62 protein-coding genes and 1 pseudogene (1 of these 63 only partly in view) are annotated in these 53,235 nt (G+C 62.3%); 41 read left to right on the top strand and 22 right to left on the bottom strand.

The window, feature by feature from the left end; genetic code table 11:
• From NKH59_RS22820 to NKH59_RS22805, 4 genes are all read right to left on the bottom strand, one after another.
• On the bottom strand, positions 1-76 hold the 5' end (the start) of the coding sequence (locus tag NKH59_RS22820; protein WP_353023145.1) for an ABC transporter permease. It extends 908 nt beyond the left edge of the window; only the first 76 of its 984 coding nucleotides appear in the window; its start codon is at positions 74-76; its stop codon lies beyond the left edge, outside the window.
• Positions 77-217: 141 nt separating this feature from the next.
• Positions 218-1,249 carry a sugar ABC transporter substrate-binding protein gene (locus NKH59_RS22815; protein ID WP_353023143.1) on the bottom strand — a complete coding sequence of 344 codons (1,032 nt, stop codon included), beginning with the start codon at positions 1,247-1,249 and terminating at the stop codon, positions 218-220.
• 23 nt (positions 1,250-1,272) lie between these two features.
• Complete coding sequence (locus NKH59_RS22810) at positions 1,273-2,124, bottom strand: IclR family transcriptional regulator (protein ID WP_352473035.1); 852 nt, start codon at positions 2,122-2,124, stop codon at positions 1,273-1,275.
• Entirely contained in the window at positions 2,124-3,266 is a 1,143-nt protein-coding gene (locus NKH59_RS22805) for an extracellular solute-binding protein (RefSeq protein ID WP_353023141.1), read from the bottom strand. Before NKH59_RS22805 ends, NKH59_RS22810 begins: the two co-directional genes overlap by 1 nt.
• A 126-nt stretch (positions 3,267-3,392) precedes the next feature.
• Here NKH59_RS22805 and NKH59_RS22800 point away from each other — a divergent pair, with 126 nt between their 5' ends.
• The 5 genes from NKH59_RS22800 (at position 3,393) to cyoD (ending at position 7,869) form a co-directional block, all read left to right on the top strand.
• Complete coding sequence (locus tag NKH59_RS22800; RefSeq protein WP_353023139.1) at positions 3,393-3,641, top strand: hypothetical protein; 249 nt, start codon at positions 3,393-3,395, stop codon at positions 3,639-3,641.
• A gap of 223 nt (positions 3,642-3,864) precedes the next feature.
• The gene (gene cyoA, locus NKH59_RS22795; RefSeq protein WP_353023137.1) at positions 3,865-4,788 is read left to right on the top strand and encodes a ubiquinol oxidase subunit II; all 924 of its coding nucleotides are present in this window, start codon (positions 3,865-3,867) and stop codon (positions 4,786-4,788) included.
• Positions 4,789-4,790: 2 nt separating this feature from the next.
• A complete protein-coding gene (gene cyoB, locus NKH59_RS22790) occupies positions 4,791-6,797 on the top strand; it encodes a cytochrome o ubiquinol oxidase subunit I (protein ID WP_352615131.1) in 2,007 nt (668 codons plus the stop codon).
• Positions 6,794-7,444 carry a cytochrome o ubiquinol oxidase subunit III gene (cyoC, locus tag NKH59_RS22785; protein ID WP_352449535.1) on the top strand — a complete coding sequence of 217 codons (651 nt, stop codon included), beginning with the start codon at positions 6,794-6,796 and terminating at the stop codon, positions 7,442-7,444. Before cyoB ends, cyoC begins: the two co-directional genes overlap by 4 nt.
• On the top strand, positions 7,441-7,869 hold the full coding sequence (cyoD, locus tag NKH59_RS22780) for a cytochrome o ubiquinol oxidase subunit IV (protein WP_352769325.1): 429 nt from the start codon (positions 7,441-7,443) through the stop codon (positions 7,867-7,869). The genes cyoC and cyoD overlap by 4 nt, the downstream gene beginning before the upstream one ends.
• 78 nt (positions 7,870-7,947) lie before the next feature.
• Here the strand turns inward: cyoD and NKH59_RS22775 are convergent, their stop codons facing one another.
• Together NKH59_RS22775 and NKH59_RS22770 are read right to left on the bottom strand one after the other, a co-directional pair.
• Complete coding sequence (locus NKH59_RS22775) at positions 7,948-8,145, bottom strand: hypothetical protein (RefSeq protein ID WP_352836147.1); 198 nt, start codon at positions 8,143-8,145, stop codon at positions 7,948-7,950.
• Positions 8,146-8,191: 46 nt separating this feature from the next.
• Positions 8,192-8,659, bottom strand: coding sequence for a YbhB/YbcL family Raf kinase inhibitor-like protein (locus tag NKH59_RS22770; protein WP_352836149.1), 468 nt, complete (start codon positions 8,657-8,659; stop codon positions 8,192-8,194).
• Between the two features lie 169 nt (positions 8,660-8,828).
• Here NKH59_RS22770 and NKH59_RS22765 point away from each other — a divergent pair, with 169 nt between their 5' ends.
• The 3 genes from NKH59_RS22765 to NKH59_RS22755 all read left to right on the top strand — a co-directional run bounded on the left by NKH59_RS22765 (position 8,829) and on the right by NKH59_RS22755 (position 10,951).
• Positions 8,829-10,247 carry a DUF3182 family protein gene (locus tag NKH59_RS22765; protein ID WP_353023135.1) on the top strand — a complete coding sequence of 473 codons (1,419 nt, stop codon included), beginning with the start codon at positions 8,829-8,831 and terminating at the stop codon, positions 10,245-10,247.
• 99 nt (positions 10,248-10,346) lie between these two features.
• Positions 10,347-10,718, top strand: coding sequence for a SpoIIAA family protein (locus NKH59_RS22760; protein WP_352539879.1), 372 nt, complete (start codon positions 10,347-10,349; stop codon positions 10,716-10,718).
• A 17-nt stretch (positions 10,719-10,735) separates the two neighbouring features.
• A complete protein-coding gene (locus tag NKH59_RS22755) occupies positions 10,736-10,951 on the top strand; it encodes a hypothetical protein (protein WP_352473044.1) in 216 nt (71 codons plus the stop codon).
• A gap of 39 nt (positions 10,952-10,990) precedes the next feature.
• On the opposite strand, the gene NKH59_RS22750 is transcribed toward NKH59_RS22755, so the two are convergent.
• Positions 10,991-11,314 (bottom strand): hypothetical protein, encoded by a 324-nt coding sequence (locus tag NKH59_RS22750; RefSeq protein ID WP_353023133.1) that lies wholly within the window; start codon positions 11,312-11,314, stop codon positions 10,991-10,993.
• 247 nt (positions 11,315-11,561) lie between these two features.
• Complete coding sequence (locus NKH59_RS22745) at positions 11,562-11,999, bottom strand: Lrp/AsnC family transcriptional regulator (RefSeq protein ID WP_353023131.1); 438 nt, start codon at positions 11,997-11,999, stop codon at positions 11,562-11,564.
• Positions 12,000-12,128: 129 nt separating this feature from the next.
• Between NKH59_RS22745 and rocF the strand changes: the two genes are divergently transcribed.
• Together rocF and ocd are read left to right on the top strand one after the other, a co-directional pair.
• Positions 12,129-13,049, top strand: a complete 921-nt coding sequence (rocF, locus tag NKH59_RS22740; protein WP_352473047.1) for an arginase — start codon at positions 12,129-12,131, stop codon at positions 13,047-13,049.
• A 3-nt stretch (positions 13,050-13,052) separates the two neighbouring features.
• Positions 13,053-14,120, top strand: coding sequence for an ornithine cyclodeaminase (gene ocd / locus NKH59_RS22735; protein WP_352971512.1), 1,068 nt, complete (start codon positions 13,053-13,055; stop codon positions 14,118-14,120).
• Positions 14,121-14,136: 16 nt separating this feature from the next.
• Here ocd and NKH59_RS22730 read toward each other — a convergent pair whose 3' ends face one another.
• A complete protein-coding gene (locus NKH59_RS22730) occupies positions 14,137-14,298 on the bottom strand; it encodes a hypothetical protein (RefSeq protein WP_292655465.1) in 162 nt (53 codons plus the stop codon).
• Between the two features lie 272 nt (positions 14,299-14,570).
• Here NKH59_RS22730 and NKH59_RS22725 point away from each other — a divergent pair, with 272 nt between their 5' ends.
• The 4 genes from NKH59_RS22725 (at position 14,571) to NKH59_RS22710 (ending at position 19,994) form a co-directional block, all read left to right on the top strand.
• Positions 14,571-16,520: a PrkA family serine protein kinase gene (locus NKH59_RS22725; protein WP_352449545.1), complete on the top strand. Its 1,950-nt coding sequence runs from the start codon at positions 14,571-14,573 to the stop codon at positions 16,518-16,520.
• Between the two features lie 19 nt (positions 16,521-16,539).
• Positions 16,540-17,862 (top strand): YeaH/YhbH family protein, encoded by a 1,323-nt coding sequence (locus tag NKH59_RS22720; RefSeq protein WP_352539876.1) that lies wholly within the window; start codon positions 16,540-16,542, stop codon positions 17,860-17,862.
• Entirely contained in the window at positions 17,862-19,400 is a 1,539-nt protein-coding gene (locus tag NKH59_RS22715) for a SpoVR family protein (RefSeq protein WP_353023129.1), read from the top strand. Before NKH59_RS22720 ends, NKH59_RS22715 begins: the two co-directional genes overlap by 1 nt.
• Positions 19,401-19,502: 102 nt before the next feature.
• Entirely contained in the window at positions 19,503-19,994 is a 492-nt protein-coding gene (locus NKH59_RS22710) for a DUF1772 domain-containing protein (RefSeq protein ID WP_353023127.1), read from the top strand.
• Between the two features lie 117 nt (positions 19,995-20,111).
• Here the strand turns inward: NKH59_RS22710 and NKH59_RS22705 are convergent, their stop codons facing one another.
• Both NKH59_RS22705 and NKH59_RS22700 read right to left on the bottom strand, forming a co-directional pair.
• On the bottom strand, positions 20,112-20,357 hold the full coding sequence (locus NKH59_RS22705) for a hypothetical protein (protein WP_353023125.1): 246 nt from the start codon (positions 20,355-20,357) through the stop codon (positions 20,112-20,114).
• Positions 20,358-20,405: 48 nt separating this feature from the next.
• On the bottom strand, positions 20,406-22,406 hold the full coding sequence (locus tag NKH59_RS22700; RefSeq protein ID WP_353023124.1) for a protein-L-isoaspartate(D-aspartate) O-methyltransferase: 2,001 nt from the start codon (positions 22,404-22,406) through the stop codon (positions 20,406-20,408).
• 301 nt (positions 22,407-22,707) lie between these two features.
• On the opposite strand from NKH59_RS22700, the gene NKH59_RS22695 reads away from it, so the two are divergent.
• Together NKH59_RS22695 and NKH59_RS22690 are read left to right on the top strand one after the other, a co-directional pair.
• Complete coding sequence (locus NKH59_RS22695; protein WP_353023122.1) at positions 22,708-25,119, top strand: phosphoketolase family protein; 2,412 nt, start codon at positions 22,708-22,710, stop codon at positions 25,117-25,119.
• Positions 25,119-26,300, top strand: a complete 1,182-nt coding sequence (locus NKH59_RS22690) for an acetate/propionate family kinase (RefSeq protein ID WP_353023120.1) — start codon at positions 25,119-25,121, stop codon at positions 26,298-26,300. Before NKH59_RS22695 ends, NKH59_RS22690 begins: the two co-directional genes overlap by 1 nt.
• A 16-nt stretch (positions 26,301-26,316) precedes the next feature.
• Here NKH59_RS22690 and NKH59_RS22685 read toward each other — a convergent pair whose 3' ends face one another.
• Positions 26,317-26,532, bottom strand: a complete 216-nt coding sequence (locus NKH59_RS22685) for a KTSC domain-containing protein (RefSeq protein WP_352473055.1) — start codon at positions 26,530-26,532, stop codon at positions 26,317-26,319.
• A 111-nt stretch (positions 26,533-26,643) separates the two neighbouring features.
• On the opposite strand from NKH59_RS22685, the gene NKH59_RS22680 reads away from it, so the two are divergent.
• A complete protein-coding gene (locus NKH59_RS22680) occupies positions 26,644-27,246 on the top strand; it encodes an alpha-ketoglutarate-dependent dioxygenase AlkB (protein ID WP_353023119.1) in 603 nt (200 codons plus the stop codon).
• Between the two features lie 54 nt (positions 27,247-27,300).
• On the opposite strand, the gene NKH59_RS22675 is transcribed toward NKH59_RS22680, so the two are convergent.
• On the bottom strand, positions 27,301-27,765 hold the full coding sequence (locus tag NKH59_RS22675; protein WP_352501155.1) for an NUDIX hydrolase: 465 nt from the start codon (positions 27,763-27,765) through the stop codon (positions 27,301-27,303).
• A gap of 119 nt (positions 27,766-27,884) precedes the next feature.
• Between NKH59_RS22675 and ku the strand changes: the two genes are divergently transcribed.
• The 4 genes from ku to NKH59_RS22655 all read left to right on the top strand — a co-directional run bounded on the left by ku (position 27,885) and on the right by NKH59_RS22655 (position 31,194).
• Positions 27,885-28,718: a non-homologous end joining protein Ku gene (ku, locus tag NKH59_RS22670; RefSeq protein ID WP_352539869.1), complete on the top strand. Its 834-nt coding sequence runs from the start codon at positions 27,885-27,887 to the stop codon at positions 28,716-28,718.
• A 150-nt stretch (positions 28,719-28,868) separates the two neighbouring features.
• A complete protein-coding gene (locus NKH59_RS22665; RefSeq protein ID WP_353023180.1) occupies positions 28,869-30,212 on the top strand; it encodes a PAS domain-containing HWE histidine kinase family protein in 1,344 nt (447 codons plus the stop codon).
• Positions 30,213-30,287: 75 nt separating this feature from the next.
• A complete protein-coding gene (locus NKH59_RS22660) occupies positions 30,288-30,659 on the top strand; it encodes an avidin/streptavidin family protein (protein WP_352539868.1) in 372 nt (123 codons plus the stop codon).
• A gap of 118 nt (positions 30,660-30,777) precedes the next feature.
• Complete coding sequence (locus NKH59_RS22655; RefSeq protein ID WP_352539867.1) at positions 30,778-31,194, top strand: HD domain-containing protein; 417 nt, start codon at positions 30,778-30,780, stop codon at positions 31,192-31,194.
• Between the two features lie 31 nt (positions 31,195-31,225).
• On the opposite strand, the gene NKH59_RS22650 is transcribed toward NKH59_RS22655, so the two are convergent.
• On the bottom strand, positions 31,226-31,636 hold the full coding sequence (locus NKH59_RS22650; RefSeq protein WP_352814075.1) for a DUF427 domain-containing protein: 411 nt from the start codon (positions 31,634-31,636) through the stop codon (positions 31,226-31,228).
• Between the two features lie 182 nt (positions 31,637-31,818).
• On the opposite strand from NKH59_RS22650, the gene NKH59_RS22645 reads away from it, so the two are divergent.
• The 4 genes from NKH59_RS22645 to NKH59_RS22630 all read left to right on the top strand — a co-directional run bounded on the left by NKH59_RS22645 (position 31,819) and on the right by NKH59_RS22630 (position 34,853).
• The gene (locus NKH59_RS22645; RefSeq protein ID WP_302893445.1) at positions 31,819-32,634 is read left to right on the top strand and encodes an endonuclease/exonuclease/phosphatase family protein; all 816 of its coding nucleotides are present in this window, start codon (positions 31,819-31,821) and stop codon (positions 32,632-32,634) included.
• Positions 32,635-32,697: 63 nt separating this feature from the next.
• On the top strand, positions 32,698-34,098 hold the full coding sequence (locus NKH59_RS22640) for a phospholipase D family protein (RefSeq protein WP_353023117.1): 1,401 nt from the start codon (positions 32,698-32,700) through the stop codon (positions 34,096-34,098).
• 84 nt (positions 34,099-34,182) lie between these two features.
• The gene (locus NKH59_RS22635) at positions 34,183-34,365 is read left to right on the top strand and encodes a hypothetical protein (RefSeq protein ID WP_352473069.1); all 183 of its coding nucleotides are present in this window, start codon (positions 34,183-34,185) and stop codon (positions 34,363-34,365) included.
• Between the two features lie 200 nt (positions 34,366-34,565).
• On the top strand, positions 34,566-34,853 hold the full coding sequence (locus NKH59_RS22630; RefSeq protein ID WP_352449563.1) for a hypothetical protein: 288 nt from the start codon (positions 34,566-34,568) through the stop codon (positions 34,851-34,853).
• Between the two features lie 59 nt (positions 34,854-34,912).
• On the opposite strand, the pseudogene NKH59_RS22625 reads toward NKH59_RS22630, so the two are convergent.
• Positions 34,913-35,362, bottom strand: a pseudogene (locus NKH59_RS22625) (cytochrome c3 family protein); the annotation flags it as partial.
• A 263-nt stretch (positions 35,363-35,625) separates the two neighbouring features.
• On the opposite strand from NKH59_RS22625, the gene NKH59_RS22620 reads away from it, so the two are divergent.
• The 6 genes from NKH59_RS22620 to NKH59_RS22595 all read left to right on the top strand — a co-directional run bounded on the left by NKH59_RS22620 (position 35,626) and on the right by NKH59_RS22595 (position 40,476).
• Positions 35,626-35,889, top strand: coding sequence for a hypothetical protein (locus NKH59_RS22620; protein ID WP_353023115.1), 264 nt, complete (start codon positions 35,626-35,628; stop codon positions 35,887-35,889).
• Between the two features lie 9 nt (positions 35,890-35,898).
• Positions 35,899-36,996 carry an FAD-dependent oxidoreductase gene (locus NKH59_RS22615; protein WP_353015210.1) on the top strand — a complete coding sequence of 366 codons (1,098 nt, stop codon included), beginning with the start codon at positions 35,899-35,901 and terminating at the stop codon, positions 36,994-36,996.
• A gap of 62 nt (positions 36,997-37,058) precedes the next feature.
• Positions 37,059-38,030, top strand: a complete 972-nt coding sequence (locus NKH59_RS22610; RefSeq protein ID WP_352834828.1) for an SDR family oxidoreductase — start codon at positions 37,059-37,061, stop codon at positions 38,028-38,030.
• Between the two features lie 4 nt (positions 38,031-38,034).
• Positions 38,035-39,750: an HAD family hydrolase gene (locus tag NKH59_RS22605; RefSeq protein WP_353023113.1), complete on the top strand. Its 1,716-nt coding sequence runs from the start codon at positions 38,035-38,037 to the stop codon at positions 39,748-39,750.
• A gap of 105 nt (positions 39,751-39,855) precedes the next feature.
• Positions 39,856-40,008, top strand: coding sequence for a peptide ABC transporter permease (locus tag NKH59_RS22600; RefSeq protein ID WP_353023111.1), 153 nt, complete (start codon positions 39,856-39,858; stop codon positions 40,006-40,008).
• Positions 40,009-40,032: 24 nt separating this feature from the next.
• Positions 40,033-40,476, top strand: coding sequence for a PPC domain-containing DNA-binding protein (locus tag NKH59_RS22595; protein ID WP_023677099.1), 444 nt, complete (start codon positions 40,033-40,035; stop codon positions 40,474-40,476).
• A 10-nt stretch (positions 40,477-40,486) separates the two neighbouring features.
• On the opposite strand, the gene NKH59_RS22590 is transcribed toward NKH59_RS22595, so the two are convergent.
• Positions 40,487-41,749: a DUF763 domain-containing protein gene (locus tag NKH59_RS22590; RefSeq protein WP_352769225.1), complete on the bottom strand. Its 1,263-nt coding sequence runs from the start codon at positions 41,747-41,749 to the stop codon at positions 40,487-40,489.
• 103 nt (positions 41,750-41,852) lie between these two features.
• Positions 41,853-42,557 carry an MgtC/SapB family protein gene (locus NKH59_RS22585; protein WP_353023109.1) on the bottom strand — a complete coding sequence of 235 codons (705 nt, stop codon included), beginning with the start codon at positions 42,555-42,557 and terminating at the stop codon, positions 41,853-41,855.
• 226 nt (positions 42,558-42,783) lie between these two features.
• On the opposite strand from NKH59_RS22585, the gene NKH59_RS22580 reads away from it, so the two are divergent.
• Entirely contained in the window at positions 42,784-42,951 is a 168-nt protein-coding gene (locus NKH59_RS22580; protein ID WP_352614260.1) for a hypothetical protein, read from the top strand.
• Between the two features lie 30 nt (positions 42,952-42,981).
• Positions 42,982-43,974, top strand: a complete 993-nt coding sequence (locus tag NKH59_RS22575) for an ATP-dependent DNA ligase (RefSeq protein WP_352971544.1) — start codon at positions 42,982-42,984, stop codon at positions 43,972-43,974.
• A 123-nt stretch (positions 43,975-44,097) separates the two neighbouring features.
• On the opposite strand, the gene NKH59_RS22570 is transcribed toward NKH59_RS22575, so the two are convergent.
• Complete coding sequence (locus NKH59_RS22570; RefSeq protein WP_353023107.1) at positions 44,098-44,625, bottom strand: YciE/YciF ferroxidase family protein; 528 nt, start codon at positions 44,623-44,625, stop codon at positions 44,098-44,100.
• 169 nt (positions 44,626-44,794) lie between these two features.
• Positions 44,795-45,526, bottom strand: a complete 732-nt coding sequence (locus NKH59_RS22565) for a Crp/Fnr family transcriptional regulator (protein WP_352473082.1) — start codon at positions 45,524-45,526, stop codon at positions 44,795-44,797.
• A gap of 501 nt (positions 45,527-46,027) precedes the next feature.
• Between NKH59_RS22565 and NKH59_RS22560 the strand changes: the two genes are divergently transcribed.
• Complete coding sequence (locus NKH59_RS22560) at positions 46,028-46,225, top strand: hypothetical protein (protein WP_352449586.1); 198 nt, start codon at positions 46,028-46,030, stop codon at positions 46,223-46,225.
• Between the two features lie 265 nt (positions 46,226-46,490).
• Here the strand turns inward: NKH59_RS22560 and NKH59_RS22555 are convergent, their stop codons facing one another.
• Positions 46,491-46,655 (bottom strand): DUF3309 family protein, encoded by a 165-nt coding sequence (locus tag NKH59_RS22555; RefSeq protein WP_023677107.1) that lies wholly within the window; start codon positions 46,653-46,655, stop codon positions 46,491-46,493.
• 183 nt (positions 46,656-46,838) lie between these two features.
• On the opposite strand from NKH59_RS22555, the gene NKH59_RS22550 reads away from it, so the two are divergent.
• Complete coding sequence (locus NKH59_RS22550) at positions 46,839-47,276, top strand: hypothetical protein (protein ID WP_352539853.1); 438 nt, start codon at positions 46,839-46,841, stop codon at positions 47,274-47,276.
• Positions 47,277-47,354: 78 nt separating this feature from the next.
• On the opposite strand, the gene NKH59_RS22545 is transcribed toward NKH59_RS22550, so the two are convergent.
• On the bottom strand, positions 47,355-47,585 hold the full coding sequence (locus tag NKH59_RS22545; RefSeq protein ID WP_352473085.1) for a hypothetical protein: 231 nt from the start codon (positions 47,583-47,585) through the stop codon (positions 47,355-47,357).
• Positions 47,586-47,821: 236 nt separating this feature from the next.
• Here NKH59_RS22545 and NKH59_RS22540 point away from each other — a divergent pair, with 236 nt between their 5' ends.
• Both NKH59_RS22540 and NKH59_RS22535 read left to right on the top strand, forming a co-directional pair.
• Positions 47,822-48,376: a DUF4142 domain-containing protein gene (locus tag NKH59_RS22540; protein ID WP_352473087.1), complete on the top strand. Its 555-nt coding sequence runs from the start codon at positions 47,822-47,824 to the stop codon at positions 48,374-48,376.
• A 247-nt stretch (positions 48,377-48,623) separates the two neighbouring features.
• Positions 48,624-48,866 carry a polymerase gene (locus tag NKH59_RS22535; RefSeq protein ID WP_352473088.1) on the top strand — a complete coding sequence of 81 codons (243 nt, stop codon included), beginning with the start codon at positions 48,624-48,626 and terminating at the stop codon, positions 48,864-48,866.
• A 105-nt stretch (positions 48,867-48,971) separates the two neighbouring features.
• Here NKH59_RS22535 and NKH59_RS22530 read toward each other — a convergent pair whose 3' ends face one another.
• On the bottom strand, positions 48,972-49,757 hold the full coding sequence (locus tag NKH59_RS22530; RefSeq protein WP_352814090.1) for a DUF1236 domain-containing protein: 786 nt from the start codon (positions 49,755-49,757) through the stop codon (positions 48,972-48,974).
• A gap of 204 nt (positions 49,758-49,961) precedes the next feature.
• Between NKH59_RS22530 and NKH59_RS22525 the strand changes: the two genes are divergently transcribed.
• From NKH59_RS22525 to NKH59_RS22510, 4 genes are all read left to right on the top strand, one after another.
• Positions 49,962-50,261 (top strand): DUF1236 domain-containing protein, encoded by a 300-nt coding sequence (locus NKH59_RS22525; protein WP_352614254.1) that lies wholly within the window; start codon positions 49,962-49,964, stop codon positions 50,259-50,261.
• A 345-nt stretch (positions 50,262-50,606) separates the two neighbouring features.
• Positions 50,607-51,455, top strand: coding sequence for a MetQ/NlpA family lipoprotein (locus NKH59_RS22520; protein WP_353023105.1), 849 nt, complete (start codon positions 50,607-50,609; stop codon positions 51,453-51,455).
• Positions 51,456-51,588: 133 nt separating this feature from the next.
• The gene (locus tag NKH59_RS22515; protein ID WP_352540028.1) at positions 51,589-52,653 is read left to right on the top strand and encodes a methionine ABC transporter ATP-binding protein; all 1,065 of its coding nucleotides are present in this window, start codon (positions 51,589-51,591) and stop codon (positions 52,651-52,653) included.
• The coding region (locus NKH59_RS22510; protein WP_353023104.1) for a methionine ABC transporter permease at positions 52,634-53,235 on the top strand (602 nt) is incomplete at its 3' end. The genes NKH59_RS22515 and NKH59_RS22510, both read left to right, overlap by 20 nt.

The raw sequence follows: 53,235 nt of genomic DNA, 5'->3' as shown, positions 1-53,235 counted from the left end.
GCATCAGCTGGCTGCTGCCCAGCAGCTGGCCGCCGATGAAACGCCTTGGCGCAGAGGATTGCGTAAGCTCGCTCATGTCCATTTTATTTCCGGGCCCGTATCGGTGCCGTCGCCGTCTGGAAACTGCCGGCCAAAACAGGACGGTTGCCCTGTTTTGCCGTTCGGCATATCCGATCCGCCGCCCTTCCCGCCGTGCGGGATGGGCTACCCGGAATCCTTACTTCTTCAGATCGGCGGAAGTTTTCATGCATTTTTCCGGTGGCTGAAGCGCATTGACGGCATCCCATTTGATTTTGCGTGTGGTGCCATCGTAGTCGTAGAACTTCTTCCAGTCGTCGCCGTTCATCGGCGCGGTCGGGCTGACAATGTGTTCCGGCACCTCTTCGCCATTGAAGAGCTTAACCGCTGCATCGATGGCGGTGTAGCCTTCCTTTTCCGGGAACATCGCGGCCTCGATGCGGTAGGACGGCTCGTTCTGCATCGCATTGATGAAGGCGAGGCCTTCGCCGCCGGTGCCGACAGTCAAGAGGCCGTCCTGCGACTTGCCGGCCGCTTTCCAGGCTTGAAGGCCGCCGAGCGAGGAGGAATCGTTGATGCCGTAGATGATGTTGATGTCGGCGTTCTTGGCAAGAGCCGCCGAAGAGACTTCGAGTGCGCGATCGGGATTGCCGCCGCCGTCGAGGTCGTGGACCATGACCGCGTCGGGGATGATGGTCTTGAGGCCATCCATGAAACCCTGCGACCGCAGCACGGTGGCGGACAGCAGCGGCAGGCCGACATTCATCACCTTGGCTTTGGCTTCGAGCTTTTCCTTGGCGTATTTGCCGGCTTCGACGCCGGCGGTGTAGCCGGTGTCGTAGTCGCAGATCGCGACCATTGTGGTCATGCCCTTGACCGGATTGCCTTCGAGCACAACCGGAACGTTGTTGGATTTCGCCTGGCGCAGCAGCGGCACGACGCCTTCCTCGTTGACGGGCGTGATGATCAGGACGTCGACGCCCTTGGCCATGAAATCTTCGGCGGCGGAGACCTCCTTGGCAACGTCCAGATTGGCGTCCTGCACCTCGAGCTCGATACCGAGTTCCTTGGCGCGGGACTGCATGCCCTTGATGACGTTCTGATACCACTCATGGGTGGCGTAGTTGGTGACGTAGCCGATGCGCTTCGGCATGTTTTCGGCTTGTGCCGCGGCGGCGCTCAGAGCAAGCACCGCCGCCGAGGCAAACAGCATCGATTTGGACCAGTTCATGTTTCTTCTCCCTGTATTTCTTGTCAGTTGCTGAACGGATAGTCCCGCCGTTCCGGGTCGGCACGTGAAGAGGCGGCAGCTTCGCCCGCGCCCAGCGCCGCCGATATCGCCTCGGCCGCCGCCTTCGTCCGCTCGAACACGGTGCTGCGATCGAAGCGGGCGGCCTTTTGCGGCAGGAAGGGGACGGTGAGCGCGGCAATGACGGCGCCGGTATGGTCGCGCACCGGCATCGAAATGTTGGTGCAGCCCTCGACAGCCAGCGAGGCGCGCATTTCATAGCCGAGCCTTGCGACCTCGTTCAGCCGCGCTTCGATTTCCGCCCGGCTGCCTTGGCCTTCGCCTGCAGCGACGATCCGTTCGACGATGCGGTCGCGCTCGGCGCGGCTCGAATGCGCCAGCAGCACCGCGCCGGAGCTCGTTTCGAGGATCGGGAAATGCGAGCCAAGGGCAACCGAATAACGCATCGGCAAAGGCGAATCGATCTGCAGCACGACCAGTGCGCTCTCGCCTTCGCGCACGACCAGATGGCAGCTCTGGTCGGCATTGGCGGCGAGGCCGCGCATCACCGGCAGCGCGCATTCGACCAGGCGGTTCACCGGCGGATGCATATGCGCCAGTTCGAACAGCTTCAGCGACAGCCGGAAGCGGTCCGATTGCGTCCGGAAAATGTAGCCGCGCTTCTCCAGCAGCAGCAGGATGCGGTAGATCTCGTGAATGGAGCGCCCCATTCCGGTGGCGATCTCGGTCTGGGTCAGCGGCTCGCCGCTGGCAGCCATGAATTCCAGTATGTCGAGCGCCTTCTCCACCGCCGGCACCCGATAGCCGTTGCGGCCGCTTTCGCCTTCGTCGACGATCTGGGCAATATCGGCGGCCATTACGCGACGCTCCGTTGCGGCTGGCCATGCCTGGTCTCGCGATAGAGCCGGTTCAGCCGATCCGCGAGCTCGGCCGCCTGCAATTCGCCGGCGATCGCCGCCGCGGCATGAGGGGCGCATTGGCGGAAGAAGCTGATGAAGCCCGGATGGGTCGGGCGCAGATAAGAGGCTTCGATCGTCGCCAGCGTCGAGGCGAAGAAGCCGCCCGAGAGAGCGTTGACCTCGGTATCCTGCCACGCCGCCAGCGACCCCGGCTGTCCGCCGGATTTCACATAGTCGCCGCGCTGATAGCCGGGCGAGCACAGAAACAGCGCGTAGTCGATGGCGGCTTGCTTGTGTTGCGATTGGGCGCTGACGCCGATGCCGGCGCCGCCGAGCAAGGCGCCGGCGGATCGCGGCGTCGGCACGTCGGCGAAGCGCAGATACGGCCTGTCGGCCCTGGAGGCATAATTCACATAGCCGAAGGCGAACGGCACGTAGACCACGTCGTCATGCGCGATCATGTGATCGTAGCAACGGATCGGGTTCCATTTCGGCGAGTTCGGATGCGACAGCGCCGCAAGCTGGCGCAATTGCCCGACGGCCCGCTCGATTTTTTCCCCGGCGATGAACTCGTCGCGGTCTTCCCGGGGCTCACCGAGCGTCAAAAGCAGGCACATGGCGTCAGTCGGCACCAACGGCAGCCCAAGCCATTTGCCGTCCTTCAAGGCGCGCCGACCGAGCTCCAGCACCTCGTCATGGCTGCGCGGCAGCGGTCCGTAGCGCTCCAGGAGATCGGGGCGATACGAGGCAACCTGACAGGCAGCATCGATCGGCAACGCCCATTGAAGCCCGTCCCTTGCGTAGGATTGCCAGGATGCGCCGACCGAATCCCGTTCGAAGCCGTGGCGCTGCTCGGCCGACAAATCGAACGGCACCATCAGCTCGCCTTCGGCAATATCGCCGATGAACGGATGGTCGAACACGACAAGATCATAGGCGCCGAGCACCGGACCAAGCGCGCCCTCGCCGAATTCGTAGAGGCTGCGGCGGTCCCATTCGATCTCAAGACCGGGATTGGCGGCACAATACGGCCCGATGCTGGCGTCGAGCGGACCCCAGCAGCGTCGGTGATCCCACGCGAGACCGCGCAGTCTTGTCATGCCGAAATTCCTCCCAGAGGCGGCCATGCGCCGGCCCAGCCGATTAGTAGCAACTATTTTCACCTAGACAAGTAATTTTTACATACGCAAAGCCAGTCCTCGCTTCCGTTTGGCGAGAAAGCCCTGGTGCGCATCGCGTTGCCGCCGGCCTGCAACCAAAGGCTGCGATGGATCTGGCTTTTTGGGAACTTTCGCGACGAACATTCGTTCGGTTGGCGCAGCCATCTGGAGCAGCAGCACTGGAATCAGCAGCCACGTCGCAGGGAGCGGCTAAATGGACCAACCGTGGGCGCGGCCATGAACCGGTTTACCGCCTTGGCATTCGCCACGTTTCTGGCGATAACTTCGATCTGGGTACTGTTTCTGGTTTCTTAGGATCTGGCTCTGGTTGCTTGGGATTGCCGCTGGTTTTTAGGATTTGGAGGGGTTCTCGACAGGTTGACCGCTTAACGATGACGTCCGCCGCATGTGGTTCTGCCAGCCGGAGCCCCGTGCGTGAAGAAACTGTCGCCAGGAGCACACCGGCGCGCACATTCGGGGGTTGGCAGCCACGCTGCCTGCAACGTTCCAATCGGTTTTCAGGAAACGGCGATATCTCATGCTGCTGAGGGCGATCGTTCGAAATTGTGCCGCCATCCGTGTTGGCCGCGTCGGCGCGACGATGCTTGTTGCCGCGCTGCTTGCCGGCTGCCAGGGCGGCGTGCTCGATCCGCAAGGGCCGGTGGGGGCGGCGCAGCGGACGATCCTGCTCAATTCGGTCGCTATCATGCTGGCCATCGTCATCCCGACGATCGTGGCGACGCTCGGCTTTGCCTGGTGGTTCCGGGAAACCAACACAAGAGCGCGGTACCTGCCGGAATGGGCCTATTCCGGACGCATCGAACTGGTGGTCTGGTCGATCCCCATCCTCGTCATCCTGTTTCTGAGCGGCATCATCTGGATCGGATCGCATGACCTCGACCCAATGAAGCCGCTGGATTCCCAGCAAAGGCCGTTTGAGGTGCAGGTCGTCTCGCTCGACTGGAAATGGCTGTTCATCTACCCCGAGCAGAATGTCGCGAGCATCAACCAGCTCGTGGTGCCGGCGGGCAGGCCGGTGCATTTCTCGCTTACCTCGGCAAGCGTCATGAACGCGTTCTTCGTGCCTCAGCTTGGCGGCATGATCTATACGATGAACGGCATGACGACGCAGCTTCACCTGCAGGCGGATCAGCAGGGCGAATTTTATGGGCGGTCGGCCCATTTCAGCGGTGACGGTTTTCCAGGTATGCAATTCGTGCTGCATGCAGTCGCAGCTGATGCCTTCGACGCATTCGTCAATTCGGCGCGAAGCCAGGGACAGGCACTCGACAGGACGAGCTATCAGGAACTGGCCAGACAGAGCCTGGACGTGCCGGCTTCGACCTATCGCTCGGTGGAGCCGGACCTTTTTCATGAAATCGCGACGCAGGGCGTTCCGCCCGCGCCCGGCCCCCAGGCCGGTCGCCCCGGGCCGAGCGTATCGCCCAAGGCAGGAGGCTGACAATGCTCGGAAAATTGAGCTGGGACGTCATTCCGTTCGATCAGCCTCTGCCGATGATCGCCTCGGCGGTCGTCGCCCTGGCAATCCTCGGCGTGCTGGCCTGGGTCTTCCTGGCCGGCCATTTCCCCTATCTCTGGCGCGAATGGATCACCAGCGTCGATCACAAGCGGATTGGCGTCATGTACACGCTGCTGGCGCTGCTGATGCTGCTGCGCGGCTTCAGCGACGCCGTCATGATGCGGTCGCAGCAGGCCCTCGCCTTCCAGGCGCCCGGCTATCTGCCGCCCGACCACTTCAACCAGGTCTTTTCCGCCCACGGCACCATCATGATCTTTTTCGGGGCGATGCCGTTCGTCATCGGCCTGATGAACCTGGTCGTGCCGCTGCAGCTCGGCGTCCGAGACGTTGCCTTTCCGACGCTCAACTCGGTGAGTTTCTGGCTCACCGCCACCGGTGCGCTGCTGGTCAACATCTCGCTGGTGATCGGTGAATTCGCGCGTACCGGATGGCTGCCCTATCCGCCGCTCAGCGAGACCGCCTATTCGCCGGGCGTTGGCGTCGACTATTATCTGTGGGCCGTGCAGATAGCGGGCGTCGGAACGCTGCTCACCGGGATCAATTTCGTCACCACGATCCTGAAGATGCGGTCGCCCGGCATGAGTTACCTCAGGATGTCGATGTTCTGCTGGACCTCACTTGCCGCCAGCCTGCTCATCGTCGCCGCCTTCCCGATCCTCACCGCCACGCTCGCGATGCTGACGCTCGACCGCTATTTCGGCTTTCATTTCTTCACCAATGAAGCTGGCGGCAACATGCTGATGTTCGTGAACCTGATCTGGGCCTGGGGCCATCCCGAGGTCTACATCCTCGTCCTGCCGGCGTTCGGCATCTTCTCGGAGGTCATCTCCACCTTCTCCAGCAAGCCGCTGTTCGGCTACCGCTCGATGGTGGCCGCGACGCTCTTCATCTGCATCGTCTCCTTCATGGTGTGGCTGCACCACTTCTTCACGATGGGCGCCGGCGCCGACGTCAACGCCGCGTTCGGCATCGCCACCAGCATCATCGCTGTCGGTACCGGCGTGAAGATCTATAACTGGATGTTCACCATGTATGGCGGCCGCATCCGCTTCGCGACGCCAATGCTGTGGTCGCTGGGCTTTATGGTGACATTCGTCATCGGCGGCATGACGGGTGTGTTGCTGGCGGTGCCACCAGCCGATTTCCTGCTCCACAACAGCCTGTTCCTGGTGGCGCATTTCCACAACGTCATCATCGGCGGCGTGCTGTTCGGCGCCTTCGCGGGATATACCTACTGGTTTCCCAAGGCATTCGGCTTCCGGCTGCACGAGGGCTGGGGCAAGCTGGCCTTCTGGCTGACGCTGATCGGGTTCTACGCCACCTTCGTGCCCCTCTACACTGTCGGCCTGCTCGGCATGACCCGCCGCATGCAGCATTTCGACGTGCCGGCCTGGCATCCGTGGGTGCTGGTTGCCGGCGTCGGCATGTTGATCACCACCGCCGGCGTGGTCGCGCAGATCGTACAACTCGTCGTCAGCATCCGGCAGCGCGCGGCGCTTCGCGACGCCACCGGAGATCCCTGGGACGGCCGCTCGCTGGAATGGGCCACGCCCTCGCCGCCGCCGGTCTTCAACTTCGCCGCGCTTCCGCATGTCGAGGGCGAAGAGCCCTACTGGAGCATCAAGCAGCGGGCACGCGAGCAAAACCGGCTGCGCGACGAGCCTGACTACGAGCCGATCGAGATGCCCCGCAACAGTCCCACCGGGTTCATCTGCGCCTTCTTTGCGACCGTGATGGGTTTTGCCCTCATCTGGCACATCTGGTGGATGGTGGCGCTCGGCGCGCTCGGTGCTTTGGCCACCTTCGTCGTATTCGCGTGGCGCGACATCCCCGAATACGTCATTCCTGCCGCCGAAGTCGCCCGGATCGACCGCGCCAACCGAAGTGCGCGCCGCGAGGCGCTGGCCACTTACACGGGGCCAAGGCCATGACCGCGATCGACGTTCGAGAGCGTGACCCCTACCGCCTCCATGGCGGGCACGGCCATGCACCCGGCCACGGAGACGGCGGCCCGGCACCGATCCGGATCGTCGTGGGCTACGGCTTCTGGATCTTCCTTCTGAGCGACATCGTGATGTTCTCGGCCTTCTTCGCGGCCTATGCGGTGCTGGCGGGCAAGACGGCGGGCGGACCAAGCGGAGCCGAGCTGTTCGACCTGCGCAACGTCGCGATCGAGACGGCCGCTTTGCTGTTGTCGAGCTTCACCTGCGGTCTCGCCAGCCTCGCCGTGACAGCGCGGCGAAGCTCCTGGTTCTATGTCGCGATGGCTGTCACCTTCGTGCTCGGCGCCAGCTTCATCCTGCTCGAGTTGCGCGAGTTCGCGCATATGGTTGCCAGCGGTGCCGGACCGACGCGCAGCGCTTTCCTGTCGGCGTTCTTCACGCTGGTTGGATGCCATGGCCTTCACGTCACGGCGGGGCTGCTGTGGCTGCTCACGATGATGGCGCAGATCTTCGCCAAGGGATTCCGCGACGATATTCTTCGGCGTTTCATGTGCTTCAGCCTGTTCTGGCACGCCCTCGACATCATCTGGGTCGCCCTGTTCACGGTGGTCTATCTCCTGGGAGCAAGTCGATGAGCAATGCGGACGATCGCCACGCGCAACGGCGCGACACCGATGGGCTGGAGCGCTACGACATCGATACGGCGCCGGGTGACGAATACCTCGGCGACACCGAGGTCGGATCCGGGCTACGCGGCTATGTGATCGGCCTCGGGCTGGCAACGCTGCTGACCATCGCCTCGTTCTGGTTGCCCGGAACCAATCTGATATGGGCACCCGGCATTCCGGTGGCGCTGGTCGTGCTGGCGATCGCCCAGATGGGCGTCCATCTCGTCTTCTTCCTGCACATCACGACGGGACCGGACAACACCAACAACGCCCTGGCGCTTGCCTTCGGCGTGCTGATCGTAGTTCTGGTGATCGGCGGCTCGATCTGGATCATGGCCAATCTCGACCACAATTTGATGCCGATGAATGCGACCATGAACATGAACCGCTAGCGATGTGAGGCGCAGCGCAGTGCCTCCAGCCCGGCCTTGCCCGCCGCTTCAGACGCATTGCCGGATGACGGACCGGTATCAGCTGCGCTGGCTGGAGTTTTGATTTTTGCGATCCTTCGGCGATATCGCGCCTTTCGAGGCCTTTGAGCCGCCGCCCCACTCCTGGGCTTTCCGTGCCTGATCGCCTGCTTCCTTCGGTGCCTCGGCCTTGTCGCTGCCGCTGGCTTTCTTGCCGGATATGGGTTGGTCGACAGGGTTTGATTTGTTGTCCATCATGCTTCTCCGTTTGTGCCGAACCAGGCGACGGGGTGGCGTGGCGTCCTCAAGCCCGTTCGAACGTGCCGACGAGCTCGGCCTCTCCCACGACGTGCGGCTCGGCCTGTTTCAGCACGTCGTCGACGGCAGCCTTCTCGCCGAGATGAAGCGTCTCGGCGTCGAGTGCAAGAAGCCGGAAATGGTAATGGTGGAGCCCATGCCCAGGCGGCGGCTGGGGGCCGTCATAATGAGGATTGCCGAAATCGTTGACGCCGTGTCCGAGGCTCTCGGTCTTGGCGCCGGCGGTCGTGCCTTCGGGAAGAAAGTTGCGCTGTGCGTCGATGTTGTAGACCGCCCAATGACGGAACGTGCCTGAAGGGGCGTCGGGGTCCTCGACGGCCAGGACGAAGCTTTTGGTTCCTTGCGGGGCGTCCGTCCACTCCAATGGTGGCGAGACGTTGCCGCCGTCGCGGGAATAGCGCGGCGGTATTTTGTCGCCATCGGCAAAGGCAGAGCTTTTGAGAGTGAAAGCCATGGTCTCCATCTCCCTGTCTGACGTTCCCTCATAAACAGCTACGAGCCGCCGATGTTCCGGTCGCCGCCCCGGTCAAACCCAGGGCTATCGCAGATGGAAAGCCGAGGCTTTCGCTCTACGACGTACCCCCACCCCTAGCCCCTCCCCACAAGGGGGAGGGAGACTTTCGTTGGCGCTGACCTCGGCAAATTGCCTGCCTTTCGGCGCCAAAAGGGGAAGTAAGGGCGGGCGGCAGCGTTCCCTCCCCCTTGTGGGGAGGATTAGGGTGGGGGTCCATCTTCGTAAGAATCCAAATGCGATTGCCCTGCAGTCAAACCGGATTGCCGGCCGTTGGCCGGAACATTCGCCGAGGAAGCGGGTTTTTCGGTTCGGACGCATCGCCGCGGAAACGGCAATGGGCTCGGCAATGGACGAAGGGCGCGACATGACCGGGCTAAGCGGTAAGCAACCAAGCGGGGCGAAAGGTGTTGTGGTCGCATTCTCCGTGCCGGGCGGCGAGACAATCTATACCCACGAGCGGGAAACCGTCGCTGCCGTTGCGCGCACGATTGCGGCGTTGAAGGGCTTTGCCTTCCGCGAGGGCCTGAGTGACGGCGGCGGTGACGGTCGCCGACTGTATTTCGTGCCGGACGACAGCCTGCTTGCCGTCGATGCGCTCCAACTGGGCATCAACGGGCCCGACGACCTCTTCGGCGGTGTGGTGCCCTGGCGCCTCGCAACCACCAAGGCCATAACCCACAAGCTGGTGGACGGGTCGGCGGCACGGCCAAAAGAATGGCCAGCCGGCTTCGGCAGAGCCGTCGGCGCGGCCGTACTGCCCGGCTATACCGCATTTTCACGCGATGACGCGCTGCGCGCAGCGGAACGTCTGCTGCAGCTAGGGCTGGTCCGGTTCAAGCCACCGCGCGCTTCGCGGGGCCGCGACCAGCACACCGCCGCGACCGTTGCCGACATCGAAAGGCTGCTGGAACGATATCCATCCTCCGACCTGAGGGAATACGGCCTTGTTCTCGAAACGGAGCTTCGCGATATCGTCACGCTGAGCATTGGCAGAACGGCGATCGACGGAACATCGGTCGCCTATTACGGCGTGCAGCGAATGACGGCCGACAATGCCGGACAGCCCGTTTACGGCGGATCCGATCTGGTCGTCGTGCGCGGCGGATGGGAGGCGCTGGACGGGCTGCAGCTTTCTCCGGCGCTAAGTTTGGCTGTGGCGCAGGCGAGGATCTACGACGCCGCGATGGATGGCTATCCCGGATTCTTTGCCTCACGGCGCAACTACGACATCGGCCAAGGTGTCGATTCCTCGGGCATCTGGCGATCGGGAGTGCTGGAAGCCAGCTGGCGGATCGGCGGCAGCAGCAGCGCCGAGCTTGCGGCGATGGACGCCATGAAGCGCGACCCCGACGTGCAGATCGTGCATGTCTCCGCCGTCAAGCAGTTTGGCAGCACTGCCCACCTGCCGCTGAACGCAGCGATCCATTTCCACGGGGAGGACCCCGAGGAGGGTCAAATCACGCGTTATACCGTCGTCACCCAGGCGATCCGAGGGCCGGTCGGGGAGGCCGGCCGATCGTCGTTCTAACCATGTCAGGTTGAAGCCAAGCACGCCTCCGGCAGGGAACATCCGCCAATGGCCCGAGTTTGTTTCGGGCAGGCAGCAAGTCAGAGACCGGAGGAAAAAATGATCGAGATGATTGCCGCTCCCCAGAATGTCGCCGCCTTTCGTGTCACCGGCACCGTGACGGCGGACGACTACGACAAAGTCATCCCGGCAATCGAAGCGAAACTGAGCGACCACAAGGACATCGGCGTCCTGACCGATCTTGCCGATTTCGAGGACATGACGGCTGGCGCCTTGCGGCGCGACCTGCAGTATGGACTGAGCAAACTTGGCGAGGTCCACCGCTTCAAACGTGCCGCCGTGATTTCCAACAAGCAGTGGATCAAGGCAGCCACGGAAATGACGGACGCGCTGTTTCCGCAAATCGAGGCGCGGGTGTTCCCGGAGGACGAAAAAGCCCAGGCCCTGAAATGGGTGGCAGGCGTACAATAGCGGTGTTGGGGAGTGCCATGCCGTTCGACAAACGACAGGATCCGGAAGGCCTCTGGGAGGTCTATGACAGCGAGAGCGACGAAGCCGTCGTGGTCGGCGGGTTGCCGCTTTCCGGTCTCGACGAAAGCGAAGCCGATGAAGCGATTGAAAAGCTCAATCGGGGCGATCTGACGTCGGACAACATCCCCGAGACGGTTCGGTCAGGGTGGCCTCCGACCAAGGACGGTTTGTGATGACAGCCTGACGGACGTCACCGAGGACCGGTCGCGGATCTACGACGAGGCCTTGACCCCGAGCTTGCGGGCTTTGTCCTCAAATTCGTCGCGAATATCCTCGATCGTCGGCAGACGCAGGCGCCGCAGCTGGGCGTGCAACTTTTTGGCGGCATCTGAGCTCAGGTCGCGCTTGAAATTGGTCGCGACCTCCTCGGCCGAGCCGTAATGGCGATAGCGCTCGATCTCGGTCTTCGTGGCTTGCTGGACGTGCTCGAGCGTCTTGCGTTCGGCATCGGATTTTCCGTCTGGTTTGGCCCGCATGACCGGATTGAACGCTTTGCTGATAACGAATTCGACCAGTTCCTGCTGGGCGTGAGCCATGATTGTTCTCCCTCGAAGAAGGGCTGTCCGAGCCTAGAACGGTTCATCGGGGGAAACGCTGAACCGATCTCTCTTGTTTTGACGCAATTCCGAACGGAAAACCGTTTCACACTTTTCCTGGAATTGCTCTAACGCAATTCCGAACGGAAAACCGTTTCACACTTTTCCTGGAATTGCTCTAACCGCGGCGGCAATTGAAGGTTCCCTGGCTTGGGATTTCATTGCCGCTGGAGGTCAAGGGCGAAGATCACAGCCGCGCCTTGGTGGTGCGCGGCGTTGCCAGGAGCAGGCTTGTTTCGCTGCCGGTAATTCCGGGAATCAGCCGGATACGTCTCAGCACCGCATCGAACTCGCTCAGCGTCTGGGTCCCGAGTTCTATCACCAGGTCCCACCGGCCATTGGTGGTGTGGATGGTCGAGACCTCGGAGAAGCCGCCCAGCGCCCGGATGACGCGATCGGCGGCATGGCCCTCGATCTCGATCATCATGATGCCACGCACCCGCTGATCGACCGCGTCGGCGCGTAGAATGACGGTGTAGCCGACGATGACGCCGTCTCTTTCAAGTCGCTCGATCCGGGACCTTACCGTTGCCCGGGAGACATCCAGGCTAATGGCAAGGTCGGAAATGCTGCGCCGGGCGTCGTGCCGCAAAGAGGTGATGATCCGCTCGTCAAGTTGGTCCATGATTGCTCACAGCGGAAGTAGATCGTGCCACAATGGTAGGGCACTTCAACAAATTTGCCAATTTGATATGTTCATTCTGCCAGCGATGCCCGCTTCAATAAAGCCATCGTAATTCGGTGGGTATGACAAATGCATTGCACGATCGTTGGGGCGCCGATCCAGGCCGGCTCAGGCCGCATGGGCTGCGAGATGGGGCCGAGCGCGCTTCGCACGGCCGGTCTGGCCGGCGCGCTGACCGAGCTTGGCCATACGCTGACCGACCTCGGAACGATTGTCCCTGCCGATATGCGCCCTGTCGTACACGGCAACGCGGCGGTGAAGGCGCTGCCGGAAATCGCCGCCTGGACGGCAGCGATCAGCGAAACTGCCTATGCCGCAAGCGCCGATGCGATGCCGATCTTTCTCGGCGGCGACCACAGCATTTCGGCCGGCACGCTCGCCGGCATAGCCCGCCGCGCGGCGAATGCCGGTCGGCCGCTCTTCGTGCTGTGGCTCGACGCCCACCCCGATTTTCATACGCTCGACACGACGACCAGCGGCAATCTGCATGGCGTGCCGCTGGCCTATGCCAGCGGGCAGCCCGGCTTCGAGGGCTATTTCCCCCGCCTTGCAGCACAGGTGGAGCCGGCTTGCATATGCGCGCTGGGGATCCGCAGCGTGGACCTGGCGGAACGGGATGCATTGCGCAGAGCCGGCGTGACGGTCCACGACATGCGTTCGATCGACGAGCACGGCATAGCGCAACTGCTTCGCGCCTTTCTCGAACGGGTGAGCGCCGCCAATGGCATGCTCCATGTCAGCCTCGATGTCGATTTTCTCGACCCGTCGATCGCCCCGGCGGTGGGCACCACCGTTCCCGGCGGCGCCACCTTCCGCGAGGCGCATCTGGCGATGGAAATGCTGCATGACAGCGGCCTCGTCACCAGTCTCGACCTGGTCGAGCTCAACCCATTTCTTGACGAGCGCGGCCGCACCGCCACGCTTTTGGTTGACCTGACCGCAAGCCTGATGGGCCGGCGGATCATGGACCGCCCGACGAGGGGGTTCTGAGCCATGACCGTCAATTTGAACATCGTCCCGTTCGTCAGCGTCGACCGCATGATGAAGCTGGTGCTTGCCATCGGCATCGAGCGCTTTCTGGTCGAGCTTGCCGCCTATATCGAAGAGGATTTCAGGCGCTGGGAGCTGTTCGACAAGACGCCGCGCGTCGCCTCGCACAGCATTGACGGCGTCATCGAGCTGATGCCGACCAGCGACGGGCAGCTCTACGGCTTCAAATACGTCAACGGGCATCCGAAGAACACGCGTGACGGCCGCCAGACCGTGACCGCTTTCGGCGTGCTTGCCGATGTCGGCAACGGCTATCCGATGCTGCTTTCGGAAATGACCATCCTGACGGCGCTCAGAACCGCCGCAAGCTCGGCCGTCGCGGCGAAATACCTCGCTCCAGAGGCCGCCAGCTGCATGGCGATCATCGGCAATGGCGCGCAATCGGAATTTCAGGCGATCGCTTTCAAGGCGCTGCTTGGCGTCGACAGGCTGCGCCTCTACGATATCGACCCGGCGGCCTCGACCAAATGCATGAAGAACCTTGCCGGCCTGGGCTTCGACATCAAGCTCTGCGCGTCGGCGCAGGAGGCCGTTGAGGGTGCAGAGATCATCACCACGGTTACCGCCGACAAGCGGTCGGCAACAATCCTGACCGACAACATGGTGGGATCCGGCGTGCACATCAATGCGGTAGGCGGCGATTGCCCGGGCAAGACCGAGCTGCATCGCGACATTCTGCTGCGCTCGGATATTTTTGTCGAATATCCGCCGCAGACGCGCATCGAAGGCGAGAGCCAGCAGCTCGATGCGGATCATCCGGTCACCGAATTGTGGCAGGTGATGACAGGAAAGGCAGCAGGCCGGACGGACGCCCGACAGATCACATTGTTTGATTCCGTCGGCTTTGCGATCGAGGATTTTTCCGCGTTGCGTTACGTTCGCGATCAGCTTCAGCGGACCGGCCTTTACGAGGAACTAGACCTTCTGGCCGATCCCGATGAGCCGCGTGACCTGTTTGGCATGCTGCTGCGCGCCGAAAAAGCGACCGGGCTGGCGGCCGCCGGCAGCTGAGCTGCGATCCTGTCGGTCAGTCCTTCTTTTCCTGATACAGGCGCTCGGTGGCGCGCTCGCTTTCTCTGCGCTCCGCCGGGCCGCGACGGCGCTGCGTGAGCAGGGCGTAGGCGATCAGGATTGCCAGCAGCAGTGGACCGCCTGCAACAACGAGCAACCACAAACTATTCCCAGACATCGACCGTCTCCTTTCCCTCACAACCGGGAAGGACCCGAACCGTTCCTCCGTCTTGTTGGGAGTCGTCAGCGGGGCGCGGTGCAATTCAGGATTTTATGCCTCGGTCAGGACGTTGCACGCCTTGTCTGCACTCAGGATGTCCTTATCTAGACTCTTATCTCCTTCGATCACATGCACTCTCTGCGAAGTGAAGGGAACCACAAGGGCTTTCTGACATTTGGTTGTTCAAGAGACAAACGTGCAGCCACACCGGCTCCGGGGCTAGGAATACCATGCGTGAGAATCAATCCGACGTCTTCGATCTGTTTTCCGAGGTTTACAAGAATGCGGCTCAGGAGGAGATAAGCCTCCAGCAATATCTGCTTGCCTGCCGCGAGGACAAGTCGATGTACGCCTCGGCACCCGAACGGATGGTCGAGGCGATCGGCGAGCCGACCTTTGTCGATACCAGCAAAGACGAGCGGCTCGGCCGTATTTTTTCGAACCGGACGATCAAGATCTATCCAACCTTCGCCGACTTTTACGGCATGGAGGATACGATCGAGCGTATCGCCGGTTATTTCCGCTATGCCTCGCAAGGGCTCGAGGAACGCAAGCAGATCCTCTATCTGCTTGGCCCGGTCGGCGGGGGCAAGTCCTCGCTTGCGGAGCAGCTGAAAAGGCTGATGGAGCAGCGTCCGATCTATACGCTGAAGGTCGGCGGCCAGGTCAGCCCGGTCTTCGAATCGCCGCTCGGGCTGTTCGACCCCGACCGCATGGGCGACCTTTTGGAGGACAAATACGGCATCGCCCGACGGCGGCTGAACGGCCTGATCTCGCCCTGGGCGGCCAAGCGCCTCGACGAATTGTCCGGCGACATCTCCAAATTCAGCGTCGTCAAGCTGATGCCGTCCAGGCTGCGCCAGATCGGCATTGCCAAGACCGAGCCGGGCGACGAGAACAACCAGGACGTTTCGGCCCTGGTCGGCAAGGTCGACATCAGGCAGCTGGAAAACTTCAGCCAGTCCGATCCGGACGCCTACTCCTATAGCGGCGGGCTGAACCGGACGACGCAAGGGCTGCTCGAATTCGTCGAGATGTTCAAGGCGCCAATCAAGGTGCTGCATCCGCTGCTGACCGCCACCCAGGAAGGCAGCTACAACGGCACCGAGAATTTCGGCGCTTTCCCCTATCAGGGCATCATCGTTGCCCATTCCAACGAATCGGAATGGCTGCAGTTCAAGAACAACAAGAACAACGAGGCGTTCCTCGACCGCATCCTGGTGGTCAAGGTGCCGTATTGCCTGCGCGTCACCGAAGAGCGGCAGATCTACGAGAAGCTGTTGCGCGAAAGCGAATTGGCTAACAGCCCCTGCGCTCCGGAAGTGCTCGATATCCTCAGCCGGTTCACCGTCTCGACCCGCCTGGCCGAACACGACAATTCGCCGCTCTACACCAAGATGCGCGTCTATGACGGCGAGAACCTCAAGGAAACCGATCCCAAGGCGAAGTCGGTCCAGGAATACCGAAACGCCGCCGGCGTCGACGAAGGCATGACCGGCGTCAGCACCCGCTTCGCCTTCAAGATCCTGTCGCAGACCTTCAATTACGACACCGAAGAGGTGGCGGCCGATCCGGTGCATCTGATGTACATCCTTGAAGAGGCGATCAAGCGCGAGCAGTTCCCGAAGGAGACCGAGGCGGACTATCTCGATTTCATAAAGTCGGAGCTGGCCACGCGTTATGCCGAGTTCATCGGCCACGAGATCCAGAAGGCCTATCTGGAATCCTACAGCGAATACGGCCAGAACCTGTTCGACCGCTATATCGCCTACGCCGATGCCTGGATCGAGGATCAGGACTACAAGGATACCGATACCGGCCAGATCCTCAATCGCGAGGTCTTGGACAACGAATTGTCGCAGGTCGAAAAGCCGGCCGGCATCGCCAATCCCAAGGACTTCCGCAACGAAGTGGTGAAGTTCACGCTGCGCGCGCGGGCCAGAAACCATGGCCGCAACCCGTCATGGACAAGCTATGAGAAGCTGCGCGAAGTCATCGAGAAGCGGATGTTCGGGCAGGTCGAGGACCTGCTGCCAGTGATCAGCTTCGGCTCCAAGCAGGACAGCGTGACGGAGAAGCGGCATACCGAATTCGTGCAGCGGATGATCCAGCGCGGCTACACCGAGCGCCAGGTCCGCCGGCTGGTGGACTGGTACATGCGGGTGAACAAGGCGGGTTGAAGCCAGCCCGGGGTAACATATGCCGATCTTCATTGATCGCCGACTGAACCCGAAGGACAAAAGCCTCGGCAATCGGCAGCGTTTCCTGCGGCGGGCGCGCGAAGAGTTGAAGCGCACCATCCGCGATCAGATCCGCGCCGGCAAGATCGCCGACGTGGACGCCGAGCATGCCGTTTCGATGCCGGCGCGGGGTACCGGCGAGCCGAGCTTCAACGATGCCAGGAACAGCGGCAGCCGCCAGCACGTCCTGCCCGGCAACAAGCATTTCACCCCAGGCGACCGGCTGCCCAAGCCCGGCCAGGGCGGCGGCATGGGATCAGCCCCGGGCAGAACCGAATCGGAGGACGATTTCCGTTTCGTGCTGTCGCGCGAAGAGGTTCTCGACCTCTTTTTCGAAGACCTCGAACTGCCGGACATGGTCAAGCTCAACCTCAAGGAGATCCTCGCTTTCAAGCCGCGCCGGGCCGGCTTCGCCGCGACCGGCTCGCCGACCAACATTAATGTCGGGCGCACGATGCGCAACAGCCATGGCCGCCGCATAGCACTCAGGCGCCCCAAGCAGGAGGAACTCGACGCAATCGCGCAGGAGATCACGTCGCTGGAGGCGAAGCCGCAGAACGCCGAGATGCGCCAGCGCATCGTGGCGCTGCAGGAAGAGCTTGAGCGACTGGAGCGCCGCCGCAAGCGAATCGCCTATGTCGACCCGGTCGACATCCGCTTCAACCGCTTCGACGCCCAGCCGGTGCCGAATGCCAATGCGGTGATGTTCTGCCTGATGGACGTGTCCGGCTCGATGGGCGAACGCGAGAAGGATCTGGCCAAGCGCTTCTTCGTGCTGCTGCACCTGTTCCTGAAACGGCGCTACGACCGGACCGAGGTGGTCTTCATCCGCCACACGCACGAGGCGCAGGAGGTGGACGAGGAGACCTTCTTCTACAACACCCAGAGCGGCGGCACGGTGGTTTCCACGGCGCTCGAGGAGATGCACCGCATCGTCGAGCAGCGCTATCCCAGCCGCGAATGGAACATCTATGTCGCCCAGGCCTCGGACGGCGACAATTTCGTCACCGATTCGGAGCGCTGCATCACCCTGCTCGACGAACAGATCATGCGGCTTTGCCAGTATTTTGCCTACGTCGAGATCCTCGACGAGCGCGAGAGCCACATCTTCGGCGCCACCGACAACGGCACGTCGCTGTGGCGTGCCTACAGTGCGGTCAAGCTGAGGTGGTCGAACTTCCAGATGAGCCGCATCGCCACGGCGGCCGACATCTACCCGGTTTTCCGCCAGCTCTTCGCCAGACAGCCGGGTTATCAAAAGAGCGGTGAAAGAGGGGGCTGATGGCGAGCAAATCCGGGTTGTTGTTTTCCGGTTCCGACTGGGATTTCAGGACGCTGTCGCGCGCCTACGAGACCATCGAGGCGATCGCCACCGAAGAGCTCCACCTCGACGTCTATCCGGTACAGATGGAGATAATCTCGTCCGAACAGATGCTCGACGCCTATTCCTCGGTCGGCATGCCGCTGATGTACCGGCACTGGTCGTTCGGCAAGCACTACCTCTACCAGGAATTGCTGTATCGCAAAGGCGGACGGGGGCTTGCCTATGAACTCGTCATCAATTCCAATCCCTGCATCGTCTATCTGATGGAAGAAAACACCATGGCCCTGCAGGCCCTGGTGACGGCGCACGCGGCACTCGGCCATAACCATTTCTTCAAGAACAATTATCTGTTCCAGCAGTGGACGGACGCCAGCGCCATCCTCAGCTATCTCGACTTCGCCAAGGGCTACATTGCCCGCTGCGAGGAGCGGCATGGCGTCGATGCGGTGGAAGAGATCCTCGATGCCGCACATGCGCTGATGGAGCAGGGCGTGTTCAGATATCACCGGCCGCCGAAGCTGTCGTCGGAAAAGCAGCGCGAGGGAGTTCGCGAGCGCCTGGAATACGAGGAGCGTTCCTACAATGACCTATGGCGCACGCTGCCGCCTTCGAAGGACGGCGCCAAGCCCCGCGAGACGGACATCATGGCGGAGCGCAAGAAATCGCTCAAGCTGCCCGAGGAAAACCTGCTTTATTTCCTGGAGAAGAACAGCCTGATCCTGGAACCGTGGCAGCGTGAGGTCATCCGGATTGTCCGCGTCATCGCGCAGTATTTCTATCCGCAGCGCCAAACGCAGGTGATGAACGAGGGCTGCGCCACCTTCGTGCATTACACGCTGATGAACCTTTTGTTCGACCGCGGCCTGATCGGCGAAGGTGCCATGCTGGAGATCCTGCGCAACCATTCGAACGTGATCTTCCAGCCGGGCTTCGACGATCCGCGCTTTTCCGGTATCAACCCTTACGCGCTGGGCCTCGACATGATGCAGGACATCCAGCGCATCTCGACCGCGCCGACTGCCGAGGACCGCGACTGGTTTCCCGATATCGCCGGCAATGGCGACTGGCGCCAGACCCTGCTGGACGCCTGGGCCAACCATCGCGACGAGTCCTTCATCCGCCAGTATCTGAGCCCTACCCTGATCCGGAAATGGCGGTTCTTTGTGCTTGCCGATGCGGCCAACGATCCGCACTACGAAGTCGCCTCGATACACAATGAGCGCGGCTACGAGAGCATCCGCGCCGTACTCGCCCACAGCTACGATATCGGCGCCAGCCGGCCGGACATCCAGGTGGTGGACGTGGACCTGCTCGGCGACCGGCATCTGCGCCTGCAGCATAAGGTCAAGGACGGCATAGTGCTGGAAGGCGGCAGCCGCGACGCCACACTGCGGCATATCCGCAAGCTCTGGGGCTACGAGGTCAGCATGGTCGCGGTCGACGCGCAGACCGGCGCCACAGTCCACGAACGGTCGACCAGCCAGATCGGGGAATGACCGAACCGGACTTGCCGGCGAAGTCGGGTGTCGTTGCCTTTACCGGATCACCAACCACCCTATCTACGCGCGCACCACGAGGGCATGGTCGGGAGCAGGAACATGCGCGCATTGACGATCGCCACGCTTCTGTTGGTCGCCGTCTCGATGGCGCTCTCGCTCGCGCACGCTCTGGAATTGCCCGGCAAGTTGCGCCTCAAGGAGGCCACCTACAGATCAGTGCAGGCGATCTACTATCCCGGCTTCACGATCGGCGGGTTCGCCGAGATCGGCGGCATCATTGCACTCGCCGTCCTGCTTTACCTGACGCCCTATCCAGGCGCCCGATTCTGGTGGACCTTGGCGGCGTTTGTCTCGTTGCTGGCGGAGCACGCGACCTATTGGTTGGTCACGCACCCCGTCAATAATTTCTGGGTGCAAGACACTGCCCTGCCGAAATCCGCCGCGACGTTCTTTTCAATGTTCTCTCGAAAGCAGACTGGCGACTGGAGAGATTTGCGCAACGTCTGGGAGGCTTCGCATGTCGCCAGGGCAGGCCTGGCGATGCTGAGCCTCGTCTCAATTGCTGTCGCCGCGACATTTTTTGCCGAATAGCCCCAGGGATCAAGACGGCGCCCTCGTCCGCCAATTTTGCGGCCACGAACGCTGCATCCGTCAGATCAGGGAACGGACCCGGCGCCGTATTGTCTTAACGTCAAGCGATCCGGCCGTTCAGTGGTCGGCGCGATGCTTGTTGTGGGCGCTTTCCTGGTGCTCGCCGCGGATGATGTTGCGATCGTCGGGATCGGCAATATCCTTCGGGTCCGATCTGAGCTCGGCACCGCGCCGGAACGCCTCGCGCTCTTGCCTGGTCTTTTTCAAATCCGCTTCCGCGTCGAAATCCTTGCCAGCGTTTTTGGTGTTCTCGCGCTCTTCGATGATGCGCAATTGCTGCTCATGAGTCTTTTTTCCGGCCATCGGTGACCTCCTTCTTTTGATTTTCCGCTTTCCCAGGGTCCAAATTCGCTACAGCCCGAAAGGATAGGTCTCGGGAAGGCCTGTCCCCGCACGTTCCGGCCCAAGCGGCGTCACGGCACTGGTTTCATCGAACCAGACGAAAGCATCGAACTGGCGGGCGAGCGAGGCGTCCGCATAATGGCTGTGGAGCTCGGTTTCGGGCCGGTAGATGACGCCGATAAAGCGTTCCAGCCGGCGCTCCAGAAGCCGTTCGCGCAGCGTGTCGTCGCGCTCGAAGTCGAGCAGGAAAGGCGAGACGCCGCTGTCGTGGCAAAGCCGCTCATAGCTGTCGTTGTGGGAGGGCCGAACCGGTTTCACGTCCATGTCGCCGTCCCAGTCGGTGGCGGCGGCCACCGTCCCGGAATGCGTACTGAGCCCGATCAAGGCAACCTCGTCGCCAAAACGCTGGCGGCAGAGCTGGCCGATATTCAGTTCGTCCCTGACGATCCCCATTTCGGTATAGCGGGCATCGCCGATATGGGAATTATGTGCCCACACCACCGCCTTGGCATTCGGGCCGCGGGCCTGCAGCAGGTGCTCCAGCGTTTCGAACATGTGGGTGTCGCGCAGGTTCCAGGATTGCGCGCCGCCATAATACATGGTGCGGTAATAACGCTCGGCGGAGGCGACCAGGCGGGCGTTCTGGGTGGCGTCGAGGAAATCGATACCGTCCTGCTGCGCATAGTCGAGCTCTCTGGAAAGCAGTTCCCGGCATTGCTCGAGCACGGCCTTCTCGCATTTCTGGTAACCGGAGGTGAGTGCGACACGGCCATAGGTGGCCGGGTCGTTCTGCCACGGCGTCAGGCAGCCATAGCGTTCGCGCGCGATCCTCGCCGCCTGCGGATCGACCCGGTCGAGATATTGCAGGACCGCCGCAATCGATCCGCCCATATTGTAGATGTCTAGGCCATAGAATCCGGCCCGCCGGGAGGATTTGCTGATCCGCTCATTACGCACTCGCATCCAGTCGACGAACGCCGCGACGTCGGTGTTGCGCCACATCCAGGTGGGAAAGCGCTGGAACGGCGGCGCGGCGCCCAGGCGCGGCGGCCGATGGCGGACATAACGGTCGATCGCCGCGGCATCGGGCCAGTCGGCCTCGACCGCGACGATGGTGAAGCCATGCTTCTCGATCAGCCTGCGAGTGATCGCGGCGCGCGCGCGGTAGAACTCCGACGTGCCGTGGCTGGCTTCGCCGAGCAAGACGACGCGGCGGTCGGCAAACCGGTCGAACAGCGCACCGAAGGCCGGATCGTCGAAATCCGGAAGCGGCTCGGCGGCGGCCGCTATCATCCGCGGCAGGCTGCTTCTGCGCTGATGCCGGTGCGGAAGCTCGGCCGCTATCTGGCTGTCGCTACCTGGCTCGCCCCAGCCTTGCTCGCCGATCAGCGGAACAAACCGCACGCCGCCGAAATCCTCCTCGGTGTAAGTTGCTGCGCCGGTCCGGGTGACCTTGAGCAGACGCTGCGAGTCGAATTCGTCGCCGACCGGGATGACAAGCCGGCCGGCGACGTCGAGCTGTTCCTGCAGAGCGAGAGGTGCGCCGGGTCCGGCGGCCGCAACCAGGATCGCATCGAAGGGTGCCGCCTCGGGCCAGCCCTTGGTGCCGTCGCCGGTGCGGACTTCGATATTGTCGTAGCCAAGCTTCTTGAACCGCTGCCTTGCCGTTTCAGCCAACGCGGCGTGGCGCTCGATCGTGTAGACGCGTTCGACGATCCGGCTCATTACGGCAGCCGCATAGCCTGATCCGGTGCCGACCTCAAGGACGTGGTCACCGGCTCCGATCTCCGCCATTTCGATCATGAATGCAACGATATAGGGCTGCGATATCGTCTGACCTTCGGCGATCGGCAGCGGCCCGTCCTCATAGGCGAATTCTTCGAAACCAGGCTCGACGAAAGCCTCGCGCGGGACCTCGCGCATCGCTAGAAGGACATTGCGGTCGCGAATGCCACGGCGGCTCAGGTGGATATCGACCATTTGGTTGCGGGCATGGGAGAGATCGAGCATCTTTCTGCTCCTCCTAGGGCTTCCGCTGCAATCGCCCAACCTGCTCAACGGCACTTCGGCCGGCTCATATCTCAGGGCCTCGGCGGTCCCCTTGGATTCAAGCAATGCGGTGCATCTTCCTAACCGTTGGCAAGCCCCGAGGTTCCCCAAAAGACCGACCCGCTTTTGTCTGGCGAGGCGCGTTGCAGGATCGACAAGCGGGCGCCGGCCGCGCCGCCCAAACTTATTTCGAGGCAAATCCTTTCTCCGACGCGACGCCACTCCAGATAACGACGGACGAGTGTATTCCGGAGGCATTTCCATGAACGACGAGGCCTGCACCACTACGCACATGACCGGCCTTGACCAGATCGATCTGATGGACCGCTACTGGCGCGCCGCGAACTACATCTCGGTTGGCCAGATCTATCTGCTCGACAATCCGCTCTTGCGCGAGCCCTTGCGGCCCGAGCACATCAAGCCGCGGCTGCTCGGCCATTGGGGCACGACGCCCGGCCTCAATTTCATCTATGTGCATCTGAACCGGATTATCCGCGAACGTGGTCTCGATGTCCTGTTCATCTGCGGTCCGGGTCACGGCGGCCCGGCAATGGTCGCGAACACCTGGCTCGAGGGCACCTACAGCGAGATCTATCCCGAGGTCGGCAGGGGCGAAGGCGGCCTGCGAAAGCTGTTCCGGCAGTTCTCGTTTCCCGGCGGAGTGCCGAGCCACGCGGCTCCGGAGACGCCCGGCTCGATCCACGAAGGCGGAGAACTCGGCTATGCGCTGGTCCATGCCTTCGGCGCCGCCTTCGACAATCCGAACCTTGTCGTTGCCTGCGTCGTCGGCGACGGCGAAGCCGAGACCGGCCCGCTCGCCGCGGCCTGGCATTCCAACAAGTTCCTGAACCCGGCATCCGATGGTGCCGTCCTGCCGATCCTGCATCTCAACGGCTACAAGATCGCCAGCCCGACGATCCTCGGCCGCATGGAAGACGAGGCGTTGCGCAGCCTGTTCCTCGGCTATGGCTACGAAACCTTTTTTGTCGAAGGTCATGAACCTGCCGCGATGCATCGCGAGATGGCCCGCACGCTCGATACGGTGCTCGACCGGGTCCACTCCATCCAGGAGCCCGCACGAGCCGCGGGCTGGAAGGGAGAGCGGCCGCTGTGGCCGATGATCGTGCTGCGCAGCCCAAAGGGCTGGACCGGGCCGAAAGAGGTCGACGGCAGACGAGTCGAGGATTTCTGGCGTTCGCACCAGGTGCCGGTGTCGAATGCACGCGGCGATGCGGCGCACCGCCAGATCCTGGAAGACTGGATGCGCAGTTACGAGCCGGAAAAACTGTTCGATAAAGGCGGCCATCTCTTGGCGGAGCTCGCGGCGCTGGCGCCCACGGGGTCAAGACGCATGGGCGCAATCCCCTACGCCAATGGCGGCCTGCTGAAACAAGACCTCGTGCTTCCCGACTGGAAAGGCCTGGCGCTCGACGTACCGCGTCCGGGCGGCACTGTCGGGGAGGCGACGCGGACCGTCGGGAGCTATCTTCGCGATGTGATCCGCTTGAACGCCGAGGCCAGGAATTTCCGGCTGATGGGACCCGACGAGACGTCCTCCAACCGCCTCGACGACGTGTTCGAGGTCACGGATCGGATCTGGATGGAGCGGATCGAGCCCTACGACGTCCATCTTTCCCGTGACGGCCGCGTCATGGAAGTGCTCAGCGAGCACCTTTGCCAAGGCTGGCTGGAGGGCTATCTGCTGACCGGCCGCCACGGCCTGTTCTCGTGCTACGAGGCGTTCGTCCACATCGTCGATTCCATGGTCAACCAGCACGCCAAATGGCTGAAGACCTCCGGTGAACTTGCCTGGCGCAAGCCGATCGCCTCGCTCAACTACCTGCTGACCTCGCATGTCTGGCGACAGGATCACAACGGCTTCAGCCATCAGGACCCGGGCTTTGCCGATTTCGTCGCCAACAAGAAGGCCGACACGGTAAGGCTCTATTTCCCGCCCGACGCCAACACGCTGCTGTGGATCACCGACCATTGCCTGAAAACCTACAACCGCATCAACGTCATCGTCGCCGGCAAGCAGCCGGCGCCGCAATGGCTGTCCGCCGAGGACGCGGAAGCGCACTGCCAGGCCGGCGCCGGCATCTGGGAATGGGCCGGGACGGTTGCCAAGGGCGAAGAACCGGACGTGGTCCTGGCTTGCGCCGGCGACGTGCCGACACTGGAGACGCTTGCCGCAGCCGACATCCTGCGCTCGGGCATTCCGGACCTGAAGATCCGCGTCGTCAATGTCGTCGACCTGATGATCTTGCAGTCGAATTCCGAGCATCCGCATGGCTTTGCCGACGACAGATTCGACGCACTGTTCACCAGGGCCAAGCCGGTCATCTTCGCCTATCACGGCTACCCCTATCTCATTCACCGTCTGACCTACCGGCGCGCCAATCACGACAACATGCATGTGCACGGCTTTCGCGAGGAAGGCACGACGACGACGCCGTTCGACATGGTCGTGCTCAACCAGCTCGACCGCTATCATCTGGCGATCGCTGCGATCGCGCGCGTGCCGGGGCTGGCCGAGCGGGCGAAGGAGCTTGCCGCGGCGCTGCATGGGAAATTGGCTGAGCATACGGCCTATGTCCGCGAACATGGCGAGGACATGCCCGAGATCCAGAAATGGTCCTGGCCACAGGACGGCGCGACGAGGGCCGGCGATTGATGCGACGATCGATCCTTGCGTTGAATACCGGCTCGTCCAGCATCAAGTTCGGACTTTACGACCTTGCAGCGTCCGCCGAGCCGGATCTTGCCTCGCGCGGTTCGCTGGATCTGGGCGATGCGCCAAGGCTGACCGCGAAAGCCGCCGATGGGGAGCTGCAGTGCGATCGGCCACTTGCCGCGGACGCATCACGCGACATGGGCATCGGCCAGATGCTGCAGTGGATCGAGAACGAACTTGGCGGAAGGAAACTCATCGCCGCCGGCCATCGCATCGTCCATGGCGGACGCGAGTTCGTCGAACCTGTCCGCCTGACGCCGACAATTATCGAGGCTCTCGATAGGCTGACCCCGCTTGCGCCATTGCACCAGCCACGCAGCCTCGCACCAATCCGGGCGCTTGCCGCGCTGCGGCCCGACCTGCCGCAGGTCGGATGCTTCGACACGGCCTTCCATCGGACCATCGAGCCTCTGGTCAGCCGTTTTGCGCTGCCGCGCCGCTATGAGGCAGACGGCATCCACCGCTACGGCTTTCACGGGCTTTCCTACGAATATGTTGCCGGCCGGCTCAAGCAGATATCGCCCGATCTGGCGGCGAAAAGAACCATCGTCGCCCATCTCGGCAACGGGGCGAGCCTGTGCGCCATGCGCGACGGGCGAAGCGTCGATACGACGATGGGCTTTTCGGCGCTTGATGGCCTGGTCATGGGCACACGCTGCGGCGCCATCGATCCGGGCGTGCTTTTGTACCTGCTGCTGGAAAGAGGCCTTTCGGGACAGGCGCTGCAAGACATGCTCTACGAGGAATCCGGCCTGCTCGGCGTGTCCGGCATTTCCGGCGACATGCGCACGCTGGAGGCCAGCGACGACCGCCGGGCTCGCGAGGCGGTGGAGCTTTTCGCCTTCCGCGCCGCCAGGGAAGTTGCCGCCCTCGCCAACACGCTGGGTGGCCTCGAATGCCTGGTGTTCACCGGCGGCGTCGGCGAGCACTCGGCCCCGGCCCGCAAAGCGATTTGCGGCAGGCTTGGCTGGCTCGGCGTGGCGATCGACGAGGCCGCCAACAAATCCCATGAAGCGCTCATGAACCAGACGGACAGCAAGGTCGAAGTCCGCGTCGTCGCAACCGACGAAGAAGGTGTCATCGCCCGCCACACGCGCAAGGTGATGGAGGGGCCCGGCTGAGGCGGATGGCCTCGGCTCAGCTCGAATGGCTCTGCTCGACCAGATGGTATTTGTACCGGTCGCGAATATGCGCGTTGAAGAACCGGCCCTTCGACGAGGCTTTGCGGAATGCCGCGTGGACCTGCGGCGGCACGTCCTCGTAATCATAGCGGTTTCCGCTCGGGACGAACCATACGGAGAGTACCCTCGTCGCCGGCTGGTAATCGATGCTTCTGATCGCAGTTGAAGGCATTCTCAACAGGTCCAATCCATGCCGTCGTGTGAATAACCCTGCACGGAGAGCGAGGTTCCTTCCTGCCGAAGTAGCCTTGCCGCTACGGGCCGGCTTCACCAAATACGGTTGATGCCACCGCTCAAGACATCGGCTGCAGCCCGCCAGGGCGATCTCTTTGCCGCCGCCGACGACCTGCCGGAAGGATTCCGCTACCAGCCCGAACTGATCACGCCGGACGAGGAGGCAGCGTTGGCGGGCCAGCTCGCAACCCTGCCTTTTCAGCCCTTCGACTTCTATGGCCATCTGGCAAACCGGCGGGTGGTCGGTTTTGGGCAGCGTTATGATTACGACCGGGGCGAAGTCGTCGAGGCGCCGCCAATACCCGGCTTTCTGCTGCCGCTCAGGGAAAAGGTTGCAGCCTTTGCCCGCTTGCCCGCCGAAACCTTCGTGCAGGTGCTGATCAACGAGTACCGGCCGGGCGCCGGTATCGGCTGGCACCGCGACAAGCCTCATTTCGAGGCGGTCGCCGGCGTTTCGCTGCTGGCCGCCTGCAGCTTCCGCCTGCGCCGGAAAAACGGCACGCGATGGGACCGCAAGACGGTCACCGTCGATCCAAGATCGGCCTATCTGATGACGGGTGCTGCGCGCAACGAATGGGAGCACAGCATTCCGCCGGTTGCCGAGCACCGCTATTCGATCACGTTGCGCACGCTGCGGCCGCAACGCGCTTAAAGCAGAGCGGGAGCAAGCCCGAGCACTGCCCTTAAGAACTGGGCTGAAACAAATTCATCCGTCGCCATGCCGACCGGCAAACTCCGCCAGCATGGCGCGCTGGCCTTTCAGGATCTTGAGGTTGGCTTCAGGCAGGGAGAACCAGCCCGCTCTGTCGACTTCGGCAAATTCCTTCATCGAGCCGGACCTTGGCGGCCATTCCATGACGAAGGTGTTGCTGTTGATGGCGTCGCTGTCGAAATCCGCCTCGACGCACCATGCGATGACGAGCTTGCCGCCCGGCTGCCTGTAGCTGCCAAGGTGTTCGAAAACGCCATCGATGGCGACGCCTAGCTCCTCTTCGGCCTCGCGTTTTGCTGCCGCCAGGTCGTCCTCGTTCTCGTCGACCAAGCCCTTCGGGATCGACCATGCGCCGTCGTCCTTCTTCGCCCAGAATGGTCCGCCCGGATGCACCAGCAAGACCTGGAGATGTCCTTCCCTTCGGCGAAAGATGAGCAATCCTGCGCTGCGTTGGGCCATCCCGCTATTCCCCTGACGAAACTGAAACGAACGTCCGGGCCGGCATATGGAACAGCCTGCCATGGCGGAACGATTTCGGCTCGCAGCCGTTCCGTCCGTTCGACAAATGAGTGATCGACATGGCGACGCCGCGAGCTGCCTGGAAGGGCTTTATGAAAGTCGGATCGGTTTCCTGTGGCGTCAAGATCATCGGCGCCGTCAGCGAGGCCGAGAAAGTGCATTTCAGGATCCTGAACCGCAAGGACGGTCTCCCGGTCAAGAGCGCTTATATCGACGAGGAGACCGGCGACACGGTCGAGGCGGCGGAGCAGGTAAAAGGCTATGAGGTCGAAAAGGGCGAGTTCATCCATATAGAGCCGGACGAAATCAAGAAACTGAAGATGGTATCGCAGCATACGCTCGAGATCGGCGAGTTCGTGCCCGCCGCCGAAATCGACGCACGCTACCTCGAAAAACCCTATTATCTGGTTCCGGCCGACGCGCCCTCCACGGAGGCTTTCGCGGTGATCCGGGACGCCATGGCCAGGAAGAAAGTGGCAGCCCGCTCCTGCGTCGTGCTGTACCAGCGTGGCCGAGAGGTGCTGATCCAGCCGCTTGGCAAGGGCATGGTAATGACGGAACTACGCAACCACAATGAAGTGGTCGCGGCGGACGCGGTGTTCGAAGGGCTGAAGGCTCGCAAGGTCGATCCCGAGATGCTGGAAATCGCGCAACTGCTGATCGACAAGAAGCCGGCCAAATTCGACCCGTCGAAGTTCGAAGACACTTATGAACAGGCGCTGGTTGCGATGATCGACGCCAAGCGCAAGGGCAAGAAACCGCCCAAGCCGGCACCCGAGCCGAGGACGAACGTCGTCAATCTCGCCGATGTTCTGCGCAAGAGCCTGGCGCAGGAGGGCGGCAAGGCTCCGAACAAAAGTCCGAGGGCGGCGGCGAAACGCAAATCGGCCTGAATGTCCGAAAGCAGATCGAACGGAACCGAAAACACTCGCGCGCATTTAGATGACGTAGCAATCCGTCGGCAATCCAAGCGGAGCGGGGGACTGGTGGACGTCGTTGAACTAAGGACTGGCGGAATCCCGCAAGTTTCTTCCGCCGATCTGATGCAGGCGTTGCCTGTGGCTGTCTACACCACCGACAGACAGGGCTACATCACCTTCTTCAACGAAGCCGCTGCCGATCTCTGGGGACATCGTCCGATGCTTGGCCAGGACCTCTGGTGCGGTTCATGGAAGCTTCGCCACCTTGATGGGCGACCGATGGCGCATGACGAATGTCCGATGGCCGTTGCCTTGCTGGAGGAGCGGGACGTTCGTGGGGGCCGGGCGATCGCCGAGCGGCCGGACGGCCAGTTCATCCCGTTCAGCGCGCACCCGGTCCTGCTTCGCAATGTGCGCGGTGAGGTCGTCGGCGCTATCAACACCCTGCTCGACCTGCGCACCCAGGCGCTGGCTGACGACGCCGGCATGAGGCTCGCTGCCATCGTCGAATCCTCGATGGACGCGATCGTGTCGAAAGACCTGAACGGCATTATCACCAGTTGGAACGACGCGGCACAACGCCTGTTCGGCTACACGCCCGCCGAGGCGATCGGGCGCCCGGTGACGATCCTCATCCCGCCCGACCACCTGGATGAGGAAGCCATGATCATCAGCCGCATTCGCGCCGGCGAACGGATTCCTTCATACGAGACTATCCGGCAGCGCAAGGATGGCACCCTGGTACCGGTTTCGCTCACCATCTCGCCGATACGCGACGGCATTGGGCGTATCATCGGCGCCTCCAAGATCGCGCGCGACATCAGCCCGCACAAGGAGAGCGAACGGCGCATCCGCACACTCATGCGCGAAGTGAACCACCGCGTCAAAAACCAATATTCGGTGATCGTCTCGATGATCCGCGAGACCAGCAAGCTGGCGGGGACGCCAGAGGCTTTCCTTTCACAGGTCCGGGAACGCATCATGGCGCTATCGGAATCGCACGATCTGCTGGTCGATGCCGAATGGCGTGGGGCGACTATCGGCGAACTGATCCATGCCCAGACCAAGGCCTTCGCGACACAGGCCCGTCTGTCGATGAGCGGGCCGATGATCATGCTGCAGCCGAACGCGGTGCAATATCTCGGCATTGCCTTTCACGAGCTGGCCACGAATTCGGTAAAGCACGGAGCGCTGTCGCACCATGACGGACGGGTCGAGGTCGAATGGACCGTGACGCCAGCCGCCGACGGCAGCGATGGCTTCCGCTTTGTCTGGCGGGAACTGGACGGGCCATTGGTGGATGAAAACACGCGACGCGGGTTCGGAACGGTTGTGCTCAAACGCGTCACGCCGCAGGCGCTCAGCGGCACCGGCCGCCTGGAATTCGCCAGGCACGGCATCAGCTGGACGCTGGAAGCGCCGCTACGCTTCGTGCAGATGTCGACGGCTGGCATCGCGGCTGATTGAAGGCAGCTACACCGGCCGCGGCTTGGCGGCCGTGTGGCAGCACAATCCCCATGGAGGCAATCAGGAGGAGCAGCGATGAGTTGGCTGGGCATCTGGCAAAACCAGTACGGGTCGGTGGTCGAACTGACCAGCGAAGAGGGCGGACGGATCAGCGGAACCTTCAGGACGGCGCTGGAGGACAGCGCCTTTTTCGGCATGACCGTGCCGCTGTTCGGAGCCTGCCATGGAGATGTCATCGGCTTCACTTGCGCGGCCGAAGGGCGGGTCGGAGCCGCAGCGGTGAGCTATACCGGCATTCTCAGGGATGGGAAGCTGGAGATGCTGTGGCACACCGTTGCGGATGCCGCTTTGTCGGCGGAAAAGGAAGGTGCCCCGGCCCGAGCCAGGAAACTGCCCGCCTGGCGCGCCTTTGGAACCAGCCTCGACAGTTTTGAACGCGTGTCCTGACGCCTCGCGCCCGCCGCTCGCAAGTGAGGCAGCAGGGTGCCGCGGCGCGTAGGAACTCGCACCGACGATGGCGCGTTGGTGCGCCAGGACATGCTCTGTTCGTTACGGGGTCGACCCAATGAGCGTGCTTTATCGCGCAGCGAAAATCGCCGAACAGGCTCATGCCGGGCAGGCGGACAAGACAGGGCGGCCATATATCGAACATTGCCGCCGGCTCGTCGATGCCGTCGAAACGCTCGACCAGAAAGCTATCGCCTATCTTCACGACGTCATCGAAAAAGGCGACGGCTGGAACCGCGACCGGCTTGAGGCGGCCGGGTTCGGGCCGTCCATCGTGTCTGCCGTCGACGCCATGACGCGGCTGCCGAACGAGGACGATGCCGCGTTCGTTCGCAGGGCTGCGGCCAACCCGCTGGCGTTGCCTGTCAAGCGCGCCGATCTTGCCGACAATCTATGGCAGGCACGGCAGATCGGGGCCTCGACGGCGAAATACGAAGACGGCCTGCGCATCCTCAGAGAAGAGTTCGCGAGCTGACGGACCGCTGGCGGCTGTCGCCGATGTGGGTCTACTCGGTGACGTGCGGTGTGTGCCGCTTGTCTTCCGCGGGATCGGCCTCGATCCGCGCCCTGCCGGGATCGAACGCACCGTGGCGGGCGATCGCCAATGCCGGGGTGTCGGGCGTCTCGTAGGCCCACATGAAGTCTTCTGCCGACGAACCGACCGCATGAACCCGCCAATAGCTTGCCGTGCCCTTCAGCGGGCTGTGGCTCGTCGTGTTCGTCTTCTCCAGAAGGTCGAAATAGATGTCCTCGAAGGGTATGTAGAAAACAGGATCATGGCCGTCTTCATAGAGCACCTTTGCCCGCTCGCTCGACGCAATAATGGCATCGGAGAACCGGACGGTCACGGTTCCATCGAACGGGACAATCCTGAGCGGGCCTGGGCGGGGGGCGGAATCTGCGGCTAAGGACTGCATTCGACTTCTCCGTTGACTGCGCTGCCTTTCCGAAACGTGTTGTTGCCCGTCAGGGTTCCAGACCGCCGGCGCGCCGAGCCCGGATGGTGGAACGGTTCTGCAAGGTCGTCGTTGTTTCAGACCTCCGCACGCGCCATAATCGCAATGGCCGCCACTCACCGACTCAACAGCAAATGGATAACATGCTGGATCGATCGCCTACCCTTCCAAGGTCGCTTGGCGCTGCGCTGCGAAGGGAAGTGCCGCGGTTTACGGCACCCGGCAATGAAATTTCGTGCACCACGGTCGCATCCTACAACGTGCACAAATGCGTCGGCACCGACGGCAGGTTCGATCCGGAGCGGGTCGCGGCCGTGGTTAAGGAACTCGACGCCGACATCATTGCTTTGCAGGAGGCCGACGAAAGAACCGGAAGCAGGCAGGGTTTGCTGGATCTCGCAGCGCTCGAGCGGGACAGCGACCTCGTCCCCACCCATGTCCCGGAAAACCGCCGCAGCCATGGCTGGCACGGAAATCTGATCCTGGCACGCCGCGGCGTGGTCGAAAGCGTGAACCAGATCCGGCTGCCCGGCCTCGAGCCGCGCGGTGCGGTTATCGCGGACCTGGAACTGAAGGGCGTCTCCCTCCGGATCATAGCCGCACATTTCGGCTTGCTGCGGCGGTCGCGCTCGCAGCAGGCCAACGCGCTGGTCGAAGCCACGCACCCGGTTCTGCGGCCAACAATCCTGCTCGGCGACCTCAACGAATGGCGCGTCCGCAACAGGTCTTCGCTGCTGGCCCTGCTGCCGCATTTCGGTCCGATCGATGCGGTTCTGCCGAGCTTTCCGTCGCGCTTTCCGCTGTTTGCGCTCGACCGCATCCTGGCCAGGCCGCCGCACCTGATTTCCAGCATCGAGGTGCACAAGACGCCGCTGGCGCAGCGGGCTTCCGATCATCTGCCGATCAAGGCCCGGCTGAACCTGGACGCGATACGGCAGCCGCGGCTGCAACCAGAATGAACCTGAAGGGTTGTTAGTCAGATTTCAGACGGTTTGCTTCGCTGATGTTTATCGGTGCACTTCATGGATACAGCCATCTCGCGGTTTGCCCGGGACAAGATCGCTGCCGGCAATAGCGGGCTGCTGCTGATCGCCGACAATTATGACGCGTTTGCCGCGCGAATCCTTGCTGCGCGCAGTGCCACAAGCAGCCTCGACCTGATGTACTATCTCTGGCACGACGCCCATAGCGGCCGGCTGCTGATGCAGGAGGTCGTCAAGGCGGCGGAGCGCGGTGTCCGCGTCCGCATGCTGCTGGACGATATCAATCCGCGCAACAGCGACGCTGCTTACCTGGCGCTCAACAGCTACAAGAACATCGAGCTGAGGCTGTTCAACCCCAGCGGCATGAGGAACGGCAGCATCTTTCGCACGCTGGAGATGGTCGCCCGGCTGTTTGCGATGACCCGCCGCATGCACAACAAGGCCTGGATCGCCGATGAGGGCTTGGCCATCGTCGGCGGAAGAAATATCGGCGATGCCTATTTCGACGCTGCGGAGACGAATTTTCGCGATCTCGACCTGTTGCTTCTCGGTCCTGCCGTAGGGCAGACGATGCAGATATTCGAGGCGTTCTGGAATTGCGAGGCGGCAAAGCCGATCCAGCTGCTCAACCCGGCTGCGGTGGTCTCGCGCGCCGATTTCCTCGACAATCTCGATGCGACAGCAGACGGCCAGCTTTTGAACAGCCTCAGTGCCTGGCGCACGATCACGGAGTTCGTTGCAGCGCACAGCGACGTCTGCTGGACCAAAGACGTTCGCGTCATTTCCGATCCGCCGGAAAAGGTGCGCGGCAAGCGGCGCAGGAACTGGCTGACCAAAGAGCTGCTTCCCGCTATCGCGGCGACCAGGCAGCGCCTCGAAATTGTCTCGCCCTATTTCATCCCCAGCCGCACCGGGTTGGCCATCCTGTCGAAGCTGGTGGATCGTGGCGCCGAGGTTGCAATCCTGACCAACTCGCTCGCCGCGACGGACGTCGCCGCCGTGCACGGCGCCTATGCCAAATGCCGCCGCAAGCTGCTTAAAAAAGGTATCCAGCTTTTCGAATTGCAGCCCTTCGACCGCCAGGCCAACATCTCCGTTTTCGGTTCAAAGGGAGCCAGCCTCCACACCAAGGCCTTCACGGTCGACGATACGCTCGGGTTTGTCGGCTCCTTCAATTTCGATCCGCGTTCGGTGTCGTTGAATGCGGAAATGGGCGTGCTTTTCCATGATACCAATCTGGTGATGGAGTTGCGCCGGCTGTTCGAGCACGAAAAGTCACCGCAGACGAGCTATCAGCTGGTCCTGGACAAAGGCGCCTTGCGGTGGCTCGGCATGGCGGATGGCGAGATGCGGCAATATTCGCGTGAACCGGAGGCCAGTCTCTATCGGCGCATCGTTGCAGCGCTGGTTGGGTGCCTGCCGATCGAATCGCAGTTGTAGAAGCGACGGATTTGTCGGAACGCAACTCTTTGTCGGAACGGAACTCGGGGATCACGAGTTGTAACCCGTGTCCGGAGCATGCCGATGAAGACCACGATATACAGTTTTCTTGCTGAGCTCTTGCCGTTCTGGATGGCGCATAAACGCAAAATGCGCGCCGACCGCGCCGCCGAGTGGCCGGCACGACCGGCTGCTGCGGATGACGATGTTCGGCCGTCAGGCGATCCTAATCGAGCAGCACCGGCGCGGCGGCGCAACACGTCCTAAGGGCAGAATGATCCCGCTCCAACTGTCTGGCTAGCCGCATTTCCGCGACGCCGATAATCCCATTTGGCTGCAGAAGCTCGAGCCCTTAGGGCGATCACGCTATCGTCAAGTATCGCTATTCGAAATCCGGCGTTGCCAAGCATCCATTTTGCAGCACGTACGTTAATGTGCACTACAGGTTGCCGCTATAGGTGAGCGCCATGAGTGATAGTGCGATAGAATTCTTGCAGGACTGGATCCACGAAAACGTTCATGTGCCGCCGCCTCCGATCAAGCTTGAAAGGGAGGCGGAAATCCTCGCCAGGGAATGCAAGGAAGAGGCTGCCGATGCCGGCGTACCCATCGAAGACATCGAGGAAGAGGTCGGCGACCTCAAGGACCTGCTCGTCGCCAAGCTTGAAGACGCAGCCGAGGACGAGGCCCGGCAACTCAACGGCCACGGCCAAAAGATTTCTACGCTGGCGGCCGGGCAAAAGCGGGCCGTGTGAGGCCGGTCCGAGCGCAGGCAAGGCATCACGAGGTGCGCCGCTTCGGCCTATTGTCCGATCATGTCGTCGACCTCGCCATGGCACGTCTCGCAGGCGACGCCTTTAGCGATATGGATCGAATGATTGAAATAGACGAAGTCAGGGACACTGTTCACCCGCTGCCACTGCAATGGCTGCCCGGAGGCAAGGCTTGCCCGTACCGGAGCCAGCATGTTCGCGTTGGTGAAAAGCTGCGAATGGCAGGTCATGCACACCTCGGTCGCCGGCAGACCCGCCGATGACGAAGTCTCGACGCCGCTATGGCAATAACGGCAATCGACGCCAAGCTCGCCGACATGGTGCCTGTGGCTGAACGGCACTGGTTGCGCCAACGGCCGGCCAACGCCGGTGACGAAGTCCGAACGCAGGATGGCGGTGCCACCGAGAGCCGCAAAGATCGCCATGAAACACGCGCCCCACAGAGCGAAGCGTGAAATGCCGTTGGCGCTCCTCGAAAAGACCTGCGGCATTCCCTCGCCGATTTCGCATCCAGCAAACCGTATTCACCCCCTAAAACCCTAACTGCGGCTGCGTGGGTAAGTTCCGGCTGGAGCAGCGGAGATCACAGAATGGTTACCCCGCCCTGGCCCATCAGGTCGGGCTGACCGGAAACCATCGAACCCTCCATACGTTCGGATGAGGTCACGTTCTGTTTCACCCGGATAAGCATCATGATCATGACCATCCCCCACCCCATCCCATTCGCCGGTCCGGCATTGCCTTCTGGTGGACGATGTTCGTCGGCGCGCTGCTGACGATCCTCGGCCTGCTGATCGGAGGGGGCGGTGCCTGGTTGATTGCGCTGGGCGGATCCTGGTATTACCTGCCCGCCGGGATCGCCCTGCTGGCCGCCGGCAGCCTGCTGCTTGCCGGCAATGCCGCCGGTGTATGGCTTTATGTCCTGATCTGGCTGGCGACCCTCGCACCCGGCAGCCACCATTTCATGGAGACCAGGATCGGCGACGCCATCATTGCCTACGCACTGCCAAAAAGCTGACGCCCGACGATGACGGCTTCGCGGGACGCTTCCATCCTGATCGTCGGCGCCGGCCCGACCGGGCTGACGGCGGCAGTCGAACTGGCAAGGCGCGGCATTGCACCTCGCATCATCGACCGCAAGGAAGGCCCTACGCCGCTCGCCAAGGCGGTCGGCATCAGTTCGCACAGCCTCGACATCCTTGAACCGTCCAAAGTCGCTGCCCGATTGCTCGCCGAAGGATTGAAAATTCGCCGAGCCCGTTTCTACTTCGAAGGACGAGCGCTCGGCGAGATCGATTTCTCGATCCTGCCGCACCGCCATAATTTCCTGCTGTCGCTGCCGCAGCGCGATACCGAATCGCTGATGACCGATACGCTCAAGGGATTTGGCGTCGACGTCGAATGGCGAAGCACATTTGTCGGCATGGCCGAGCACAAAGACCGGGCCGAGGTGCGGATCGAGGCGCCCGACGGCCCTGACGAGGCAAGTTTCGACCTTGTCTTCGGAGCCGACGGTGCGCAAAGCACGGTGCGTGATGCCATGGGCATCGGCTTCGATGGCTACACGCATCGGCGGCAATGGAGCATTGCCGACGCCGACATCGACGATTGGCCCTATGAGCCGATGGCCGCCCACGCGTTTCTCCACAGGGACGGTGACGTCGGTTTCATCATCCCGATCGGCGAGAAGCGCTATCGCGCGGTCTCCAACACCGAGGATGCGCTGGCGCGCATCCCCGGCAATTACCGGATCACGCGGTTGTTGCGGACCGACCGCTTCCATATTCCGGTACGACAGGCGCCGCGCTATCAAACCGCATGCGCCTTCCTGGGAGGCGATGCCGCGCATGTGCATTCGCCGCTGGGCGCGCGCGGCATGAATCTCGGCATCGAGGACGCCGCGTCATTCGCCAGGCGTTTCGTCGACGGCACGCTTGCCGGCTACACAAGCGAACGCCACCCGGTAGGGCAACGGTGGATCACGCTCAGCGAGCGCATCCTGTCGCTGGCCCAATCGGACAACGGCATCATGCAAGGCGTCAGGAACGCGGCCTTCAGCGTCGTCGGCCATCTGCCGCTGCTGCAACGGCCGCTGCTGGAGCGTGTCGCCGGGCTCAAGGAATGACGTGGTCGCATAAACCTTTTCGCCGGACATGCGTTGTTGGGTTTCAAGCCAGGGAGATGACCATGCAGATGAAATCGGAAATCGCCGGCGAGGCCGCCAAGCAACGGCACATCCAGCGCCGTATCGACGAGAAGGACAAGTCCAAATCCAATGGCAAGCAAAAAGGCGCCATGCAGGCCGGCGCCCGCAAATATCCCGAGCCGCCCTTCCCCGAGCAGCACCAGCCGAAGCCGGGGCATGAATGGGCGATCGAGCCGGCGCCGCTTTACGATGCGCCGTACTATATCGGATCGAAAAAGCTCGACGGCAAAGTGGCCGTCATTACCGGCGGCGATTCAGGCATCGGCCGTGCGGTGGCCGTGCTCTATGCGCGTGAAGGCGCCGATGTGGCGATCGTCTATCTCTCGGAGGATAGGGACGCCAAAGATACCAAAAGGGCCGTCGAAGCGGAAGGCCGGCGCTGCATCCTGATCAAGGCGGACGTCAGCGAACGCAACCACTGCCACAACGCGGTGGCTGAGATCGTGCAGGAGTTTGGGCGGATCGACGTGCTGGTCAACAACGCCGCTTTCCAGATCCACTCCAGCGATTTCAGCGAGCTGACCGAGGAGCATTTCGACACGACGCTGAAGACCAACCTCTACGGCTATTTCCACATGGCGCAGGAGGCCGTGCCGCACATGAAACCCGGTTCGGCGATCATCAATACCGGTTCAGTGACCGGCATCGAGGGCTCGAAGCAACTGGTCGATTACTCCATGACCAAGGGCGGCATTCATGCCTTCACCCGCGCGCTCTCAGGCAACCTTGTCGAGAAGGGCATAAGGGTCAACGCCGTGGCGCCAGGCCCGGTTTGGACGCCGCTCAACCCCTCGGACAAGGAAGCCGGCGACGTTTCGAAATTTGGCGCCGATACGCCGATGAAACGGCCGGCCCAGCCGGAGGAGATCGCGCCGGCCTACGTGTTCCTCGCTTCGCCGCACTGCTCGAGCTACATCACCGGCGAAATATTGCCGATCGTGGGCGGCTATTGACGGCATGTATTTCATTGCCCTGGCCACTGATTATGACGGCACGCTGGCGCATGAAGGGGTCGTTGCCGAGAAGACGCTTGCGGCGCTTGAACGGTTCAAGAAGAGCGGCCGCAAACTCATTCTCGTCACCGGGCGCGAGCTGCCCGACCTCAAGCGCGTCTTTCCCGAAGTCGCGATTTTCGACAAGGTGGTCGCCGAAAACGGCGCGCTGATCTACACGCCGGCCAGCGAGGAGGAGCGGACGATATCTCCGCCGCCCGCCCCGGAGTTCATCGCCAAACTCAGGAAACGCGGTGTCAAACCGCTTTCGGTCGGACGCTCGATCGTCGCAACCTGGGAACCGCATCAGGCTACCGCGCTCGAGGTCATCAAGAAATTGGGGCTGGAGCTGGAAATCATCTTCAACAAGGGCGCGGTGATGATCCTGCCCAGCGGCATCAACAAGGCGACCGGGCTGACAGCTGCGCTTCAGGACCTCAGACTGTCGCCGCACAACGTCGTCGGTGTCGGCGACGCCGAAAACGACCACGCCTTCCTGCGCGCCTGCGGCTTCAGCGTGGCCGTCGACAACGCACTGCCGGCAGTCAAGGATACGGCGGATCTCGTGACACGCGGCGCGCGCGGAAAAGGCGTCGAGGAACTGATCGCCAAGGTGGTGGAGCGCGATCGCGAGCTTGTGCCGAGCCGCGACGGCATTGTGCTTGGCTCGGAGAATGGCAAGGAGGTGTATCTGTCGCCAACCGATACGGTGCTGATCGCCGGCAGCTCCGGCATCGGCAAATCGACCCTGGCGACCGCACTGACGGAGAGCTTCGTCGAGAGAAAGTTCCAGTTCTGCATCTTCGATCCCGAAGGCGACTACGATGGCCTCGAAGGCGCCGTCCGGCTGGGCGACGGCTCGAACGCGCCGACGAAGACGCAACTGCTCGATCTCCTGGGGAAGCCGGACAACAATCTGGTCGTCAATGGCCTGGCGCTGCGCGTTAACGAGCGGCCGGACTTCTTTGCCGACCTGCTGCCGGGCCTTGGCGGTGTTCGCTTCCGCACGGCACGACCACACTGGCTGATCATCGACGAGGCGCATCACCTCTTGCCGAAGCGGCGCGACGACACGCCAATGGTGCTGGCCATGGAATTGCCGGGCACGATCCTGATCACGGTTCATCCGGACGCGATCTCAACCGAGGCATTGCGGCTGGTCACCGCCGTCATCGCACTCGGCCCCAAGGCGAAAAAGGTCATCAAGACGTTCTGTCACGAGACCGGCACCGAACCGCCAAAGGACAAGGACCTGAACTCTCCAAAAGACGAGCGCGTGCTGTTCTGGCGGCCGCAGGCGTGCAAGAAACCTGCCATGGTCGAGCCGATCGAACCGCGGCAGTCGCTCAAGCGCCACAGCCGCAAATATGCCGAGGGCCAGCTGGACGAGAAGGGCAGCTTCTATTTCCGCGGCCCCGACAATGCGATGAACCTCCGCGCCCATAATCTGATGATTTTCGCCCAGATCGCCGAGGGCATCGACGACAGGACCTGGGAACATCATCTGCGCGCCGGCGACTATTCCGAATGGTTTCGCCACCAGATCAGGGACAAGGAACTGGCGCGCGAAACCGCCGAAGCGGAGAAAGACGGCACACTTTCGGCGCAGGAGAGCCGCAACCACATCCTGGACGCAGTGCGCCGCCGCTATACCGCGCCCGCCACCGCGCCAAAGGAATAGCTGCAACGGCGCCCCGCCGTGGAACCTCATCCGCCAAACGAGATTGTGTTCTATCGGGCGCCAGATCCATTCAATGCCGAATAATGCCCCGGAAGGAGACGATGGATGAGCAGCGACCTGGACAAGAATGGTCCTGTCTTTTCGGCGGAGCAGGCGCGGCAGGGCGAGATCATCCTGCGGACGCGGGCGCGCCGGATCATTTTCATCGGCGGCCTGGTGGGTCTCGTCTTGCTGGCATTGCTGGTTTGGTGGATTTGAATTCCTCACGGCTGGAGCAAGATCATGAAATCACAGCTTGTCGCCGAAAGCGCCGGACAGAGAACGTTCGTCGTTGTGCTTGATCCCGGCGAAGAGGCGTTTGCGCAGCTGACGTCATTTGCGGTCGACCGTGGCGTCGGCGGCGCTTCGCTGACCGCGCTCGGCGCTTTCGAAAGTGCAACCGTCGGCTGGTTCGACCCTGGAGAAAGGACCTACCGGAAAATCCCCGTCCGGGAACAGTGTGAAGTGCTGAGCGCGATCGGCGATGTTGCCATCGGCGACGACGGCAGGCCCAGCTTGCACGTCCACGCAGTCCTTGGATTGAGTGACGGCACCACGAGGGGCGGTCATCTGCTGGACGGCATCGTGCGGCCGACGCTCGAGGTCACATTGGTGGAGACGCCTGGCCATCTGCGCCGCAGGCACCGTCCCGAACTCGGCGTCGCCCTGATCGACTTGGAGGCTTGATCCGAGCCGATCATTTCGTTGATTTGACTGCGGCCGTTTCGGGTACGACCTCCCAACCGAAGACGCTGCGGCCGCCGAGCAGATGCGATTGCTCGAACTCCCCGGCGACTATTTCCTTCAGGCTTGGGCCGGTGACATAGCGCTCGACCTGCCTCGACTGGTCGTCCAGCCGCCGCAACGCGCCGATCTCTTCGTCACGGCCGAGCCTGGCCTTCTGGACAGCCGACTTCAGCACGCCGATCGTCTCGTCATAGACCTTCAGCGGCACGGGGAACGGGTGCCTGTCCTTACCGCCATGCGCCAGCGAGAAACGGCCTGGATCGGAAAAACGGCACGGCGCGCCATGCACGACTTCGGCGACGAGCGCCAGCGCCCGCACCGTGCGCGCGCCGACATTGGGCACGAGGAGAAGCCCGGCGAAATCTGTCGGGCCGCGCTCGGCCGCCGCGGCGATGTTGCCGTGCAGGCGGCGCATGACGACATCGCTTTCGCGCACATCGTGGTGCGCCGGCATCACCAGATGCGGCAGCAGCTTTTGTGCCGGCTCCGGCGCTGGCGCCGAACCCCGCTCCAAAGCGGCAAGCTCCCTCACGATGCGATCCGGTCCAAGGCCGTGCAGAAGGTCCAGTTGTCCCTGGCGCGACGCTTCGGCGCGGCGGTCGGTCAGGTTGACGATCTCGCCCTGATTGGCGCCCTCGATGGCAGCATGCGGCTGGTCGACAAAGCTCTTCAGGCCTTCGGACAGCCAGTGATAGCGGCGCGCCACCTTGCTGTCGCCGTTCATGCCCTGCTGCACCACCACCCAGTTGCCGTCGTCGGTGACGATAAAGCCGTGCAGATAGAGATCGAAACCGTCCTGGACCGCGGCGCTGTCCACCTTGGCGACAAGCCGGCTGGCAGTCGCGAGGCCTTGCCCGTCGAGGCCGACACGCTCGCCGATCAGGGCAAGCTCGTGCGGGGTCTTGCGCGAATGCGCGCCGCGGCCGCCGCAAACGTGGATGCCGAGCTCGCCGGAGAGCGGCGACAGACCGCGCTTCAACGCTCCGACGACGCTGGTGGTGATGCCGGAGGAATGCCAGTCCATCCCCATCACGGCGCCAAAAGACTGGAACCAGAACGGATGCGCCAGCCGGCGCAGCAATTCATCGCGGCCGTAATGGTGGATGATCGCCTCGCACATGACCGCGCCAAGCCGCGTCATGCGGTCGCCGAGCCATTTCGGTACGCGCCCGCCGTGAAGTGGGAGATCAGCACTTCCCGATCGCTGTGCCACGGTCTTTTGCTTGCTCCTTGAGTCCTGCCTCGACAGATAGGTATCGAAAGGGGTGTGGAGAAGCTATGGCCCGATTCAGGCCGCGATCGTTGCAAGCCGCCAGCTAGCGGGCAGGTTCGCTGAGGAGATCAAACTTCTGGATCTCGCAATGCTCGCCCACCGATTCCAGCAGATCCATTGGCGGTGCCCCAGTGTCCGGCCGCCTCCAACTGATCTCGAACGAGAAAACAGGGTCTTTGAGATCCGGGCGCCTCTCTATCGCGACGAGGCGTGCCCGGTAGCCAAGCGGCCCGATGAGCTCATCGAGCTCCTGTCGAGCCGCGGCCTTCCAGGTCAGTGCCAACTGGGCATGGTGTTCGCGCGACATTCGAAGGTCCACCCATTTCAGGACCAGCAAGGTGGCCAGCGTCAGCGCCGTGCCGGCCGCGCCCAAGCCGTATTGGCCACCACCGAAAGCCAATCCGATCGCCGTCATCACCCACAACGTGGCCGCCGTGGTGACGCCGCTGACAAGATTGCCGCGGCGAAGAATGGCGCCACCGCCGATAAAGCCGACGCCGGTCAACACGCCCAGCGGAAAGCGCAAGACGTCCATCGTTGCAAACGAATCCGGGTGCTTGCCAACGGTCTCGAGCAGAATACTGGCCTGGATCATTGTGATGGCGGCGGCCAATCCGACCAGCACGGTGGTGCGTAGCCCCGCCGCGTGCCCGCGCGCCTCGCGGTTGAGGCCTATCAACAGGCCGGCGAGCGCGGTCAGAAGCAGTCGTGCCGCGATGTCCTGCCAGACCGGAACAACGAGGAGCATCCCGTTCACCCGTCAGGCCAAGCGCTGCTGGCCAGGAATAGCGCCAAGGTCAAAGCGAACAAGGGCAAGAGCGTCTTCATCGCAAATTCTTTTCGTCGATAAGCAACAAACGATGCGCTTGGATTTTGGTTGCGCCGCCGACGATTCACCCCGGCGATGGGCAGCGGCGGAACAAAACCTTCGGCCTGCGGGTTGGTGGGTTCACGCCAACGAAGGATTTGCAGTCATGGTCCGCTTGCTGCTTGCCGGAGCCGTCGCTTATCTGGCCTATCGCATCACCAAGGAGATCGGCGGGACCGACGAGGTTGATCCGCTGTCGCCTTCGCCCGAGCAAACCGGCCGCAAGGCGCCGAGGCGGCAGAGCGGGGCACAGAGGAATGGCCGACGGCGGTAGCGAATGCCGTAGCGGCGGCGCGGACCAGCCATGACCGCATTTCCGTTGCCGCTCGACCTTCGTCCGATGGAAGCCAAAGCCGCCGATGCAATCCCTGGCGGCGACGGGCTTTGGCAATACGAGCCGAAATGGGACGGGTTTCGCTGCCTCGTGTTCAAGGGCGACGATGCCGTCGATCTGCGTGCAAAATCGGGCAAGCCGCTTGGCCGCTATTTTCCCGAACTGGTCGCGGTGCTGCGCGATGTGAGCTCGCGACGGTTTGTTGCCGACGGCGAGATTGTCATCGACGGATCGTCCTCGTTCGAGGCCCTGCAAATGCGCCTTCATCCCGCCGAAAGCAGGATCCGCAAGTTGAGCCTCGAGACGCCCGCCATGCTGATCCTGTTCGATATGCTGGCCGAGCCCGGTGGCAGGATCATCATCGAAGAGCCTCTCACCACCAGGAGGCAGGCGATTGGGGCCTTTGTCGCGTCGGCGGCACGGCCCCAACTGCACCTGTCCAAATATACGCACGACGCCGCCACCGCCGAGCGCTGGCTGCAGGGCGCCGGCCACGGCTCGACCGACGGTGTTGTTGCAAAACTGATCGCCGGGCCATACCGGCCCGGCGAGCGCGCCATGGTCAAGGTCAAGCGGCTGCGCACTGCGGATTGCGTGGTCGGCGGCTTTCGCTATCTCGCCGGCAGCAACGAAGTCGGATCTCTGCTGCTCGGCCTCTACAATAACGAAGGCAGGCTGGATCATGTCGGATTCACCTCGACCATCGGCAAGGACGACAGGGCGGCGCTGACCAGACGGCTGGAAAAACTGCGGGCCAAACCAGGTTTCACCGGCAAGGCGCCGGGCGGACCAAGCCGCTGGAGCACGGAGCGGAGCGGACAATGGGAACCGATAAAGCCTGAACTGGTGGTCGAGGTTCGGTTCGACCATGTGACAGGCGACCGGTTCCGGCACGGAACCAAGCTGTTGCGCTGGCGGCCGGACAAGGAGCCGCGGCAATGCACGTTCGAGCAGATCGAGTAAGTCCGATCCGAGGCACCGCTTCAAGGCGCTTGCTGCCCGTTCATGACGGACCAATGCAGAATTTCACCGGTTCGCCGCGGCCAACCGAGCCTTGGCAACCAAGGCTCGGTTGTGGTTTTGAAATCAGGCAGCTTCCTGCATGGCGCGCTCATTGACGCCGCTTTCGCCGAGCTTGGAAAGCGCTTCGTCGGTCGCGACCTCTTCCTTGAGAGTTGCCCTGAGCAGCTCGACAACGTCGCTCTTGCCAAGTTCTTCCGCCCACGCGATCAAAGTGCCGTAGCGAGCGATCTCGTAATGTTCGACAGACTGCGCTGCGCCGACAAGTCCGGCGTCGAGTGCAGGAGCACCATTATACTCCTCGAGCATTTCCGAGCCCTCTTCGATGATGCCGTCAATCGCCGGACAGGTTTTGCCGCGGGCCGGCTTGCCGAATTTGTCGAACACCTCCTCGAGGCGGTCGACATGTCCTTCGGTTTCCATGCGGTGTTTCTCGAAAGCGGCGGTCACTTCTTCCGACTCCGCGCCCTTGGCCATTTTTGGCAGCGCTTTCAGTATCTTCTTTTCGGCGTAGTAGAGGTCTTTGAGCCCGTCGAGGAACAGATCCTCAAGGCCCTTGCTTGCCGCCTTCGCGGCCTTTTTCGTAGTCGCCATGATCCTCTCCCGAATGGTTGGTGCCGCCTCGCAAAGTGGAGGCGTCCGATAACCCTCCGACGGGAAACAAGTTCCCTGACGGTCCGGCAGCTTTGAAAATTTTTCCGACCCGCCGTGTGGTGTCGCAGGGGCCTTCGACCTGCGGCAGCAATCGGCCAGGAAAGCGCCGTCAGCGCTCGCCGATATGCTCGACCAGGCGGGTATATTCGGCCTCGGCCAAGCCGTAGCCGCCATCCGCCAGTGCGACGAGACCATCGCGATCGCGGATGATAATTTCGCCGCGGCGGGACCGGATGAGCCCTCGCCCCTCGAGCAGCTGCAGCGCGACCGTTACACCCGGGCGCCTTACGCCAAGCATGATCGACAGGAATTCGTGCGTGATCGTCAGCCGGCCGCCGTCCACCCGATCGTCACACATGAGAAGCCAGCGCGCCAGCCGGTCTTCAAGTTTCGATCGCGCGTTGACCAGCGCGGTATAGCCAGTCTGGACATGCAGATATTGCACGTAGCGCAGCAAGAACAGCCGCAGCGTCGGGCTTTGCGTCAGCGCCGCCTTGAACGGCTCGGCGTCGATCCTGGCGGCTTCTCCCGCCAGCTGCACATAGCAATCATGGACCGTACGGTCGTCGCCCATTATCAGGGCCGAGCCGGTCATACCTTCCAAGCCGACAAGGCCAACTTCCGCATCGCTGCCGTTCGGCATTTTCGCAACCACCGAACCGATGCCGTCCTCGAGGAAATAAATGGCCTCGATCGGCGATCCGGACACTTCGAGCGATTGCCGTAACTCCAGCGAACAGCGCTCGATGTGCGGCTCGAGAGATGCGAAATCGCCGGCGCTCATTCGGCGCAACAGCTTGTTTTTGTACGGATTTTTATTGGAATTTGCTGGATCAGACATAGCTGGGCCCAAAACAGGGCAAGAGCCTTTTTATCTCCCAGCCGTCCGCGCCCGGTATAACCTGCGGACGATAACGCTTATATAAGCACTGAAAGGTATGGAGCCTACTAAATAAAAAAATGAATCGATGCACGGCAGTTTCTCCTGCCGCTTGCCTACGAAAACATCCGACTGAAAGTTAGAGTTGGAAACGTACCAAAGTCGGTTTGGTACGAAAACGACAATTGAGATCGCCGGGCTCGAAAAGAGCCCGTCGCGAGGGATGCAACGGGCTCCATTCGGGCGTCGTGGGCTACGCCCAGTGATCCAAATGAGGGGTGGGTTGGATCGCAGCAACAATGCAGGTGCAAGGCAGTCGTTCCCAAACTGTCTGCTTGGTAATTTCCGTACATTGAGTTTGGACGAGAGCGGCGCTAATTGAATTGGAGTCGTCCACACAGGCACGGCGAGTGGACGCTTGAAAGACGCTTCGCGCTTTCGCCCTTTTCAAGGGAGGATGGCATGCCGATGCAAGGTGCAGCAACTCCAGCCGAACTGAGCGTGCTGAGAAAAGCGCTCGACGACTGCTGCCGCGAGTTGGGTGTTGCGGACGACAGTCCTGTCCGCGAGCGGTTGGCAGCCCGTATCATGTCGCTGTTCAACGAGGGTGTGCTCAACGCCGATCTGAAAGAAGCGCTGGCCGCCGATCGCCAACAATAAGCTGCTGCTATGGTGGCGTCCTCGGCGCCGAAAGGTTCGGCACCGAGTCGCCCTTTCTAGCCAGGGTCCCGGTTTGCCAAGGATCTTGGAAATCTAGTCTTTTCACGACAAAAACGCCCGGCGCTAATTACCAAGCGGCAGGCGTTTTTGTCGCGAGCGTGACACTAACGCGTGTCGCGTTTGGCCGGCCTCATGCGACGCGCTTACTTCCTGTTTTATGCATGTCGTTATCACAAAACCGCTGCACACTTTTGCACGACATGCATCAAATGCGCCCAAGCAGGACCAGGATAATGACGATAAGCAGCACCAAGCCGAGGCCGCCACCACCGTAATAGCCGGTGCCATAGAACGGTCCGCCGCCCAAGCCGCTGAAGCCGCCAAGCAAGGCAAGGACCAAGATGATGATGAGAATGGTTCCAAGGCCCATGATGTCTGCTCTCCTTGTTTGCGCTGCCGCCATTCGCATCAGCGCGTCGCATTGTACAAAGGTATGAACTCACAAGGAGCATTCCTGTTCCGGCGGGACGGTAAGGCGTACGCTCATGCGGCGAGCAGAATGCCGGGCCGGGCCGTCAGAAAAGTCCACAGATGCATGCCCGCGGAGAATGGCATGGCGGCCGCCTTGAACACCCAAGAACATGCTGAAATTCATGGGGAATTTGTCGGAACCTTCGCCCGCCCGAACGGTTGTTTTCGTAGTCGCAACGCGACGACCCTCGTAAAAAGGAGAAGCATCATGCTCACGAAAATTCTCGCAGCTTCGGCGCTTACGATCGGTCTGGCCACGTCAGCGATGGCCCAGAACGTCGGCGATCCCTCCGGAGCCGCTGCCGACGGCAGCGGGCGGACGATAGTAGTCCCGGATAATGGCGGCCCTGACACCGGCACGGATTCGACCATCACCAACAGCATTCGCGATTTCTCAACGACGAATTCGAATGCCGACCGGAATTGCCCACCAGGCCCGCAGGGGGCTCTGCCCGACGCGACCGGCAAGTCTCCGGGCACGATGGCGCCGACGGTGAACGACAACCACTGCGGCAAGTAAGCGCCCGGTTTATCATAGTCTGTGATGAGGCTGCGGAGCGTACGCTCCGCGGCCTCATTGGTGATGAAAATCGGCCGTCTAACGGCAGCGGTGGTCGAAGCTGACCGCGATCTCCCGACCGTCCAGCGCCCGAACGATGAAGCCAACCAGTTCCTCGTCGGTTTGCCGGAACCAGGGAAAGCGTTTGCGCAAATCGGCTATGACGACAGTGGTCGAGAGAATGTCGCCCGAATTGTAGTCGGCCATGACGATATGAACGGCTTTGTCGGTATCAATACCGATTCCAAGCGGCGACTTGATCTGCCCCACGGAAGCCTCCACCCATCTGTCCCGGCAGACGATAGCAAGACTGCGGCAAAGCGAAAGAGCTTGTACGATTCCGTACGGTCCTACGGGTTGCGTTGCACTTTGCAGGACCCAGCCGGCGTGTTTTATTTAAATCATTTGTTTGGCTCGCGGCGGCTGTGGCCACTGCGACCAGGCAACCTCGTCGCAGCTTCCGCGTTGAGCCATCGGAGGGATGACATCAGCCTCGGAGAACCCCCATGAAAACGCTTCTATCCATCACTGCGGCAGCGATGATGGCCGGCGCGCCTTTGGCTGTTTTTGCCCAATCGGCGACGCTGACGCCGCTGACGACCGACACCATGAGCAAGGTTGACACCGCGACATTCGTCAAGACCGTGCCCATCGCCAATACATTTGAAATCGAATCGAGCCGACTTGCGCAGACGCAGGCGACGGCTGACGATGTGAAGGCCTTCGCGGCGCAAATGGTCACAGACCATACCAAGGCCGGCGAGGACTTCAAGGCGGCGCTCAGCAAGGGGCAGACGACTTCGGCCACCGCGCCGGCCGGCCCGTCGCTGGACACCAAGCACCAAGCGCTGCTCGACCAACTCAAGGAGGCCAGCGGGGACAGTTTCCAATCAAAATATATCGACATGCAGACCCAGGCGCATAAGGAAGCGGTGGCGCTGTTTTCCGCTTACGCGAATTCCGGCGACGATCCGGCGATGAAGGAGTTTGCCAAGAAGACGCTGCCGGTGCTGCAAATGCACGAACGTCACGTCAAGGACCTCGCTGCCGCACATCAATGAGAGCGAAGAGTGCCTTTTGCAAACGAAAGGCCGCCCCACACACGGCCTGTGTGACGCGGCTGTCGTCCGGCCACACGGCCGGGAACAAAGCACCGAGAGTGCCGTTATTTACCCGGCTTGTTCGGGGAGGATCCAATGGAAGGCGGCGTTCGCGGGGCGTCAAGGATAGTAGCGCCGGCTTTCGGCGCCGTCCTGGTCGCCGCTGTCACAGGCTGAAATCGCTTTCCGAACGGGACAGGCTGCCTTCATGCGCTACGGCGAGATATTTGCAAATGTTACGGCACTCATGTTGCTGGCCTTGATGATTGGCGGCGTCTTCGTCCTGTTTGGAGAGCCGCTGTGGCCGCGGCACTACGCGAGAATGGTGCTGGTTACGGATATCGATGCCATGACCACCGCGTCAGTCCGAACAAGCTGCCTGCCCAGTCCCTGCCTGCCCGACACCATCGATCATACCGTGCTCACTCCTCGCCCCGAGGACGGACCTTGATTTGCGATTTGCAGACGCTGGAGCTGGGTACGGAAAAGCCCGCCGCGCAGCTCGGGCGGCGGGCTTTTTTGGTGAATCAACCCACGGTAGACCGTCTGGCCACGACTAGGTCAGGATAATCACGATCTTGTAGGTATTCGGGTCGACGATGACGATCCGGCCGTCGGCGAGCACGAAATACTCATAGCCTTCGTAAGCCGGAACGATCTTGACGATGCGCGCCGGCAGGCGATGCAGCCGGACCTTCTTTCGCGGGACCTCGACACCGACGGAGATGTCGAAATCGACGTTGGAAACGGGTTGGACGTTCGTCTCCTTGATGACCTGAGTGATCTCTGTCTTCTGCTCAACGGTCACATTGCTGATGGAAGCGGTCGAACTCTGGTCCTGCTGGGTAGAAGTATTGCTCTGAGCCTGGTTTGTGGTCGTGGTCCCAGCCTTACCCTGAGCCTGCTCTTCGGTCTGCATCTTGGAGCTGCCCTGAGCCTGCTCGGTGGTGGTGGTTCCAGCCTTGCCCTGGGCTTGCTCCTCGGTCTTCATCTTCGTGTTGCCCGTGGCCTGCTGGTCAGTCGTGGCGCCAGCCTTGCCTTGGGCCTGCTCTTCAGTCTTCATCTTCGTGTTGCCCGTGGCCTGCTGCTCAGTCGTAGCGCCAGCCTTGCCCTGAGCCTGCTCGCCGGTCTTCAGCTTCGGTTTGCCCTGCGCCTGTTGATCAGTGGTGGCGCCGGCCTTGCCCTGAGCCTGCTCGCCCATCTTGGCGCCGTTCTGGCAATTGGCAGTGCCGGCTGCACAATTGGCGCCGGACTGATCGTCGGTCGACTGCTGCGTCTGGGCAAGTGCGGCCCCGCAGCTGACGCTGATTGCTAACATGCTGGTGATCAGAACGCCTTTCATGAGAGATCTCCTTGGAAAATGCGTCCCTTCACCCCGCAAAACTGCGTTTAAAAAACTTTGTTCCAAACTAATGGAAGGAAACGGCAAGCGATCCGAGTGGCGGAACAAGCTCCACCCGATAGCGTTACCGGCCTATAGCGACCCCGCTGCGAACGGCATGACGCGGCGCAGCGCAGAGGTGGCTCACGAGGAAAGGAGACAATCATGAGAATGCATCTTTCCGCAGCCGCGGCTGGGTTTTTGCTGCTTGCGGGTGTCGGCGCCGCTGCCGCCCAGGATGTGGTCATCGAACCGCAGCAGGAGACGATCGTACGCGAGTATGTGAAAAAGCAGCCTCTGGCGTCCGTCCAGCTCCCCGGCGTGGAGCTCAATGTCGGCTCGACCCTGCCCGATACCGTCGAGCTTCATGAAGTCCCCAACGTCAAATACCGCTACGTCGTCGTCGACAACCAGACCGTCCTGGTCGATCCAGGCACACGCAGGATCGTGAAGGTCATCCAGTGAGCAAGCGCGTCGCTTTGAAGGGACATGCGGCGCGTCTAGCATTGTCGACATCCCACACTGCTGCCCGTGTTGGGCATTCGGACGCAGAAAGGCCCGCCGTTTCGAAGCACGGCGGGCCTCATAGCGGAGACGACGTCCGGACAATTTCTGAACCAGCATTGGCTTAGAACACATGATCCCAGCACGCCCTGTGCTCGCCAGGCCCGAAACTTTGAGAGAATATTCCTGGCTTCGCATTTCGCGGGAAATACGGTGCTTTGATCCGACGGTCAGCATTCCCGATGATGCCGGCAAGGCTTGGCACTCCGCCTGGCCGCAACGACTTCAGAACCGACGGGATAGATCATGTCTGGGAACACCAACACTTTGCTCTCATTTCTCTCCGCAAGTATAAGCCGGCGCGCCGGTCTGGCTGTACTTTTCGCGTCGGCGGTTGCGATTGTCGGCCTTGCTGCGCCGTCGCTCGCCGAGGACAAGACGGCGGTCAAGGTCGGTATCATGAGCGGCGAGGACGAGGACGTCTGGCGCGTCGTCACCGCCCAGGCGGCGGAGAGGGGCCTGACAATCGAGACCGTGGTGTTCAACGACTATACCCAGCCGAATGAAGCGCTCGAGCGTGGCGAAATCGACGCCAACGCCTTCCAGCACAAGCCCTATCTCGACAACCAGATCAAGACGCAGGGCTATCACATCGTCCCGGTCGGCTATACCGGGGTCTGGCCGATCGGCCTTTATTCCAAGAAGTACGCGAAGATTGCCGACCTGCCAGAAGGCGCGGTCATTGGCGTGCCGAACGACCCGTCCAATGAGGGCCGCGCACTGCGCGTCCTGCAGAGCGAACATCTGATCAAGCTCAGGGAAGGCACCGGCATTCTGGCGACGACCACCGACATCGCCGAAAACCCGAAGCACTTGGTCATCAAGGAGCTGGACGCAGGCATCGTCGGGCGCTCGGTGGAAGACCTCGACGCGGCCGTAGTCAACACGGATTGGGCGCTTAAAAGCGGCCTCACACCGCAGAATCGCATCGCCCAGGAGGCGGTGGCCGACAATCCCTACCGCAATTTCATCGCGGTCAAGGCCGGCAATGAAAACCAGCCCTGGGTAAAGACATTGGTCGCCTCCTATCAGAACGAAAAGGTGAAGGCCGAATTCGATCGGGTCTACAAGGGAACCGGCATCAGCGCCTATTGATGCCGAGCTCGACTGGGCGCCGAAGCCCGGCATGGTAAAGCGGTCCGCGCTTCAACGCGGACCGCGATCGCGTTTGCGGGACACCAATACAGGAACTTTCATGAACCAGCATTTCGCCTCGGTCATCGAAGTCATGCATCCCGTCGGCGGCCGCTCCGCGGGACCGAACGATGTCGTGCGCCTCATCGAGCTGAAGCGCCGCTTCGGCGCGACAGCGGCGCTGGACGGCGTGTCGCTCAGCGTGCGCCAGGGCGAGATCCTCGGCATCATCGGCCGCAGCGGCGCCGGCAAGTCGACGCTGATACGCTGCCTGAACGGCCTGGAGCGGCCGGATTCAGGACAGGTCTACATCGAAGGCCGCGACATCAGCCGGCTCGGCGAGCGCGAATTGCAGCCGCTGCGCCGGCGCATCGGTATGATCTTCCAGCATTTCAACCTGCTGTCCGCCAAGACCGTCGAAGACAATGTAGCGCTGCCGCTCAAGATCGAAGGCCGGCCCAGGGCCGAACGCCTGGCGCGCGCCGCCGAGCTGCTCGAGCTCGTCGGGCTGTCGGAGAAGGCGAAAGCCTATCCGGCGTCGCTGTCGGGCGGGCAGAAGCAGCGTGTCGGCATTGCCCGGGCGCTTGCGGCGCGCCCGGCGCTACTTTTGTCCGACGAAGCGACCTCGGCGCTCGACCCGGAGACGACGCGCTCCATCCTTGCCTTGCTGAGGGACATCAACCGGCAGCTTGGCCTGACCATCCTGCTGATCACGCATGAGATGGAGGTGATCCGCTCGATCGCCGACCGGGTCGCGGTGATCGACGCTGGGCGGATCGTCGAGCAAGGGCCGGTGTGGTCGGTCTTTGCCGACCCGAAATCGGCGATCACACAAAGCCTGCTCGGCGGCATCCGGCCGCAATTGCCGGCGGAGATCGCAAGCCGGCTAACGCAGAACGCCGGCGTGGAGGCGATCCTCAGGATCGACGTGGCCGGTGAGGCCGCCCGAAGCCCGCTTTTGTCCGATCTTGCCTCGGCAGTTCCCGGCTCGTTCCGCCTCGTGCATGGCGGCATCGATCACGTCCAGCAGCAGCCTGTCGGGACACTGTTCGTGGCGGTCGCCGGCACCAATGAAGCTCACCTGGCAGAGGTGATCGCGTTCTTGAAAGCCCGCCAAGCGCGGGTGGAGGTGCTTGGCCATGTCGCCGGTTCTGTTTGAGCTTCTCGTCCGTTCAATCTGGGAAACGATCCTGATGACGGCCGCCTCCGGCCTCGTCTCGCTGGTTTTCGGGCTGCCGCTCGGCCTGGCGCTGGTCGCCACCGACCGCGGCGGCATCGCCGAAAACCTGTGGGTGAACCGCGCGCTTGGCGCTGTCATCAATGGCTTCCGCTCGGTGCCTTTCATCATCCTGCTGGTTGCGCTGATCCCGGTGACGCGGCTGATCGTCGGCACCTCGATCGGCACCTGGGCAGCGATCGTGCCGCTGTCGATCGCGGCGACGCCCTACTATGCCCGGATCGCCGAAGTGTCGCTGCGCGAGGTCGACCACGGGCTGATCGAGGCAGCACGCGCCATGGGCGGCAACCGCTGGACGATTATTCGAGAGGTGCTGGTGCCGGAAGCGTTGCCGGGCATCGTCGCCGGCTTCACGGTGACGCTGGTGACGCTGATCGGGGGGCGCGGGCGCGGCCGCCCGCGCCCCCCCCCGCCGCGCCCGGCCGCCCCGCGCACCACCCGCGCGAAGCCCCGGCGCGCGAGGCGGCACGAAGGACCAGGGGTGGTTGGGGGGAGGGTAGGGGG

Source organism: Mesorhizobium sp. M0998 (assembly GCF_040318885.1).
Lineage (GTDB): Bacteria > Pseudomonadota > Alphaproteobacteria > Rhizobiales > Rhizobiaceae > Mesorhizobium.
The sequence above is the reverse complement of the archived record's forward strand: the minus strand, read 5'-3'. Positions and strand labels throughout refer to the sequence as shown.

What these genes read in the sequence shown, in the direction of transcription:
- NKH59_RS22730 (WP_292655465.1), bottom strand. Translation starts at nt 14,298, where the DNA reads ATGTCTGGGAATAGTTTGTGGTTGCTCGTTGTTGCAGGCGGTCCACTG.
- NKH59_RS22720 (WP_352539876.1), top strand. Translation starts at nt 16,540, where the DNA reads ATGCCGATCTTCATTGATCGCCGACTGAACCCGAAGGACAAAAGCCTC.
- NKH59_RS22680 (WP_353023119.1), top strand. Translation starts at nt 26,644, where the DNA reads ATGCCACCGCTCAAGACATCGGCTGCAGCCCGCCAGGGCGATCTCTTT.
- NKH59_RS22570 (WP_353023107.1), bottom strand. Translation starts at nt 44,625, where the DNA reads ATGGCGACTACGAAAAAGGCCGCGAAGGCGGCAAGCAAGGGCCTTGAG.
- NKH59_RS22725 (WP_352449545.1), top strand. Translation starts at nt 14,571, where the DNA reads ATGCGTGAGAATCAATCCGACGTCTTCGATCTGTTTTCCGAGGTTTAC.
- NKH59_RS22585 (WP_353023109.1), bottom strand. Translation starts at nt 42,557, where the DNA reads ATGCTCCTCGTTGTTCCGGTCTGGCAGGACATCGCGGCACGACTGCTT.
- NKH59_RS22630 (WP_352449563.1), top strand. Translation starts at nt 34,566, where the DNA reads ATGAGTGATAGTGCGATAGAATTCTTGCAGGACTGGATCCACGAAAAC.
- NKH59_RS22705 (WP_353023125.1), bottom strand. Translation starts at nt 20,357, where the DNA reads ATGGCCGGAAAAAAGACTCATGAGCAGCAATTGCGCATCATCGAAGAG.
- NKH59_RS22595 (WP_023677099.1), top strand. Translation starts at nt 40,033, where the DNA reads ATGAAATCACAGCTTGTCGCCGAAAGCGCCGGACAGAGAACGTTCGTC.
- ku (WP_352539869.1), top strand. Translation starts at nt 27,885, where the DNA reads ATGGCGACGCCGCGAGCTGCCTGGAAGGGCTTTATGAAAGTCGGATCG.
- NKH59_RS22515 (WP_352540028.1), top strand. Translation starts at nt 51,589, where the DNA reads ATGCATCCCGTCGGCGGCCGCTCCGCGGGACCGAACGATGTCGTGCGC.
- NKH59_RS22755 (WP_352473044.1), top strand. Translation starts at nt 10,736, where the DNA reads ATGCCGTTCGACAAACGACAGGATCCGGAAGGCCTCTGGGAGGTCTAT.
- NKH59_RS22620 (WP_353023115.1), top strand. Translation starts at nt 35,626, where the DNA reads ATGTTCGTCGGCGCGCTGCTGACGATCCTCGGCCTGCTGATCGGAGGG.
- NKH59_RS22695 (WP_353023122.1), top strand. Translation starts at nt 22,708, where the DNA reads ATGAACGACGAGGCCTGCACCACTACGCACATGACCGGCCTTGACCAG.
- NKH59_RS22710 (WP_353023127.1), top strand. Translation starts at nt 19,503, where the DNA reads ATGCGCGCATTGACGATCGCCACGCTTCTGTTGGTCGCCGTCTCGATG.
- NKH59_RS22605 (WP_353023113.1), top strand. Translation starts at nt 38,035, where the DNA reads ATGTATTTCATTGCCCTGGCCACTGATTATGACGGCACGCTGGCGCAT.
- NKH59_RS22635 (WP_352473069.1), top strand. Translation starts at nt 34,183, where the DNA reads ATGAAGACCACGATATACAGTTTTCTTGCTGAGCTCTTGCCGTTCTGG.
- NKH59_RS22685 (WP_352473055.1), bottom strand. Translation starts at nt 26,532, where the DNA reads ATGCCTTCAACTGCGATCAGAAGCATCGATTACCAGCCGGCGACGAGG.
- NKH59_RS22575 (WP_352971544.1), top strand. Translation starts at nt 42,982, where the DNA reads ATGACCGCATTTCCGTTGCCGCTCGACCTTCGTCCGATGGAAGCCAAA.
- NKH59_RS22660 (WP_352539868.1), top strand. Translation starts at nt 30,288, where the DNA reads ATGAGTTGGCTGGGCATCTGGCAAAACCAGTACGGGTCGGTGGTCGAA.
- ocd (WP_352971512.1), top strand. Translation starts at nt 13,053, where the DNA reads ATGACCGTCAATTTGAACATCGTCCCGTTCGTCAGCGTCGACCGCATG.
- NKH59_RS22745 (WP_353023131.1), bottom strand. Translation starts at nt 11,999, where the DNA reads ATGGACCAACTTGACGAGCGGATCATCACCTCTTTGCGGCACGACGCC.
- NKH59_RS22565 (WP_352473082.1), bottom strand. Translation starts at nt 45,526, where the DNA reads ATGTCTGATCCAGCAAATTCCAATAAAAATCCGTACAAAAACAAGCTG.
- NKH59_RS22520 (WP_353023105.1), top strand. Translation starts at nt 50,607, where the DNA reads ATGTCTGGGAACACCAACACTTTGCTCTCATTTCTCTCCGCAAGTATA.
- cyoB (WP_352615131.1), top strand. Translation starts at nt 4,791, where the DNA reads ATGCTCGGAAAATTGAGCTGGGACGTCATTCCGTTCGATCAGCCTCTG.
- NKH59_RS22775 (WP_352836147.1), bottom strand. Translation starts at nt 8,145, where the DNA reads ATGATGGACAACAAATCAAACCCTGTCGACCAACCCATATCCGGCAAG.
- NKH59_RS22555 (WP_023677107.1), bottom strand. Translation starts at nt 46,655, where the DNA reads ATGGGCCTTGGAACCATTCTCATCATCATCTTGGTCCTTGCCTTGCTT.
- NKH59_RS22750 (WP_353023133.1), bottom strand. Translation starts at nt 11,314, where the DNA reads ATGGCTCACGCCCAGCAGGAACTGGTCGAATTCGTTATCAGCAAAGCG.
- NKH59_RS22525 (WP_352614254.1), top strand. Translation starts at nt 49,962, where the DNA reads ATGAGAATGCATCTTTCCGCAGCCGCGGCTGGGTTTTTGCTGCTTGCG.
- NKH59_RS22675 (WP_352501155.1), bottom strand. Translation starts at nt 27,765, where the DNA reads ATGGCCCAACGCAGCGCAGGATTGCTCATCTTTCGCCGAAGGGAAGGA.
- NKH59_RS22645 (WP_302893445.1), top strand. Translation starts at nt 31,819, where the DNA reads ATGCTGGATCGATCGCCTACCCTTCCAAGGTCGCTTGGCGCTGCGCTG.
- NKH59_RS22815 (WP_353023143.1), bottom strand. Translation starts at nt 1,249, where the DNA reads ATGAACTGGTCCAAATCGATGCTGTTTGCCTCGGCGGCGGTGCTTGCT.
- NKH59_RS22810 (WP_352473035.1), bottom strand. Translation starts at nt 2,124, where the DNA reads ATGGCCGCCGATATTGCCCAGATCGTCGACGAAGGCGAAAGCGGCCGC.
- NKH59_RS22700 (WP_353023124.1), bottom strand. Translation starts at nt 22,406, where the DNA reads ATGCTCGATCTCTCCCATGCCCGCAACCAAATGGTCGATATCCACCTG.
- cyoA (WP_353023137.1), top strand. Translation starts at nt 3,865, where the DNA reads ATGCTGCTGAGGGCGATCGTTCGAAATTGTGCCGCCATCCGTGTTGGC.
- NKH59_RS22600 (WP_353023111.1), top strand. Translation starts at nt 39,856, where the DNA reads ATGAGCAGCGACCTGGACAAGAATGGTCCTGTCTTTTCGGCGGAGCAG.
- NKH59_RS22640 (WP_353023117.1), top strand. Translation starts at nt 32,698, where the DNA reads ATGGATACAGCCATCTCGCGGTTTGCCCGGGACAAGATCGCTGCCGGC.
- cyoD (WP_352769325.1), top strand. Translation starts at nt 7,441, where the DNA reads ATGAGCAATGCGGACGATCGCCACGCGCAACGGCGCGACACCGATGGG.
- NKH59_RS22550 (WP_352539853.1), top strand. Translation starts at nt 46,839, where the DNA reads ATGGCGGCCGCCTTGAACACCCAAGAACATGCTGAAATTCATGGGGAA.
- NKH59_RS22760 (WP_352539879.1), top strand. Translation starts at nt 10,347, where the DNA reads ATGATCGAGATGATTGCCGCTCCCCAGAATGTCGCCGCCTTTCGTGTC.
- NKH59_RS22805 (WP_353023141.1), bottom strand. Translation starts at nt 3,266, where the DNA reads ATGACAAGACTGCGCGGTCTCGCGTGGGATCACCGACGCTGCTGGGGT.
- cyoC (WP_352449535.1), top strand. Translation starts at nt 6,794, where the DNA reads ATGACCGCGATCGACGTTCGAGAGCGTGACCCCTACCGCCTCCATGGC.
- NKH59_RS22610 (WP_352834828.1), top strand. Translation starts at nt 37,059, where the DNA reads ATGCAGATGAAATCGGAAATCGCCGGCGAGGCCGCCAAGCAACGGCAC.
- NKH59_RS22770 (WP_352836149.1), bottom strand. Translation starts at nt 8,659, where the DNA reads ATGGCTTTCACTCTCAAAAGCTCTGCCTTTGCCGATGGCGACAAAATA.
- NKH59_RS22535 (WP_352473088.1), top strand. Translation starts at nt 48,624, where the DNA reads ATGCGCTACGGCGAGATATTTGCAAATGTTACGGCACTCATGTTGCTG.
- NKH59_RS22615 (WP_353015210.1), top strand. Translation starts at nt 35,899, where the DNA reads ATGACGGCTTCGCGGGACGCTTCCATCCTGATCGTCGGCGCCGGCCCG.
- NKH59_RS22690 (WP_353023120.1), top strand. Translation starts at nt 25,119, where the DNA reads ATGCGACGATCGATCCTTGCGTTGAATACCGGCTCGTCCAGCATCAAG.
- NKH59_RS22715 (WP_353023129.1), top strand. Translation starts at nt 17,862, where the DNA reads ATGGCGAGCAAATCCGGGTTGTTGTTTTCCGGTTCCGACTGGGATTTC.
- rocF (WP_352473047.1), top strand. Translation starts at nt 12,129, where the DNA reads ATGCATTGCACGATCGTTGGGGCGCCGATCCAGGCCGGCTCAGGCCGC.
- NKH59_RS22560 (WP_352449586.1), top strand. Translation starts at nt 46,028, where the DNA reads ATGCCGATGCAAGGTGCAGCAACTCCAGCCGAACTGAGCGTGCTGAGA.
- NKH59_RS22650 (WP_352814075.1), bottom strand. Translation starts at nt 31,636, where the DNA reads ATGCAGTCCTTAGCCGCAGATTCCGCCCCCCGCCCAGGCCCGCTCAGG.
- NKH59_RS22580 (WP_352614260.1), top strand. Translation starts at nt 42,784, where the DNA reads ATGGTCCGCTTGCTGCTTGCCGGAGCCGTCGCTTATCTGGCCTATCGC.
- NKH59_RS22540 (WP_352473087.1), top strand. Translation starts at nt 47,822, where the DNA reads ATGAAAACGCTTCTATCCATCACTGCGGCAGCGATGATGGCCGGCGCG.
- NKH59_RS22665 (WP_353023180.1), top strand. Translation starts at nt 28,869, where the DNA reads ATGCAGGCGTTGCCTGTGGCTGTCTACACCACCGACAGACAGGGCTAC.
- NKH59_RS22530 (WP_352814090.1), bottom strand. Translation starts at nt 49,757, where the DNA reads ATGAAAGGCGTTCTGATCACCAGCATGTTAGCAATCAGCGTCAGCTGC.
- NKH59_RS22655 (WP_352539867.1), top strand. Translation starts at nt 30,778, where the DNA reads ATGAGCGTGCTTTATCGCGCAGCGAAAATCGCCGAACAGGCTCATGCC.